Genomic DNA, 55,597 nt, shown 5'->3' with positions numbered 1-55,597 from the left:
AAATATTTCACCTCCCGCTCGCCCATGAACGCAAACGCCCTTCCAGTAGTGCCCTTCGACGCCGAATTGCAGCAGGCAATCAGCGAACACCAGGCTGGCCGTTATGCCGAGGCGGAAGAGCTTTACCTGGCGATTTTGCAGGCACAGCCGTATCACGCGGTTGCCAACCACAATATGGGTTTATTGGCAGGACAGGTCGGGCAATACCAGGCGGGCTTGCCGTATCTGCACAAGGCGCTGTCGGTCAACCCCGACGAAGGCCAATTCTGGCTGTCGTATGCGGATGGCTTGCTCAAGGCGGGCGAACGCGAACAGGCGCTGGACATCGTCACGGCGGCCATCGCGCGCGGGCTCGATAACGAACAGTCGCAAGACTTGCGCGAGCGCATCGAATTGGCGATCGCTGCCATGCCGACAGCGCAGGAAACGCAGCAACTCATTGCGCTGTATCAAGCCGGCCACCATGCCGAACTGGAAGCGGCCAGCCGCGACTTGACGCAGCGCTACCCCGACTCGGACTTTGCCTGGAGCGTGCTGGGCACCGCGCTGCAACAGCAGGGCAAGGATGGACTGCACGCCTGGCAACGCACAGTGGAGCTGGCGCCGCACGACGCCGAAGCGTATGGCAACCTGGGCACCGCCTGCCACGCGCGCGGCATGCACGAGGAAGCCGTCGCCAGTTACACGCACGCGCTGCAGCTGAATCCGGACTTTGTCGAAGCATATGGCAACCTGGCCGTGACCTTGCAATCCTTGGGCCAGCTGGAGCAGGCCGAACAGGCTTACCGGCAGGCACTGGCGCTACGACCCGATTACGCCAAGGCCCACTTCAATCTTGGCAATACGTTAAAAGCCATGCAGCGCAATGACGACGCCATCGCCAGCTACAAGGCGGCGCTGGCTCTGCTGCCCGGCGACGCGGAAGTCTACCTCAATCTCGGCAACGCCCAGCAAGACCTGAAACAGTGGCAAGCCGCCATCTTCAGTTACCGCGCCGTGCTGCAGCTGGCGCCACATACCACCGCCGTGCATGCCAACCTGGCCAGCGCGCTGCATGAAGCGGGCGACTTCAAGGATGCAGCGGCCAGCTACCGGAGCGCCATCGAGGCGATGCCGAGCGAAGCCATGCTGCACAACAACCTGGCCCGCGCGTTGCAGTCGCAGGGCCACGTCGGCGAAGCCATCGCCGCCTATGAACAGGCACTGGCCATCGATGGCAACTTCGTGCAGGCGCTGAGCAGCCTGGGATTGCTGCAATGCCAGGAAAAAAATTATGCGCCCGCCATCGCCTTGTGCCAACGCGCGCAACTTCTGCAACCCGGCGATGCCCAGGCCTGCGCCCAGTTGGCCATCGTCTACGGCGCCGCCGGCGAGCAGGACAATGCGCTGCTGTACTTCCAGCGGGCGATCGACCTGGCGCCCGGTAGCGCCCTGGCCTATAACCAGCTGGGCGACTATTACAGCACCATCCGCCGCTATACCTCGGCCGTTGAAGCCTACACCGGCGCCACCGAGCGCGAACCGGACGACGACGATGTGCACAACAATCTTGGCGTGGTGCTGCAGGAACTGAAGCGCTACGACGAAGCCAATGCTGCCTATCTGCGCGCGCTGGAACTCAACCCGAAGAACGTCTCGGCCCTGTGCAACCTGGGTTCCGTATTTCAGGCGCAAAAAAAGTATGAGCAGGCGCGGACACACTACCAGGCAGCGCTAGCGCTCGATCCCATGTACGAGCGTGCCCACTTTGCGCTCGGCAACTGCCACGTGCTGACCAATGCACCGACTGAGGCGCTGGAATGCTATCGCGCGGCGCTGGCACTGAATCCCGACTACCGCGACGCCTATGTCAACATCAGCGCCACCCTGAGCAATGTCGGCCGCATCGACGAAGCCATCGAAACCTGCCGCGCCGGCCTGAAAGTGTGCCCGCTGTGGGAGACCCTGTTCAGCAACTACCTGTTCCTGCTGTCGCACAGCGCCAACCTCGATGCGGCCACCCTGTTTGCCGAGCATCTGCGCTTCAGCGACACGTTCGAGACGCATGTGGCGAAAAGTGCCAGGGAGCACGGCAATGCGCGCGACCCGCTGCGCACCCTGAAAGTGGGACTGGTATCGGGCGACCTGCACAACCATCCCGTGCCACATTTCATCATCCCGGTGCTGGAGAATATCCGCAGCGAAGCGGGACTGTCGCTGCATGCCTACCATAACAATGCGCAGGACGACCACGTCACGCAGCGCTTGCGCGAAGTCATCCCCCACTGGCGCCAAGTCGAGCAGATGACCGACTTCGAACTGGCGCAGCAGATCCGCGACGACGGCATTGACATCCTGATCGACCTGTCTGGCCACACGGGCAAGAACCGCCTGCTGCTCTTCGCCAGCAAGCCGGCCCCCATCCAGGCCAGCTGGATCGGCTATCCGCTGACGACGGGCCTGCGCGCCATGGATTATTACCTGACGGATGCATATTTCGCGCCGGACGGCATACTCGACAGTCAATTCACTGAAAAGCTGGTCCTGCTGCCGGCCTGCTCGCCGTTCCTGCCATCGGAATATGCACCCGGCATCCACCCTGCTCCCGCGCTGGCGAATGGCTACCTCACCTTCGGCAGCTTCAACCGCCTCAACAAGATCAACCGCCAGGTCATCGCGCGCTGGTCCATGCTGCTGCGCGCCATTCCGGACGCCCGCATGCTGATCGCGGCCATGCCCACTTCCGCGCCGCATCCGCTGCTCATGGGCTGGTTCGAGGAAGAAGGCATCGCGCCGGAACGCCTGACCTTCGAGGGCCGCACGGGCATGACGCAGTTCATGGCAATGCACCATCGCGTCGATATCTGCCTCGACACCTTCCCGTACGGTGGCGGCACGACGACCTTCCACGCGCTGTGGATGGGCGTACCCACCCTGACGACGGCTGGCGCCACCATGCCCAGCCGCGCCGGCACGTCGATCCTGCTGCAGGTAGGACTGGAAGAATTCATCGCCGAGGATGACGATGACTATGTGGGCAAGGCACAGGCCATGGCGGCCAACCCGATGCTGCTGGGCGCCTACCGCTACAGCATGCGCCACCGCCTGGAACAATCGGCCATGGGCAACCCCAAGCTGATCACGGAAGGCCTGGAAAACAGTCTGCGCATCATGTGGCAGCGCTGGTGCGAAGGCTTGCCACCCGTCTCGTTCGAGGCCCCCGTGGCCATCCCCAACCCGCTGATTGGACTCGCATGAGCACGCAAAACAAGAAACCCGTGTATGTCACACAGCCGCTGCTGCCTGACTTGCAGGACTTCATGCCCTATCTGGAAACCATCTGGAAAAACAAGATCCTGACGAATGGCGGCCCGTTCCACCAGCAACTCGAACAGGCATTGTGCGATTACCTGGGCGTGAAATACATCAGCCTGTTCGCCAATGGCACCCTGGCGCTGATGACGGCACTGCAGGCGCTGCGCATCAACGGCGAAGTCATCACCACGCCGTATTCGTTTGTCGCCACCGCACACTCCCTGCTGTGGAACAGCATCAAGCCCGTGTTCGTCGATATCGATCCGGACAGTCTGAACCTCGACCCGGCCAAGATCGAGGCCGCCATCACGCCGCAAACCACCGCCATCATGCCGGTGCACTGCTACGGCCGGCCGTGCGACGTCGCCGCCATCGAAAAGATCGCCGACAACTACAACCTCAAGGTGATCTATGACGCGGCACACGCGTTTGGCGTGCGCCACCAGGGTGGTAGCGTGCTCAACCATGGCGACCTGTCCGTCCTCAGCTTTCACGCCACGAAGGTCTTCAACACCTTCGAAGGCGGTGCCATCATCTCGCCGGACGCCAAAACCAAGCAGCGCATCGACCACCTGAAAAACTTCGGTTTTGTCGACGAAGTCACGGTGGTGGCGCCTGGCATCAACGGAAAGATGAGCGAAATCAACGCCGCCTTCGGCCTGCTGCAGCTGAAAAATATCGATGCGGCACTGGCGCAGCGCAAGGAAATCGATGCGCGCTACCGGCGCAATCTGGCGCCTGTGCGTGGCATCGACTGCCTGCAGCCGGCAATGGACGCCACCACCAATCACGCCTACTTCCCCATCCTCGTGCGGCCGGAATTTCCGCTGAGTCGCGACGCGCTGTTTGCCATACTGCGCGAAAACAATATCTATGCGCGGCGCTATTTCTACCCGCTCATCAGTGATTTCCCTATGTACCGCGGCATGCCATCGGCGGCGCCCGCCAACCTGCCCGTGGCCCGCAGAGCGGCGGAACAGGTGATTTGCCTGCCCCTCTACCCGACCCTGGAAACGGCGCAGATCGACGCCATCAGCAACCTGATCGCCATGCATGGGGCGCCAGCGGCGCTGCTGAAAACAGCATGAGAGTGGCCATCATGCAGCCGTATTTTCTGCCGTACATTGGCTATTACCAGCTGATCGCGGCGGCCGACCTGTTCATCGTGTACGACAACATCAAGTACACGAAGAAAGGCTGGATCAACCGCAACCGCATGCTGCTCAACGGGCAAGACGCGACCTTCAGCGTGCCGCTGAAAAACGGCTCGGATCAGCTGCACATCGGCGAGCGCGAGGTCTCGCCCCAGTTTGACGGGGAAAAGCTGCTGAACCAGTTGAAGGCGGCGTATGCGCGCGCGCCGCACTTCCAGGACATTTTCCCGCTGCTCGAAGCGGTGGTGCGCCACCCTGCCGCCAACCTGTTCGACTTCCTGCTGCACAGCCTGGAGGCGAGCTGCTGCCAACTGGGCATCAACACGCCGCTGGTGCGCTCATCCGGCATTGCCATCGATCATGCGCTCAAGAGCCAGGACAAGGTGCTGGCCCTGTGCCAGGCGGTGGGCGCGCAGCGCTACATCAATGCATCCGGCGGCCAGGAGCTGTACCAGGCGGAGGCCTTCCAGGCGCGCGGCATCGTCCTGGAATTCATCCAGCCGCGACCGGCAAGCTATGCGCAGTTCGGCGGCGAATTCGTGCCGTGGCTGTCGATCGTCGATGCCATGATGTTCAATGCCCCGCAAACATTGCAACTTGCCATCCGGAATCAGTATGATGTCATTCGTCCGCCTGCCTGACAGCGGCAGCGCGCAAGCATCAGCCCATGACGACCTCTAACCATGCCCGTGCAGGCATCCACGCCAGGCCAGCCGTGGACGCGCCCGGCGCAAGCAAGGAATAACAATGATTCAATCTCCCCCACGCGAAGCGCCCTTCCGCTGGAAAAAACTCGGCAAGGTATTCACTCCCCAGGCCGTCGAAGGACGGCCCTGGCTGAAGGAATTTGCGCAGGCGCCTGCCACGCTGGTGTTCGACGACTACGTGCGCGTGTACTTCTCTTGCCGCCCAAGCCCCGACGCACGGGGCCAGTACGTCAGCTATTCGGCCTTTGTCGACCTCGAACGCAGCGACCTGTTCAAGATACGCCAGGTCAGCGACCAGCCGATTCTCGCCCTGGGCGGCCTGGGCGAGTTTGATGAATTCGGCACCTATCCTGTCTCCGTGATCCGCGACGGCAGCCAGGTTCGTGCCTATTACGCGGGCTGGACGCGCTGCGAATCCGTGCCCTTCAACGTGGCCATCGGCGGCGCCGTGAGCGACGACGGCGGCATCACCTTCAACAAGCTGGGCAAAGGCCCCGTGCTGCCCTACACGCCCGACGAGCCATTCGTCCTCAGCGGGCCAAAGATTCGCCGTTTCGGCGATCTCTGGTACCTCTGGTATATCGCGGGCAGCAACTGGAAGATGGTCGATGGACGCGCCGAGCCTGTCTACAAGATCCGTATGGCCACCTCCAGCGATGGACTGCACTGGAACAAGGTCAACCGCAACCTGATCGACAGCCGCGTCGAGGTCGACGAGGCGCAAGCCAGCCCCGACGTGTTTTATGCGAATGATAAATACCATATGTTCTTTTGCTATCGCTACAGCGGCAATTACCGCGGCAAGGAATTTGGCTACCGCATCGGCTACGCTTCCAGCAGCAATCTGCTCGACTGGGTGCGCGACGACAGCAAGGCGGGCATCGACGTGGCCGAGGAAGGCTGGGATGCTGAAATGATCAGCTATCCGCATGTCTTCGAACTCGATGGCAGCATCTACATGGCTTACCTGGGCGATCAGGTGGGCCGCCACGGTTTCGGCCTGGCCGTATTGGAAGGAAAGCTAGCATGAGCAAGACCCTGCACTGGAAAAAGCTAGGCCATATCTTCGATCCCGCCGAACACCTCCTGCCAAATGGCTGCCAGCACTTCGCCCAGTCGCCGCAGGCGCTGGTCTTCGACGACTTCGTGCGCATCTATTTCTCGACCCGCGCGGTGGATCCCGTGAATGGCAAATACCTGAGCCATATCTCCTTTGTCGACATGCACAAGGACTTGCGCACCGTCATTGGGGTGGCGCAGCAGCCTGTTATCGCCCTGGGCGCCCTTGGCTGCTTCGATGAGCACGGCATTTTCCCCATGAGCGTCATGCGCCATGGCGACGCCGTCTATGGCTACACCTGCGGCTGGAACCGGCGCGTTTCCGTGTCCGTGGATACAGCCATCGGCCTGGCCATCAGCCATGACGATGGCCTCACGTTCGAACGCATTGGCCCCGGCCCCGTGCTGGGCCCGTCCCTGCACGAACCCTGCCTTGTGGGCGATGGCTTCGTCAAGCGCATCGGCGATGTGTTCCACATGTGGTACATCTTCGGTACGGGCTGGCGCCGCTATAGCGCCGACAGCGCGCCCGACCGCACCTACAAGATCGGCCATGCCGTCTCCAGCGATGGCATCGACTGGACCAAGGAAGAGGCACGCCAGATCATCAGCGACCGACTCGGCGCCGACGAAAGCCAGGCTTTGCCCACAGTGGTGACGATCGACGGGCGCCACCACATGTTCTTCTGCTACCGCCAATCGTCGGATTTCCGCGTTAACAGCGGGCGCGGCTACCGTATCGGCCATGCCTGGTCCGACGACCTGCTCAACTGGACGCGCGACGACGGGCAAGCTGCGCTGCACGGCACTGATGGCGCATGGGATAGCGATATGCAATGCTATCCGCACGTGTTCGAATGCGACGGCGCAGTCTACCTGCTCTACAACGGCAACGAGTTCGGCCGCCACGGCTTCGGCCTGGCCGTGCTGGAACACTGATGCCCGTGCTCGACTACCGACATGGGCAGGCGAGTGAAGACGCGCTGCTGGCGCACCTTCTGGCCTGCGATGCTGGTTTTTTGGACGCCTTACGTGCACGCACGGAGTTGAGCGCCTACGTAAGCAAGCTGCATGCGCGGGCACTTCGCTACGAGGCGTGGTCGGGTCCGCGCCTGGCGGGCTTGCTGGCCGCCTACCAACACGACGCGTCGGCAACCGTCCACATCAGCAATGTCAGCGTACTCAGCGACTTTTGGCGCCTGGGCATCGCGGGCCGGTTGCTGGGACTGTGCCTGGAACAGGCGCGCCGGGATGGCATGCGACACGCCGCCCTGGAAGTGGCCGGCGACAACCATGCCGCGCTCGCCCTGTATGGCGCAGCAGGGTTCCTGCCTGCCGGCCCGGCGGAAGGCAAGATGCTGCGCATGCAGCTACAACTATTTCACCGTTAGCGAGACCGCCATGACCAATACACGTGATTACAATCAAGAAATGATCGACAACCAGGCCAGGAAATATGCGTACGGCTTCGATTTCGATGTCATACATCCCTATATGCTGACGTCGTTCCAGCCTTTTTTCCGCCCTGGCAGCCTGCTCGAACTAGGCAGCTTCAAGGGCGACCTGACGCGGCGCCTGGCCAGCCACTTCGACGACATCACCTGCGTCGAGGCGTCCGAAGTGGCCGCCGCCGAGGCAGCCGCGAAACTGGGCAAGGCGGCGCAAATCATCGTCTCGAGCTTCGAACAGGCCGTCCTGCCGCGCAAATATGACAATATCGTGCTCACGCACGTGCTGGAACACATCGACGATCCCGTTGCGGTGCTCAAACGCATCAATGACGAATGGCTGGCCGACGGCGGCAGTTTTTTCCTCGTCTGCCCCAACGCGAACGCGCCGTCACGCCAGATCGCCGTCAAAATGGGCTTGATCAGCCACAATACGGCCGTCACGCCGGCCGAGGCCGAACATGGCCACCGCTGCACGTACACGCTCGATACCCTGGAACGCGATGCGCGTGCCGCTGGCCTGAACGTGGTGCACCGCTCCGGCATCTTCTTCAAGGCCCTGGCCAACTTCCAATGGGATCGCTTGCTGCAGACGGACATCATTTCTCCTGCGTACCTGGACGGCTGTTATCAATTAGGCCAGCAATATCCGGATTTATGCTCGAGTATTTTCCTGCTTTGCACGCGCGGAGCCATGGCGCCAGCACCAGCGGTTTGAGCCGTAGGAGATATCCGGAAAAAAAATAAATATATTTCCTCATTGCATTTAATAAGTGCCGTGACCCGGTCGTCTTGTACTGATAGGAGCAGCTAAAAGTCGCTCCCCAACGCAACCACCCAATTAGGAATGACACCATGCTGAGCCTTCACACCAACGCTGCCTCCCTGTCGGCACAAAATTCGATCACGAACACCCAATCCAAACTGTCGACTTCGATGACGCGCCTGAGCACCGGCTTCCGCATCAATTCGGCCATGGACGATGCTGCCGGCTTGCAAATCGCAACCCGCCTGAAAGCACAAACCAGCGGCATGACCGTTGCCATGAACAATACGCAAAACAGCACCTCGCTGCTGCAAACGGCTGAAGGCGCGTTCGCCGAAGTGACCAACATGCTGGTACGCATGAAAGACTTGGCAACCCAGGCAGCCGATGCTTCGTCGACCGCCAACGACAAGACCGCCATGCAAGCCGAGTACAATGCACTGGGCCAAGAGCTGTACAACGTCATGACCAACACCACATTCGGCGGCACCAAGCTGCTGGGCGATGGTTCGGCTGCTACGGCTGGCACTCTGTCGGCATCGATGACGTTCCAGATCGGCGCCAGCTCGACCGAGAAAATGAGCTTCGACGTTTCCAGCAACCTGACCTCGCTGAACGCCGCTCTGACGGGCCTAAGCACAAACTTCGCCGCGGCCGCATCGACCGGCGCCACGGAATTGACCGCCACCGCCAACGCCACCATCGGCCTGCTCGCTACCGCCATCGACAGCGTCAGCACCGTGCGTTCGGCACTGGGCGCGACGGCTAACCGTCTGGACCACGTCAACACCAACTTGTCGAACATCGCCACCAACACCAAAGCCGCTACCGGCCGCATCATGGACACCGACTTCGCCACCGAAAGCTCGAACATGACGTCGTCGCAAATGCTGCTGCAAGCTGGCACCGCGATGCTGAAACAAAGCAACAGCATGTCCTCGATGGTCATGTCCCTGCTGCAATAATATGGACTTGGCCGCTTGCGGCCAATCACTTGAAGCCAGACTCCGGTCTGGCTTTTTTTTCGTACCCACGCCATACCAACATGCCGCAAGACGGATCCGACGGACCGGCGGAGCAACAAATACCATTTATTTTTAAAAATTTCCTTATAGCATTTAATTAAGGTGGCGGCATGGTCGTCTTGTACTGGTAGGAGCAGCTAAAAGTCGCTCCTCAACGCAACCACCCAATTAGGAATGACACCATGCTGAGCCTTCACACCAACGCTGCCTCCCTGTCGGCACAAAATTCGATCACGAACACCCAATCCAAACTGTCGACTTCGATGACGCGCCTGAGCACCGGCTTCCGCATCAATTCGGCCATGGACGATGCTGCCGGCCTGCAAATCGCAACCCGCCTGAAAGCACAAACCAGCGGCATGACCGTTGCGATGAACAATACGCAAAACAGCACCTCGCTGCTGCAAACGGCTGAAGGCGCGTTCGCCGAAGTGACCAACATGCTGGTACGCATGAAAGACTTGGCAACCCAGGCAGCCGATGCCTCGTCGACTGCCAACGACAAGACCGCCATGCAAGCTGAATACAATGCACTGGGCCAGGAACTGTACAACGTCATGACCAACACCACGTTCGGCGGCACCAAGCTGCTGGGCAACGGCGCAGCCGGAAATGGCACGCTGTCGAGTTCGATGACGTTCCAGATCGGCGCCAGCTCGACCGAAAAGATGAGCTTTGACGTATCGGGCAATCTCTCCACCCTGAATACAGCACTGAGCGGCTTGAGCACGAACTTTTCGTCGGCAGGCACGACGACTTCGACGGAACTGACCGCCACCGCCAACGCCACCATCGGCCTGCTGGCGACCGCCATCGACAGCGTCAGCACCGTGCGTTCGGCACTGGGCGCGACGGCCAACCGTCTGGACCACGTCAACACCAACTTGTCGAACATCGCCACCAACACCAAAGCCGCTACCGGCCGCATCATGGACACCGACTTCGCTACCGAAAGCTCGAACATGACGTCGTCGCAAATGCTGCTGCAAGCTGGCACCGCGATGCTGAAACAAAGCAACAGCATGTCCTCGATGGTCATGTCCCTGCTGCAATAATATGGACTTGGCCGCTTGCGGCCAGCCCATCCAAGCCAGACTCCGGTCTGGCTTTTTTTTCGTCTGCGCCAGCATGCATTCCCGGCAAATTTAACTAAATTGCCATCACGTTTAACGATGTTGCCGGCATAGTCGCCTATACAAGGTAGAACACCAAATAATCGCCTACTGGAGCCGCCGCGTGCTGAGCATTCATACCAATACTGCCGCACTGTCAGCCCAGCGGGCCATGGGCTGGGCCCAGCAGCTGCTGTCGACCTCCATGACGCGCCTCTCCACGGGTTTTCGCATCAACTCGGCCATGGACGACGCGGCCGGGCTGCAGATCGCCACCAGGCTGAGCGCCCAGGCCAGCGGCATGGCAGTAGCCATGCGCAACACGCAAAACAGCACTTCGCTGCTGCAAACGGCAGAAGGCGCGTTTGGCGAAGTCACCGCCATGCTGGTGCGCATGAAGGACCTGGCCACGCAGGCAGCGGACGCCTCGTCGAACCAGAAAGACCGCGACGCCATGCAAGGCGAATACGATGCGCTGGGCGCCGAGCTGTATAACGTGATGACGAATACCCGCTATGGCGGCACTTTATTGCTGGGCAACGGCAGCGCCGGCAAGGGCACCTTGTCGCAAGCCATGACGTTCCAGATCGGCGCCAGCGGCAGCGAGACCATGCAATTCAACGTGGCGGGCGACATGGGCAACCTGGATGCGGCGCTGCAGGCGATCTCGGCCAATTTCGCGCCAGGCGCCACGCCGGGCAGCGAATTTACCAGCAACAGCAGCGCCAACGGCATGATCGACCTGCTGGCAGCGGCCATCGACAAGGTCGGCAGCGTGCGCTCGGCGCTGGGCTCCACGGCGAACCGGCTCGGACATGTCTACAATAACCTGTCCAACATGATCACCCACACCAAAACCGCCATCGGCCGCATCATGGATGTCGACTACGCGGCGGAAAGCGCCAACATGACGTCGGCGCAAATGTTGCTGCAGGCCAGTACTGCCATGCTCAAGCAAAGCCAGAGCATGAGCAAGCTGATTCTTTCTTTACTACAATAGTTTCTGGCGGGGCGAGATGGCGGATCTGATTAACACGTATCACCTGGAAGCAATGGCATGGCGATAGACCGCATTTCATCGGGTAATCCGGTACCCCTGATTACCCAGCGCTTCGACGTCAGCCCCGCGACGCCGATGGTGCCGGGCGTAGTGCAGCCGCTGGTGCCGATCGGTCCCTACATGGCGCCCGCGCCCGATGCCGGCACCCTGCCCGCGCAACTGCAGCAGCAGGGCCAGGACAGCCTGACAGCCCTCATCAAGCCCAACGCCGATGGCGCCGGCGGCGCCATGCCGCGCGACAGCAGCGCCATGCAGGTCAATCAACTGTTCTTCACGCGCCAGCTGGTCTGGCAGCCGCCCGACGCGGCGCAGCTGGCCGCCTCGTGGCGCGTGATGGTCAAGACGTATGGCGAGCACTATGCCGCCCTGCAGGAACAGGCGCGCGGCCAGCACGTGCCGGGCAATCTGTTCATGGCCGAGCAGCAACCGGCCCTGTTGCGCGAAGGTGCCCGTCCGCCTTTGAGCGTCGACAGCGAAGCGTGGCGCTTTGCCGTGTATGGCTGGGGCGGCCAACGCCTGCTGCTGCGCGTGCTGGCCAGCGACGAGGACGAAGAAGCAACACCCAGGCGGCGCGGCAAGGTGGCGCTGCGCGTCGAACTGATCATCATCGGTATCGGCCGGGTGGTGATCCAGATGGAACCGGCTGGCGACGGCGTGCTGCTGGAGCTGGCTGCCGACGAGGAAGCCGCCTTGCGCCACTTGCGCCTGGCCCTGCCCGAGATTGCCGGCGCCGTGCGGCGCGCAGGCCTGCGCGTGGTGCGCTGCCGCCTTAACCGCCAGTTGCATGCGCAGCGCGTGCACGGCAATTACCCGATGCAGGCGGGTGCCGCCTCGCTGTCCCTGCCCCTGTTCCGCGCCATGGCCGAAGTGGCACTGCTGCTGACGCAGCCGCCGGCGGAAGCGGCGGCCAATCCCGAGGAGCCCGCGGCTCCCCCGGCCGAAGCGGAAGAGGAAACCATCATCGCCTCGAAGGAAGTGGCGGCGCCGCTCGGTTATGACTATGGCGACGAGGAAGACACGGCGCAAGGCAGCAGCGTGCTGCTACTGGCCGACGGCCAGGAGCACGAGCTGCTGCCGCCCGTCGACGAGCAGGATTGATGCAACAGGATTGATACAGCATAAAAAAACGGCGCCCGATGCGCCGTTTTTTGTTTATTCCACCGTTTACCCCACCGTGCCGATGATGCTCACTTCGCGGTTTTCCGGAATTTCGTTATACGACAGCACATGCAGGCCCGGCGCGAACAGGCGCGCATAGCGGGCCAGCAGCGGACGGATCTGCGGCAGCACCAGCAGCAGCGGCGGCGTGGCTTGCTGCTTCATCTGCTCGCGCGCCACCGGCATGTTCACCTGCAGCTGCGACAGCAGATGCGGGTCGATCGGGTAATTATCCAGCGTCACCTTGCCCGACTGGCGCGCCTGGTTCAGCGAACCGAGCAGCATGTTTTCCAGCTCGCCACCCAGGTTAAACGCCTGCATTTCCATCTTCTGGCCAAACAGGCCGCTGACGATCTGGCGCCGCAGCGCACAGCGCACTTCGGCCGCCAGCAGGATCGGGTCCTTGGTCGTTTCCGAACTGTCGAGCAAGGTGGTGGCGATGGGCACGATATCTTTCAGAGACACGTTTTCTGCCAGCAAGACGCGGAACACGCGCAGCAGCTGCGTGTGCGTGAGCGCCTTGTCGAGCGCGCCGGCCAGCTTGGGCGACAGGGCCGTCAGGCGCTCCATCATGTTCGAGACATCTTCGTGGCGGAACAGTTCCGGCAAGTATTCGCGCACCATCTTCGACAAGTGCGTGGCGATCACGCTGGGCGCCTCGATGACCTGGTAGCCCAGGCCCAGCGCATGCGCCTTTTCACCGGGTTCGATCCAGGTGACGGGCATGCCGTAAGCCGGTTCGATGCCGGGAATGCCGTCGAGTTGGCCATACACGTTCGGCGACGGAATCGCCATCAGGCGGTCGGCCTGCACTTCCGCCTGCGCCACCACGGTGCCCGACAGCACGATGGCGTACTGCGACGGTTTCAGGGCCAGGTCGTCGCGCACGCCGATGTTCGGCAGCAGCAAGCCCATCGATTCGGACAGGCTCTGGCGCACGCCCTTGACGCGCTTGTTCAGCGGTTCACCCTGCGTTTTATCCACCATGCCCACCAATTTATAGCCGAGCATCACCATCAGCGGCTGCACGGCAGGCAATTGCTGCCACTCCAGCTCGGCAGGCTTGTCATCACGCAGTGCCGCCTCGATGGCGGCCATGCCAGCCGCATCTGGCCCCTTCACGCGCTTGGTCAGGCGCCAGGCAACAAAAGCCAGCACGCCGGCGAAGGTCATGAACATGAACCACGGCATGCCCGGAATCAAGGCCAGCGCCACCATCATGCCTGACGCGCTGAAGATCACCGTTGGCGACGTCAGTACCTGGCCCGCCACTTGCTGTTCGAAGTCGCCCGAATCGCTGATACGGGTCACCAGGATGGCGGCTGCCGCCGACAGCAGCAGCGCCGGGATCTGCGCCACCAGGCCATCACCGATGGTCAGCAGTGCGTATTGACGGAAAGCATCGCCGAACGACAGGTCGTGCATCAGCGAGCCGATGGCCACGCCGCCGACCATGTTGATGATCAGGATCAAGATACTGGCGACGGCATCGCCGCGCACGAACTTCGACGCGCCGTCCATGGCGCCATAGAAATCGGCTTCAGCGGCCACGTCCTTGCGGCGGATCTGGGCTTTTTCCTGGTTGATCAGGCCGGCGTTCAGGTCGGCATCGATGGCCATCTGCTTGCCTGGCAAGGCATCGAGGGTAAAGCGCGCGGAGACTTCCGAGATGCGCTCCGCGCCCTTGGTGACGACGGCAAAGTTGATGATCATCAAGATCACGAAGACCACGATACCGACGACGAAGTTACCACCGATCACCACGTTACCGAAAGCCTCGATCACTTTACCGGCCGCGTCCGCGCCCGTATGGCCGTGCAGCAACACCACGCGCGTGGATGCCACGTTCAACGTCAGCCTGAGCATGGTGGTGGCCAGGATCACCGTCGGGAAGACGGAGAAGTCGAGCGGCCGCTTGGCCGACACGCTGACCAGGATGACGATCAGAGCCAGCACGATATTGAAAGTGAACAAGATATCGAGCAGCACGGGCGGCAGCGGCAGGATGATCATCGCCAGGATCACCAGCAGGAACAGCGGCGTGGCGAACTTGTGGCGGCGCATTTCGGCAACCAACCGGTTCAGGAAATTCATGAAGGGACTACCTCGCTCAAATGAGATGGCACGGCCATCTCGGTGGGTAATACGGGCTGGGCAGCACGCTGCCCGGACCGGAATGCTTTCAGCTGCAGTATGTAGTTGAGCACCTGCGACACGGCCTGGTACAGCTGCACGGGAATCTGCTGCTGCACCTGGCTGGTGTTGTAGATGGCGCGCGCCAGCGGCGGCAACTCCAGCGTTTCAATATGGTGTTCCTTCGCCACTTGGCGGATATACAGCGCCATCTCGTCGACGCCCTTGGCAACGACAAACGGCGCCTCAGCGCGGTCTTGGTCATACTTCAATGCAACGGCGTAATGCTCGGGGTTGACGATCACCACGTCGGCGTCGGGCACGGTCTTGCGCACGCTGCGCCGACCGATCTGCTGCTGCAATTGGCGGATGCGCTGGCGCACTTCGGGCCGGCCTTCGCTGCTTTTATGTTCTTCCTTGACATCCTGCTTGCTCATGCGCTGGCTGCGGGCAAAGAAAAAGGCCTGCGCCGGCACGTCGATGATGGCAAACAGGACGAAGACGGAAATGAGGGCCATCAAGCCATCGAGCATCAGCGCGGAACCATCGAGCATGGCTTGCTGCAGTGGCCGGTGTTGCAAGTCCACGTACTGCGTCAGGCTGGAGCGGCTCACATGCACCAGCACCATTCCCAGCACGGCGGCCTTGGCGATGGACAAGCCGAATTCAAAACCATGCTTGGGCGCAAACAAACGACCGAGGTTCTTGGCCGGGCTCAGGCGCTCCATCTTCGGCATCCAGTTCTTCGTGCTGATGACCCAGCCGCCGGGGATCAAGGAGCCCAGCACCACGAACAGGGGCACGCAAAACAGCGGCACGATCATCTTGATCAGCAAGCCCACCGATGTGGTAAACGCCATCGACATGGCATTTTCCAGCGCGCCTTTGCTGTCGAGCGGCATGAAGGCCATGGCGAACAGTTCGCGAAAGCTCAGCAGATAGCCCGGCAGCAGGTAAATGAAGACCTTCATGCTGATCAGGATGCCCAGCGCCGTCGACAGGTCGCGCGAACGCACCACCTGCCCTTCCTGGCGCGACTTCTTCAGCTTTTGCTGTGACGCCTTTTCTGTCTTGTCGCCGGTGCTGCTATCCGCCATGGGCCACCCGCATCTGTTCGGTGATCATGTCGAGCACGCGGTTGGTCATGGCGATATAGTGCTCGGGGATAAAACGCACGATCTGCGCCAGCATCACCAGGCCGAACATGGTAATCATGGAAAAGCCCAGCGAAAACAGGTTCAGCGACGGCGCCACGCGGTTCAGGAAGCCAAAACCTAGTTGCACCACCATGGTGGAAAAGACGATGGGCAAGGCCAGCAGCATGGCGGCGGCGAAGATCCAGGCCACGTTATAGGCCACCGTCTGCAGCAGCAACGGTCCATAGCCCTGCCCCACGGGCCAGGCCGTGAAACTGGCGCCGATCACGCCCGCCAGCACCAGATGGCCGTCGATGGCAAAAAATACGATCATGCACATGATGGTGAGCAAACCCGTGATCACGTCCGACGAGGTGCCGTTGAGCGGATCGTTCATAACGGCCATGGAAAAACCCACCTGGCTCGACACCAGGTAACCGAGCACCGACATGACGGACATGGCAAAGTGGAAGGCCAGGCCGAGGACGAAGCCGATGATGGCCTGCTCCAGGGTGGCGACGACGGCGTGCAGGGAAAACGGATCGATCTTCAACAAGTCTTGCGACACGCCCGACGCCTGCATCACGGGCAGCATCAGGATCGCCAGCACCAGCGACAGCAGCACCCGCACGGGGACGGGCACCATGGCGTCGCCGATCACGGGCGAGGCGCTGAGCATGGCCAGGATGCGGCAGAACGGCCACCACACGGCCAGCATGAACGGCAGCACCTGATTGAAAATCTGATCCATGGGCGCGCGGCGCTATCCGACCAGGGTGGCCGCGCGCTGAAAAATGGACACGCAATAATCCATCAGGTAACCGGCCATCCAGCGTCCGGCCAGGATCAGCGCCAGCAGGGTGACCAGCAGGCGCGGCAGGAAACTCATGGTCTGTTCATTGATCGAGGTGGCCGCCTGCACCAGCGCGACCAACAGGCCCATGAGCAAACCTGGCACGACCAGGATCACCACCAGCAGCATGACGACATGCAGCGCTTCGATGATCAGGTCGACGGCGACTTCAGGGGTAAACATCGATCAATAGCCCTGTATGCTGGTAACTAAAGTGTTGACGGTCAGGGTCCAGCCGTCGACCAGGACGAACAGCAGCAGCTTGAACGGCAAGGAAATCACCAGCGGCGAGAGCATCATCATGCCCATGGCCATCAGCACGGACGCCACCACCAGATCGATGATGAGGAACGGTATGAACAGCATGCAGCCGATCTGGAACGCCGTCTTGAGTTCGGACAACACAAACGCCGCCAGCTTGACCGTGAAACTATGGTCTTGCGGGCGCATGGTCGACGGCTCGCCAGCCAGATGCGCGATCTGCGCCAGCGCGGCCTTGCTCGTCTGCGCCAGCATGAAGCGCGAAATCGGCACTTCGGCGATCTTCAGCGCTTCCTGCATGCCGATCTGGTCGCGGTCGTAGGGCACGAACGCGTCTTTCCACACCTGATCGCCGATGGGGCGCATGACCAGCAAGGTGAGAATCAGGGCGATGCCCGTGACGATGCGGTTGGGCAAGCCCTGCTGCAGGCCCAGGGCCTGGCGCAGCAGGGACAGCACGATGACGAAACGGGTAAAGCTGGTCATCATCATGACCATCACGGGCAGCAGCCCGAGCAGGGTCATGACGACGAGGATCTGCATCTTCACCGACAGCTCGGTCTTCGCGCCCGGCAGCACGCCGGACAGCAAATCCTGCGCCCCGGCGGCGCTGCAGCACAGCATCAGAACGGGGACAGCCAGCGCGGCAGCCAGCGCGCCGCGGCGCCGGCTCAAACCGGGTACCGCCAGCTTCATGCTGTCATCAGGTCGAGATTGAGGCCGTCGAGGTCGATGACTTTCAGGCCATAGTTCTCGCCGGCCACCACCACTTCGGCACGGCCGATCGGCGTGCCGTTGACCTTGATCACCAGCGGCTCGCCAGCCAGCATGTCGAGTTCGATCACGCTTTCCGGGCCGATGGCCATCAATTCTTCCAGCGAAATGCGGGCCGAACCCACTTCCAGTGTCAGGGTGACGGGAATCTTGCGCATCATCTGCGGAATGTCGCGGCGCGCGCGGGTGCTGGCCACATCGGACACGTCGCCCTGGTCGATGATCATGTCATCGCCCAGGTCTTCCAGCAGGGTTTCGCTCTGGTTGGTATCGGTCATATTCATATTATTCGACATCTTCAAATGAGGTTAAACAGAGCTTGCCCTTGTGTTCGGAAACAGCCGCTGTAAATAAACGGGAATCGTCGAGCATCACGTCGGTGCGGCTCAGGCTGACGGGAATCACGTCACCCACGCGCAGGTCGAACAAGGCGCCCAGCTGCACCTGCTTGCTGACCAGCCGGCCTTCCAGGGTCACTTGCAGGCGCGAAGCGAGCGGGCGCACGCTGCGCAGCGCCTTCTTCGCCTGCGCGCGCTCGGGCAGCAGGCCGCGCAGCACGTCGGCCATCAGGCGCTTGTCCAGCGAGAACCAGAAGTGACCGCTCTGCCCCGCTTCGACGTCGCTGAGCGCCACGCTGACGATCCAGCTGCCGCGCGGCGGGTGCACGCCGGACTGCACGGCGACCTCGGCACTGGTGTCGATGTCGCTGCTTTTGCCCAGCGTTTGCAGGTTCTTGTGGATGCGGGCGAACAAACTGTTCACCAACTGTTGTCCCAGCACCACAGCGAGGCGCTCTTCCGTGGCCGTCACGCGCACCTGCGCCGGATCGGGCAGCGCACCCTTGGCGCCGGCACTACCGTAGCGGTAGTTCAGTACGCTCAAAAGTATTTGCCGTTCGAGCGTAAAGCCCGTCTGGCCGGCCGGCGTGGAAAAACTCAGCCAGCGATTCACGCTGTCCTCGTTTTCCACGCGCGACAACGTCACGCCATCGATCTGGAAATTACCCCAGTAGCGACGGCTCATCGGTTGGCGCAGGGCCACGGCCAGGTCGTCGCGCAGCTGGGCGCCGAATACATGCAGCAAATGGACAGGACGTCCAAGCAGACAGGAATCGAGGACTTGATGGCGCACAGTTTGATCTGTCTTGGTAATGATTGTCATGTAGTGGTCATGTCGGTATTGCGGTGGCAGAACAAATTATACGGATCGCCCGAAATTAAATACAGCATCATCTTGGCCTTGCCGGCAGGCCTGCAAGCAAACGATTGCGCATCGTATCGCATGCTAGATGACTACGGTGCTGAACAATACATGAAAAAGCTAAATATTGCCATGTATCAATATTCCTTGAGGCAATCCTCTCTTTACTTTATAGTTGCCCCGAGGTAAGCTTATAGCGACAAAATAGTGATTTGCAGTGCGCCATTCCGCTTACCTGATTCCGGTTTTTATGGCAGTTTTCAGTCCTTCTTATTGCCAACAGCAGAAACTTTTATCAGATAAATATTAGTTGTCATGGCCATGTAAATCATTCGGCGTGGGTTTGCTGAGTTTGTTTGAGTCTGCTTGAGCGGATGGTGTGGCAACTGATAAAACTGATGGGCCCTGCGGATCGGGCCGGGCAGGATGGCATTCACATGCATTACTGCCGGATTGGCAACACCAGTAATTCTGATTGATACGTCACCGCATATTGAAAGTAGAGGGCAAGATGAGCAACGAACTCGCAGGTCTGATCAAGGCCGATCTGGCAGCACTGAGCAATGACGCGCACGCCCTGGGCGCCAGCATCGCACCCGCCGCCCAATTCGGCGCGCCGGAACAATCCGGCTTCTCCTTCGCGCAAAGCATGCAAGACGCCATCGGCAAGGTGAATGGCGACGACCGCATGGCCGCGCAGAAAATGAGCGACGTCGACAGTGGCAAGAGTGACGACATGGTCGGCGCCATGCTGGCCAGCCAGGAAGCAAGCCTGTCCTTCTCCATGTTGATGCAAGTGCGCAACAAGGTCATGGGCGCCGTCGATGAGCTCATCAAACTGCCTCTGTAATCTTCACGTCCTGATCCACGCCCAGCCTCCCAGCGAAAGTTACCCCAAGTGATTACCCCCATGAAGTCCGCATTTGCGCGCTGGCGCCTTGGTGCCCAGCCCGCCATCCCGCCCGCCCTGCTGAAAAACCTGGTTCCCATCGTCGTGCTGGCCATCGGCATCACCGCCATGGTGACCATGTATGCCTGGCGCGATCAGGCCAACTACAAGCCGGTGTTTGGCGCGCGCGAAAAAGTGGCCGTGACGGACATGATGGCCACCCTGGACGCCGAGCACATCCCCTACCGTTTGCACCCGGACAGCGGCCAGGTGCTGGTGCCCGATGCCATGCTGGGCAAGGTGCGCATGCTGCTCGCCTCGAAAGGCGTGACGGCGCAGCTGCCGGCCGGCCTGGAACTGATGGACAAGAATGACCCGCTGGGCGTATCGCAATTCGTGCAGGACGTGCGCTTCCGCCGCGGCCTGGAAGGCGAGTTGGCGCAAAGCATCATGACGATGGACTCGATCGCTTCGGCGCGCGTCCATTTGTCGATTGCCAAGTCGACCTCGTTTGTCGCCAGCGACGGCGACAAATCGTCCGCCTCCGTGGTGGTGGCGCTGAAACCGGGCCGCACGCTGGCGCCGGAACAGATCGCCGCCGTCATCAACATGGTGGCCGGCAGCGTCGCCAGCCTGGCGCCGACGCGCGTGAGCCTGGTCGACCAGGGCGGCAACCTGCTGTCCTCGCACGTCGACCTGACGGACGGCTTCGACGCCTCGGCCGCCGGCAATGAAGGTGCGAAACGCTTCCAGGATGAGATCCGCCGCAACGTCACGGGCTTGCTGGGACCCGTCATCGGCGAAGACAACTTCAAACTCAGCGTGACGGCCGCCGTGAACAACGACCGCGTGGACGAAACGCTGGAAAAATACGGCGAAGCCCCGAAAGTGACGAGCGAAGCGATGCGCGAAGAGCAGGAACGCAACCGCACCGTGGCCGGCATTCCCGGCAGCCTGTCGAACCGCCCGCCAGCGGCCGCCGTGCCCGCACCGGCCGACGCCACAGGCGCCGCGCCGGCCGATGGCGCGCCGAAGCCGTCCGACGATGGCACGGCCCGCAAGAACGCCACCACGCGCCAGTACGCGTATGACCGCAGCATCACGCAGATCAAGCGCAGCCGTGGCCGCCTGGAAAAACTCAGCGTGGCCGTCGTGCTCAACAGCGCCGCAGCACCGAATCCGAAAACAGGCTGGACCCCTGCCGAACTGGGCAATATTGAAAAAATGCTGAGCAGCGGCCTGGGCATCAACGCCCAGCGCGGCGACAGCCTGAGCCTGACGGCGCTGACCTTCCCTGCCAAGCCGCCCGTGGCGCAGTGGTGGGAAGAGCGCGACACCGTCGTCGATTTCAGCAGCTGGCTGCTGTACGCCCTGGGCGCCGTGCTCGGCTACTTCCTGATCCTGCGTCCACTGATGCGCCTGCTGACCACGCGTCTGGCGCCACCGGCACTGAAACAGCTCGATCCTGCCCTGGCACTGGGCGGCAGCAGCGCCGCCGGCGCGAATGGCGCAGCGGCCGCCGGCGCGCCTGCTCTGGGCGTGAATGGCAGCCCGCTGGCGCTCGAAGGCGAGACCGGCGCTGGCAGCATGCCGGTCGTGCCTCTGCTGGAAAACTATGACTTGCCGCCACCAGGCTCGGCGGTTGACGTGATGGTCGACCACCTGAAAGTGCTGGCTGAAAAAGAACCCGAGCGTGTCGCCGAAGTCGTCAAACAATGGATGCAGAAAAATGGCCGAACTCAACAACAATAATCCCTCCGACGGCGCTGAGTACGAAAGCGTCAGCCTGAATCCCGTGGAGCAAGCTGCCATCGTGCTGCTGAGCATAGGCGAAGAGCAGGCAGCCAACGTGCTGCGCTGCCTGTCGCGCGAAGAATTGCTGGAAGTCACGCAAGTGATGTCGCGCATGAGCGGCATCAAGGTCGAATCCGTGAAAACGGCCATGCAGACCTTCTTCGACGACTACCGCCAGCAAAGCGGCGTGCATGGCGCCTCGCGCAGCTACCTGAAGCGCTCGCTGGACATGGCGCTGGGCAGCGATATCGCAAATAGCGTGCTGAACAACATTTACGGCGACGCCATCCGCCCGAAAATGGCGCGCCTGCAGTGGGCCTCGCCAAAATGGCTGGCCGAATACATCGTCAACGAGCACGTGCAGATGCAAGCCGTGTTCCTGGCCTTTTTGCCGCCCGCGCTGGCCGGGCAGATCCTTGACGCCCTGCCCGTCGAAGGCCGCGACCTGGTCTTGCTGAACCTGGCGCGCCTGGACGAGATCGACCGCGACCTGCTGGTCGAGCTCGACGAACTGGTGGGCCGCTGCCTGGGTACGCTCGACACGCAAAGCACCAGCGTGGAAGGCATCCGCCAGGCCGCCGAGATTCTCAACCGCATGCCGGGCAACCGCGCCGCGCTGGTTGAACTGCTGCGCGCGCACGACCCGGACGTGGTCTCGGAAATCGAACTGAGCATGTACGACTTCCTGATCCTGTCCACGCAGAGCGATGTCACGCTCACGCGCATCCTGGAAGACGTGCCGATGGAACAGTGGGCCATCGCCCTGAAGGGCGCGGAACCGTCGATCCGCGACGCCGTGCTGAAAACCATGCCGCGCCGCCAGGCACAAAGCTTCGAAGACATGATGCGCCGTTCCGGCCCCGTGCCTTTGAGCCGTATCGAACAGACGCGCCAGGAAATCATGGCCACCGTCAAGGGCCTCGCCGATGCGGGCGAGATCGAAGTGCAACTGTTTGCTGAAGCGGTGATCGAATGAAACACTTCCGCTCGTATCGTTTCCCGCCCCTGTCGCAATTCATCGCCGCCGGCCAGCGCGCCTCCAACGAGGATACGGATGGCCAGTGGCAGGCATCCGTCTCGGAAGGTTTCGAGCAAGGCCAGCGCGACGGCTACGAAGTGGGCCTGGTGCAAGGCCAGCAGGATGGCTACGACACCGGACGCGACGATGGCATGGCGCAGGGCCGCGAAGAAGGCCGCAATGAAACCCTGGTGGCGCTGGACCGCCTGGCGCGCCCCGTCGACGCCATCCTGCGCGACCTGAAAAAAGTACGCGCCGATTACCGCGAAGCGCAGCGCAAGGAAGTGGTCGACCTGGTGGCCAAGGTGGCGCGCCAGGTGATCCGCGCCGAACTGGCGCTGCAACCGGTGCAATTGCTGGCCCTGGTCGACGAGACCCTGGCCTCGATGCCGCCCACGCGCGAAGAAATCGACGTCTTCCTCAATCCGGAAGAACTCAAACGCATCAGCGAACTCGATCCGAAGCGCGCCAAGCGCTGGAATCTGATCGCCGACGCCAGGCTCGACGCGGGCGAATGCCGCATCAAGGCGGGCGACAATGAAGTCGACGCGGGCTGCCACCAGCGCCTGTCGGCCTGCATGGAACAGGTCAGCAGCCATCTGGCGCTGGCCGCCGAACACGCTGACCAGGGCGCGCCTGCATGATCGCCGACACGCTGCGCAGTTTCGAGATCGGCGACATCCCGGTCGCGACGCCCACCGGCCGCCTGGTCGGCGCGTCCGGCCTGCTGCTGGAAAGCGCCGGCTGCCGCCTGCACACGGGCCAGCGTTGTCAAATTGAAACTGTGAGCGGCGAGTGGCTCGATGCGCAAGTCGTCGGTTTCCGCGAAAAGCTGTCTTACCTGATGCCGTTCAAGAAGGCCACGGGCCTGACCACCGGCGCGCGCGTACTGCCCCTGCCCGACAAGGCCAGCCTGCAGATCGGCCCGTCGTGGCTGGGCCGCATGGTGAATGGCCTGGGCGAGCCGATCGATGACCTGGGCCGCCTCGGTGGCGAGCACATCCTGGAAGTCACGCCGCCGAAAATCAATCCCCTGAAGAAACAACCCGTCATCGAACCGCTGGACGTGGGCGTGCGGGCGATCAACAGCATGCTGACCCTGGGCAAGGGCCAGCGCGTGGGCCTGATGGCCGGTTCCGGCGTGGGGAAAAGCGTGCTGCTGGGCCTGATCACGCGCCAGACGGTGGCCGATGTCGTCGTCGTCGGCCTGATCGGCGAACGGGGCCGCGAAGTGCGCGAATTCGTCGAAAAGTCGCTGGGCGCCGAAGGCTTGAAAAAGGCCGTGCTGGTGATCGCGCCCGCCGACGAGTCGCCCTTGATGCGCATCATGGCCACCGAACTGTGCCACTCGATTGCCGCGCATTACCGCGACCAGGGCAAGCACGTGCTGCTGCTGGTCGACTCGCTGACGCGCTATGCGATGGCCTTGCGTGAAGTGGCGCTGGCCCTGGGCGAACCGCCGGCCACGCGCGGCTATCCGCCGTCCGTGTTTTCGAACCTGCCGCAACTGGTGGAGAGCGCCGGCAATGGCGCCCACCCGGAAGGCAGCATGAGCGCCATCTACACGGTGCTGGCCGAAGGCGACGACCAGCAAGACCCGGTGGTCGACACGGCGCGCGCGATTCTCGACGGCCACATCGTGCTCACGCGCGAACTGGCCGAGCGGGGCCACTACCCCGCCATCGACATCGCCGCCTCGATCAGCCGCTGCATGGCGCAAGTGATCACGCCAGAGCACATGCAGGCGGCGCGCGCGCTGAAAGCGTCGATGGCGCGCCATGCCCGCGTGCGCGACCTGATCCCGCTGGGCGCCTACGTGCCGGGCGCCGACCCGATCACCGACCGCGCCGTACAGCTGCACGCGCCCATCGAAGCCTTCCTGTGCCAGGGCACCAAGGAAGAGGCGCCGATGGGGCCGTGCATCGAACAACTTGAACAGATCATGGCCTAGGAGCATTTGTGAGCGACGCGCATACCATCCGCAACCTGACCACCCTGGTCGGCCTGCGCAGCACCGAAGTGGAACGCCTGCAAGGTGAAATGGCGGCGCAGACGGCCGTGCGCGAGCGCTACCAGAAAAACCTGGAGCGCCTGACGGGCCTGTACACGGACAGCGGCCCCAGCGGCGCCCTGCCCCTGGCCCTGTCCGTCAACTGCGGCAACTTCAAGCAGGCGGTCATGCAGATGGCCGACCAGCACCGTACCGACCTGCACCTGCACGAGGCCAACATGGCCGTCTCGCAGCGCGCCCTGAATACGGCCTGGGCCAAACGCGAGGTGCTGGACCAGGTGCTGACGCAAAAACAAAAACATGTTGCAAATGAGCAACAACGTGTCGATGCCAAGCGGCAAGACGAGCTGGCGACGCAGTTCTGGTTCCGCGGGCAGGTAAAATGAAGTTTGTGTAAGTTTCTTTCAGGAAAACTTCACGAAACGGGAATGGGGGTCGCCTTGTACCGGTATATCCCTTTATTCAGGAGTCTGGCATGGCAAACGCAATTACCGCACCACGATACGATCCACTCGTCACAGCACAACAACTGGCTACCAAATCGGTGGCAGCGCAAAAGGCGGCTCTGGCGGATCAGACCACGCTTGCCAGCAACACTTCCAGCGCGTTGGGCAACCTGAAATCGGCCATCTCGGCATTCCAGCTGGCGATGTCGGCCATGACGTCCAGCAAATCCGTGCTGAACCAGTCCGCCACCTTCAGCAATACCGCGTATGGCACGGCCACGGCCGGCATCAAGGCGGCGCCGGGCAGCTACGCGTTCTTTGTCGAACAACTGGCCACGGCCAGCCAGACTTCGTATGGCGGCTTGAGCAGTACCACGCCGGCCAATGGCGGCAACATGACCATCCGCATCGGCGACCCGTCAGCCGCTGTCACCGCCGATAACGCCTTCGACATCGACCTGGCCGCCGCCAACAAGGATGGCGACGCCTACCTGACGCCGCAGGAAATCGCTGCCGCCATCAATGGCAACAGCAAGAATAATGCGCGCGTCACTGCGTCCGTCATCAATATCGGCAACCAGGCGCAACTGGTGCTGACGTCGAATCTCACCGGCCTCGCCAATGCCGTCTCGATCGACACCTCCAGTGTGACGGATCCGGCGCTGCAGACAGCGCTGCAGAGCGACAAGAAATCCCTCGTGGCGCCCAAGGATGCCGTCGTCTGGCTGGGCGCCCAGGGCTCCGGCACCAAAATTACCCAGGCCTCGAATACCTTCACCAACGTGCCCGACGTGAAAATGACGTTCACCAAGGCCATGACGTCAGGCGAAAGCCCGATTACCGTGACCGTCGGCACCGACAGTGCCGGTACCATTGCCAATGTGCAAGCCTTCGTCGATGCCTACAACAAGCTGAAAAGCGTGATGGATGGCCTGGCGAATCCCGGCAACCCGGAGAAAAATATCGCTGCCGGCATCTTTGCCCACGACTCCGGCCTGAACGCCCTGCGCTCGAGCATGGGCGATGCCTTGCGCCTGACCGTCGATGGCGTATCGCTGGTGGCGTATGGCATTACCGCCCAGCGCGACGGCTCGATCAGCCTGAATACGGCCAAGCTGACGGCCAAGCTGGCTGACAATCCTGGCGGCCTGGACAAACTGTTCGGCAATAACAGCCTGTCCGCGCCGGCCGGCGTGCTCGGCGGCCTGGACAAGGTGCTGGGCCAGTGGAGCAATGTCACCAAGGGCCAGATCACCCAGCGTCAGGCAGCGACGGACAAGCTGCAGAAAAGCCTGGCCAAGAGCAGCGAGCGTCTGACCAATCAGTACAACACGGCTTACAACCGTTTCCTGGACCAGTATTCCCGCCTGCAGGTACTGCAGGACCAAATGACCAGGAATTCTGACATGTTCGATGCCATGTTTAATAACAGCAAATCCTAAGGCGAGTGTGCCAGCCGCGCCGCCCCACGTTAACATAGCGAGAAGATAATAATGTTGAACAATGAAGCTTACGGCAGCTACCACGCCGTCAACCTGGATTCCCAGACCGCCCGCGCCACACCGGTCGAGCTGGTACTGGTGCTGACGGACGGCCTGCTGGAAGAACTGGCGCGCGCGCGCGGGCATATCGTGGGCAAGCGCTACGAACAGAAGGCGATCAGCCTGGACAAGTGCACGCAGATCATCAACGGTTTGTCGAGCTCGCTCGATTTCGACAATGGCGGCGAAGTGGTGGTCAGCTTGGCGCGCCTGTACGATTACTGCGTGGCGCGTCTGTACACGGCCGGCATCAAACTGGACCCGACGCTGATCGATGAAGTGACGACCTTGATGACCACCATCAAGCGCGGCTGGGTGGGCGTCCAGGCGAACAATGCCTAGGCGCGCTGCGCTGCAGCAGCTGAGCCGGCAATTGAGCGCGGCGATCGCGCAGCCGGACTGGGATGCGATGCAAAAACTCTCGGCCAGCCTGGCGAAAAACATCCCGCTACTGGCCGAACGGGGCGCATGGACTGCGCTGGAACAAACAGAATTGTTGCAATTGCGCAAAATTCACGCGCAAGCGGTTAAAATTTGCTCTGAGGAAAAAGAACGCCTGGGCTTACACCTGGGTGCATTACAGGCAAATAAGGAAGGTTGGGTCGCCTACGCCGCGCTCGGCGAATACGACTTGGACGGGAATCAAGCATGATCATGAACTTCAACACGGCGCCGGCCGCGCCGGCACCGGCGGCCAATGCGGCACCAGCGTCGGCGCCAGCGCCGGCACAGACGACCACCTTGCCCGGCACGCCGGGCTATGGCAGCAGTGCGCCGGCCGCCGCCAATGGCGCCGCGCCCTCCGCCCTGCCCCTGTTTGCGCAGGTGCTCGATGGCGCAGGCGTGCCAACGGCCGATGCCGCTAAAGCTGAGCCTGCCAAAGAGAGCGACAGCCCGGCCGACAGCAGCCTGCCAGCCATGGCCGCCCCCGTCCTCGGTTTGCCCGTGACGCTGCTGCCACCGGCGGACGCGGCGGCAGCGGAGGCCCGCGCCAGCGCGCAGGCGCAAGTACAGACACAAGTGCAGGCGAATGTAGCGCAGAGCAACCCGGCACTCAACATCAGCCTGCATCCGGCAGCCATCACCCTCACGGCGCAGGCAACGGTGCAAGCGGCTGGGCGCGACATGCGCGAACCGCTGGCCGCCGCCAACCCGGCGACGGCTGCCAAAAGCAGCGCGCCGGCACAGCCTTTCGAATCGCTGCTGCAGCAAAGCGCGCCGGCAACAGCCGTTGCCGCCCCTGCCGTTGCCGCGCGCGAAGGCGAACGTGGTGCCGCGACGCCGGCACCCGCGCCCAACCTGGGCCTGACGGGCGCGGTCGGCAATGCCGCCACGGCGGCCCCGGCCGGCGATACCATCAAACTCAACGGTCCGGCCCAGCAATGGCAGGAACCGCTGCGCGAAGCGCTGGGCGAACGCCTGCAGACACAGATCGGCCGCAACAGCGAGCACGCGACGATCCGCCTCGATCCGCCCATGCTGGGCCGCATTGAAATTTCCATCCGTCACACGGCCGGCGCGCTGCAAGTGAACGTCACGGCGTCGAACTCGGAAGTCTTGCGCCAGTTGCAAGGCATCGGCGAAAACATGCGCAGCGACCTGGCGCAGCGTCAGTACACCGACGTGGCAGTGAATATCAGCGCCACCCCGCGCAGCCCTGCCGCCCAGGCGTTTGCCGAAGGCGATGCGCGCGGCCAGCGTCAACCGGGCCGCCAGCAGGACGATGCCGAGCCGAGCCGAGCCCTGTCCGACGGCACGCCGTCCGGTACTTCTTCCAGCACCACTTACGCCATGCATGAGCGAGAAACCGCCTGATGAATATGAAAATGAAACTGATCGGCGGCTTTGTCGCCGTGGCCGTGCTGGCCGCCGGTGCGGCTGGCGGCGCCATGTGGTACCTGGCCAAGCCGGTCGCCAGCCATGCCGAGGTTGCCGACGCAAAAGCCCCGCCACCGCCCGCCACGGGCAAGAAGGCCCGCAAGTTCCTCACCTTGGACAAAGTTATCGTGATGCTGCGCCGCGGCCCGGGCGACAGCGAAACGCATTATCTGTCGGCCGACCTGGTGATCGCCACCACCGAGGAAAAGGAAAAGCTGACCAAGGACCACTTGCCGCTGATGCGCTCGATCGCCGTCAGTACCTTGTCGAGCTTTCCCATGGACAAGGCGCAGACCATGACGGTGGAGCAATACGCCGAGCAGATCAACAAGGCCTTCAATGTCAGCTATGAACGTGAGCAGATGGAAAAACCCTTCACCGAAGTCATGGTCGGCAAGCTGATCATTGAATAAGCCAACACGCCAGCCGACCTAGTGGGAGATCCCGTGGCCTATGCAGAGCAATACCAGGAAGCGTATGGCGCCGGCGAATACGCCGCCGCCAGCGCTTGCGCGGCCATGCTCAGCGTTGCTGAAGAGCAACAACATCTGGTGGCGTATGCCCCGTTGGTGAAACGCATCGTGCGCCAGCTCAATTCGCAGGTGTCGGGCGCCATCGACCGCGACGACATGGAACAGATCGGCCTGATGGGCTTGCTCGAAGCGCTGCGCCGCTACGGCGTGCCGGACCAGTCTTTCGGCAGCTATGCCAGCCTGCGCATCCGTGGCGCCATCCTCGATGAACTGCGGCGCCAGGACTGGCGCCCGCGCGCCGTGCGCCAGGAGAGCCACCGCCTGCGCGACAGCGTGCGCGCCCTGACCCGGCGCCTGGGGCGCGAGCCGCTGGAAGCGGAAATCATGGCCGCCCTGAAGCTGACGCCGGAAGCCTTCCAGGAATACCAGTTGGCGGAAAACGCCGAGCTGATCGTCAGTTTCGACGAAGTGCTGCAGGAAAGCCTGGGGCAAGCCGACAGCGCACCGAGCCCGGAAGAGCAATTGATGGTGCGGCGCAGCCTGGAGCAAGCCCTGCGCGCGCTCGACGAACGCGAGCAGCGCGTGATCCAGATGTATTACGAATTCGAACTGAGCTATAAAGAAATTGCCGCCGTGCTGGACCTGAGCGACGCCCGCGTCTGCCAGCTGAACAAGACGGCACTGGGCAAGATGAAAGCCATGCTGCAAGACGCATAAAAGTTAAGCGGTAATTCAGCAACAGTTTCAGCAAGACCCATCAAATTGACGTAGCACAATGACGCAGAAAGGCAGTTGACATGGTAATTATCGGTATCTTAATCGTGATGGGGTGTGTATTCGGAGGCTTCGCCCTGATGGGCGGCACCGTCCACGCGATCTGGCAACCGGTCGAGTTGATCATCATCATCGGCGCCGCCGTCGGCGCGCTGGTGCTGGGCAACCCCAAGCATGTACTCGGGGAAATGCTGCACCAGATGCGCAAGATCGTCACGCACAAGAAGCAAGGTTCGGAATTCCAGCGCCAGTTGCTGCTGCTGATGTATGAACTGCTGCAAACGGCCGCCGGCGGCCTGAAGGCGCTCGACGCGCACGTCGAGGCGCCGCGCGAAAGCGCCCTGTTCCAGCGCTATCCGCTGGTGCTGGAAGAGCCGAAGCTGCTGGCCTTCATCGTCGACAACTTCCGTTTGATGGCGATGGGCAAGATCAACGCGCATGAGCTCGAAGGCGTGCTGGAACAGGAACTCGAAGCCATCCACGACGAACTGCTGCAACCGTCGAAGTCCCTGCACAAGATCGCCGAAGCCATGCCCGGCTTCGGTATTCTGGCCGCCGTTCTGGGTATCGTGATGGCCATGAATTCCGTGGCCGACGGCGCTGATGCGGCGGAAATTTCGGAAAAAGTGGGCGCCGCCATGGTCGGTACCTTCATCGGCATCTTCTTCTGCTACGGCGTGCTCGATCCGATGTGCAACATGATGAAACAGCTGGTGGGTGAGGAAGGCTCGACCATGGAATGCGTGAAGGTCGTGCTGGTCACGCACGTGGCGGGCAAGCCGCCCCTACTGGCCATCGATGCGGGCCGCCGCCTGGTGCAGCTGAACATCAAACCTAGCTTCGCCCAGCTGGAAAGCTGGATCAATGCGCTGGAAGATGGCGGCGCCGAACAAGAGCAGGGCCAAGGCCGGGGAGGCCGCCGTGCTAAAGCCGCATGAGAAACATGAACAGGCCATCATCAAGCGTGCTGGTCGCAAGCATGACGACGATGGCCATGGCGGCGCCTGGAAAGTAGCGTTCGCCGACTTTTGTCTGGCCCTGCTGTCGCTCTTCCTCGTGCTGTGGCTGATGGCCGCGCGCGAACAGCAGGCGATGAAGGAAATCATGATGGACGCGTCGGCAGGCAGCCGCCAGGGCGAAGGCCAGGGCGTCATGCCGGAACAGAAAGGCGGCCCGCGCGGCAGCCTGATCGAGCGTTTCCCGATGCCCCGCAAGGGCACGGGCGACACGCGCACGGAAGGCAAGCAGACGCAGGACGGCAAGGCCGGTGCCGCGCCGCAGAACCAGACGAAAGTCAGCTACCAGTCGCCAGAAGACCTGCTGTCCCTGTCGCGCGCGCTGGACAAGCTCAGCGACGAAGCGGGACTGAAAAGCAATCTGCAATCGGTGATTACGCCGTACGGCTTGCGCGTCATGCTGCACGATACGGACAAGCAAGGCATGTTCGTGCGCGGCAGCGCCGTGCCGACCGACCGCTTCCGCAAGCTGCTGCGCCAGATGGGGCCCGTCTTCGCCCAGATGGATAACCAGATGCTGATCGTCGGCCACACGGATTCGCTGCAATACGCCAATAACGGCTATGAAGGCTATTCGAACTGGACCCTGTCGGCCAACCGCGCCATGTCGGCGCGCGCGCAATTGTTGATTGGCAGCATGAGTCCGGACAGCGTGCTGCAAGTGGTGGGCATGGCCGACCGCGCGCCGCTGGACGTGAAAAATGCCAGCGCCGGCATCAACCGCCGCATCGAACTGTTAATATTGACGCGTGGCCAGGCCGACAGCATCGCCGCCATGTTCGGCATGGCCGGGCAAAAGGCACAGGGCGAAGAGCTGCAGGTGGGCGAACCGGACTCGGGAACGCTGCAACGCCTGCGCGAAAAACTGGGCCTGCCCGCAAAGAAGGAGCGCGATGAGCATGCAAATTAAGGGCAAGGGACAACGTATGAAAATCTCCTCCGGCAATACCGGCGCTGCCGTACGCAGCAGCGCCATCGCGCCGGCCGAGGCGATCGCCGAGAACGCGGGCGCCGCCGGCGTCATGACTGGCTCGTCGGCCGGGGCGGAATTGCAATCGGCCGTGCTGCAACCGGCCATCGCTGCCCTGCGCGCCATGCCCGAGATCGACCACAAACGCGTGGCCATGCTGCGCGATGCGCTGGCCAAGGGCGAATTGCCATTCGATCCATCGAAACTGGCAGGCCTGATCCAGCGTTTCCACGGCGGTGAATCGTGACCGCGCCACGCAAGGGCATCACGCGCCAGGAAGCCATGCGCCGCGTGCTGCAAGGCATGACTGACGACAGTGTCGGCTACGCCGCCCTGCAGACATTATTGGAAGAGCAATTCCAGGCCACCTTGCACCACCAGAGCGCCCAGCTGAGGGCGCTGGCCGACCAGATCACCGCCGCCGTCGAGCCCCTCGATGCGCGCCGCCGCCAGCGCGTCAGCCTGGTCACTGCCCTGCTGGGCCCGCAAGGCGTTATGCCGCAATTGTTTGCGTTGTTGCAAGAAGAAGCGCACAGCAAGGCCGAGGCCGACTGGGCCGCGCTGGAGCAGATGGTGCTGGAATGCAAGCGCCTGAATACCCGCAACAGTGATTTATTAACAGAGCAGTACAGCATCATGCAGCGCGTGCTGCATGGCGAGGAAGATACGTATGCGCCAGGCTGATTTCCCCACGACCCGCGCCACGGCAGCGACACCATCGACGGCAGCCACATCCGCCGTGCGGAGCAATATGCAGGCGACCCCTGCCACAGTGGCCGCCGGTGGTTTCAGCGGCGTGTTCCGGCAGGTGCAGGGCGAAGTGGCCCGCTTCATCGAACAGGGCGGCGGCAACGCCACCAGCCTGAGCCCGCAAGGACGCGCCTACCTGGAGCAGAGCCAGCCCGTGAATGTGCTGGGAAGCATCAATCAGGGCGGCGAGATCGGCGAAGTGCAGCAACAATTCCTCGCCTCGATCAAGCCGTGGACGGAAGAAACGGGCGCGCGCCTGGGCGTGGCGCCGGAAATTGTCGCCGCCCACGCCGCGCTGGAATCGGGCTGGGGCCAGCGTCCGCTGCGCCAGGGCACGGGCGCGGACACGAATAATCTGTTCGGCATCAAGGCCGGCGGCAAATGGCAGGGTGACGTGGCCAGTAATGTCACCACAGAATACGAGGCGGGCAGCGGCACGGCGCTGAAGAAAACCGAGCGCTTCCGCAGCTACCCGGACCAGGCCAGCGCCTTCCGCGACTATGCCCAGGTATTGCTGGACAACCCACGCTACCGTGCTGCCCTGAACACGGGTGCTGACGCGGGCGCCTTCGCGCAAGGCCTGGCGCGCGGCGGCTATGCCACCGATCCCCACTACGCCGCCAAGCTGACGCAGCTGGCGACGCGCTTGCAGCGCACTGCCGCCGCAGACTGACCCTCCTTAACGACCGGCAATATCGGCCGGTTCCACCACGCCCGCATCGACCACCCTGGCACGTATCACCGTGCCGCTGGTGGTGTTGCGCACGCGGATCACCTCTCCCAGCGCGCCCGGGTCCATCGCTTCGCCGGCCATGCTCACTTCCACCTGCTCCTTGCGCGCCACGATATTGACCGCACTGCCCCGCTTGATCAGCATGGGCGCAGCCAGCTGCCCCTGGCGCAGCACTTCGCCGGCGCGCAAGCTGCGCCGGCTCGACAGGCCGACAGCGCCGGACAAGGAAGAAATACTGTCCGGCACCATCGTTACGTCGCGCCGCGCCAGGGTCACGTCGCCCGCCTGCAACGGCGTATTCGCCGTGACGGGTGCGCTGGTGACGGCGACCTGGGCCGTGATGCTGCCGCGCGCCAACATTTCGTAATGCCAACTGTTGCTTCCAGGACACACTGCGACAAAGCGCATGCGCTGCGCCGAACGGCTGTCCGCCGTTTCCAGCGCGACAGGCGCCGCGCAAGCGGGCATGGGACGCGTGCTTTTCACTACGGCCACCTGAAACTGCGGTTCCAGCAATCCTGCCGTGGCTGCCTGCTGCACCAATTGCTCTCGCGCCAACTGTTCCACACGCGAAAATATATTGTCGGCTGGCAATTCTGCGCGACCTGCACTACTATATAGGCTGGTCAGTAAAAATAGGCCAGGAAGCAGTATGTGACGACATGGCGCCTTGTTCCACATCATGGAATAGTTCTCAAAGTAAATCATTGCTAACCTTAATCAAAGACACTGAAGCGGCATGACCTTACCATGCGTCAACATAACCAGGCTGGGATTTTACCTCTGTACCACCTATTTTCTGGCCCGAACCGCAAAAAGCACGATCGAATTCAATACAAAGGAAGACCATGGGGATTAATTTCAAGGATGCGCTGGGTGTGCACGCTGATGCACTCGCGCTGCGTGCCGACCGTACCCGCGTGCTGGCGGCCAATATAGCCAATGAAAATACGCCCGGCTTCCAGGCCATGGACATGGATTTCGGCAGCGCTCTGCAGCAGTTGCAGGACAGCGAGGCCGGCCTGCTGTCGACCGACGACGATGCCAGCGCCCTGTACCGCGTACCCTACCACCCCAGCCGCGACGGCAATACCGTCGAAATCGGCGTCGAGCAGGCGGCATTCTCGCAGAATGCCACCGACTTCCAGACCAGCCTCACTTTCGTCAACATGAAACTGAAGGGCCTGTCCAAGGCCATTTCCGGCCAATAAGGATCAGCATGAGCTTCCAGGATATTTCCAAGATCGCCGGTTCGGCGATGGCGGCGCAAACCGTGCGCCTCAACACCATCGCCAGCAACCTGGCCAATGCCGATTCCGTTGCCGGTTCCGAAGGCGAAACCTATCGCGCGCGCAAACCCGTGTTCGCGGCCGTGATGGATGGTCCCGGTGCCAGCGGCGCCGGTGGACGCGTACAGGTGCTCGACGTGGTGCAAAGCAATGAACCGCTGCGCAAGGTGTATGAACCTGGCCACCCGATGGCCAATGCCGATGGCATGGTGTTCTACCCCAACGTCAATCAGGTCGCCGAGATGACCGACATGATGTCGGCGTCGCGCGCCTTTGAAACAAATGTCGAAGTTCTGGGCCGCATCAAGTCGATGCAGCAATCGCTCCTCAAATTAGGTGAAGCATAATCCATGGAAACCAACCTCTTTACAAATAACACCAGCGGCAGCAACAGCAGCAGCAATGCCGTCAAGTCGCAGAGCAATGCCACCCAGGACATGTTCACCAAATTGCTGGTCGCGCAGATCAAGAACCAGGATCCCCTCGCGCCGACCGATCCGAGCCAGTTCGTCAATCAATTGACGCAGCAGGCGCAGACGGAAGCGATGCAAAACCTGTCAGCGCTGACCAGCGCCAATGCCAGCGTGCTGCAATCGATGCAAGTGCTGGCCCTGGGCGCACAAGTGGGTTCCGAAGTGATGGTCAACAGCGAAACGGTTCAGCTCGACACGAGCAAGGTCAGCGGCAGCATCGCGCTGGCCGCCGGTACCACCAAGACCACCGTGACCCTGAAAGGGCTGGACGACAAGGAATACAAGATCGAACTGGGCGCCAAAGCAGCCGGCACCGTCCCCTTCACCATCGATCCCGTCGCGCTTGGCTTGCCTGCTGGCACCTATAGCATGGCGGTAACCACCAGTGGCACCGAAAAGCCATCGGTCGACATCGCAGGCAAGCTCAACAGCGTGCGCCTGTCGTCCGGCGGCAGCATGATCCTGAACGTGTCGAACCTGGGCGAAGTCAACCCTGGCGCGATCACCGGCTTTAACGGCAAGACGGCCTGATCCGCTCGCCCCTTCGTTTCCTGAACACTAATATCCTCCTTCACTAAAGGAAGTCAACATGAGTTTCGACATCGCCCTGTCCGGTATCCAGTCCATCAACCAACAGTTGAACAGCACCAGTAACAATATCGCCAATGCCGGCACCTATGGTTTCAAGAGCAGCCGCGCCAACTTTTCGGCCATGTACGCAGGTTCGCGCGCCACGGGGACGGAAATCGGCTCGATCACGCAAAGCATGTCGCTCAATGGCGGGGTGCTGAACACGGGCCGCGCACTCGATGCCGCCATCGACGGCCGCGGCTATTTCGTCGCGCGCGATGCGCAAAACACCATGAGCTACAGCCGCGTCGGCATCTTCTCGGCCAGCAATGACGGCAAGCTGATCGATTCGAACGGCCGCCTGGTACAAGGCTACGCCGCAGTCAAAGGCAGCACCACCCTGGGCACCATGGGCGACATGCTCATTCCGACGGGTCAGATTCCCGCCGTGGCGTCGACCAAGCTGGCGTATGCCGCCAATATGTCGTCGGAATGGACCATCAAGACCGTGCCCTTCAGCAAGACTAGCGAACTGAGCTACAACAGCGGCAAGTCCTCGATCATCTACGATTCGCTGGGCGCCAGGCACTCGCTGGGCCAGTACTTCGTCAAGACGGCGGCGGGCGTGGACGTGCATTACACCTTCGATAACGCCGATGTGTTGCCTGTGACGAACATGACCTTCGACACCTCCGGCAAGCTGGTGACGGGCACGTCTGCCACGCCGGTCCTGCCGACGCCGCCTGGTGCGGCAGCGATGTCGATCGCCATCGATTACACGGGCACCACCCAGTTTGCGGGCGAATCGACCACCTCGACCGACCGCGCCGACGGCTATGCCTCGGGCACCTACACGGGCGTGGAACTGGCCGATGACGGCTCCGTCGTGGCGAAATACACGAACGGCCAAAAGCAAAGCATCGGCGTGATCGCCCTGGCCACCTTCCCTGACGAAGGCGCATTGACTGCCATCAACGATACCAGCTGGGTCGCCTCGACCACGTCCGGCACCGCCATGTATGACCGTCCGGGCGTCGGCATGGCTGGCAAGCTGGTGACGAGCTCGCTGGAACAGTCGAACGTCGACATCACCTCCGAACTGGTGGGTCTGATGACGTCGCAGCGCAATTACCAGGCGAACTCGAAGGTCATCTCGACCGAGAACGCCATGTTGCAATCGCTGATGCAAGCGCTGTAATCCACGATACGCAAAGGTAAAGAGCAATGGATGCGCTGATTTATACCGCCATGAGCGGGGCCGACCGTGCCCTGCGGGCACAGCAGGTACACGCCAACAACCTGGCCAATATCGAGACGGGCGGCTTTCGCGCCAACCTGGAAGTGTCCACTGCCCAGCCGCTGCAAAACGGCTATGGCTACGACGACCGCCACATGACGCAGACGCAGTCGAGCGCCGTCGGCACGCGCACGGGCGCCATCAAGGAAACGGGACGCGATCTCGACGTGGCCATCACGGGCAACGGTTTTCTCGCGGTGCAATGGCAAAACGGCGAGGCCTACACGCGCGCCGGCGCCATGGACCTCGATGAAACGGGCGCGCTGACCCTCAACGGCCGGCCGGTGCTGGGTGAAGGCGGTCCCATCACGATTCCCGAGCATACCAGCCTGTCGATCGGCGCCGATGGCACGATTTCCATCCAGGTGCCGGGCACCGCGCAAATGCAGACCGTCGACAAGCTCAAGCTGGTCAACGCCGAAGCGGGAGAACTGACCAAGAACGAGGCTGGGCTGATCGTGGCGCGCAGCGGCGAAGACTTGCAGGCTGACCCGACGGTACGCCTGCGCGACCGCCACCTGGAAGGCAGCAACGTCTCGGCCGTCGAGGAAATGGTCGCCACCATGAGCCTGAACCGCAGTTTCGAGATGCAGATGAAAGTATTCAAGGCCAGCGATTCCATGACGGAATCAGGCAACCGCCTGCTGGGCGCCTAAGCCCAACGCCAATCAATTACTAGGAGCAACACATGAATCCAGCAATGTGGATCAGCAAGACTGGCGTGCAGGCACAAGATGCCAAATTGCAAGCCATCGCGAATAACCTGGCCAACGTCAATACGGTGGGTTTCAAACGCGACCGCGTCGTCTTCGAAGACCTGTTTTACCAGGTCGAGCAGCAGCCGGGCACGCAGCGCGCCGACAACACCCTCTCGCCATCGGGCGTACAGCTGGGTAACGGCACGCATATGGTGGGCACGCAAAAGGTATTTACCACCGGCAGCCTGCAAACGACGAGCCGCGAATTTGACGTCGCCATCACCGGCAACGGCTTTTTGCAAGTGCTGCGCCCGAACGGCGAAGCGGCCTACACGCGCGCCGGCCAGTTGAGCCTGAATGAAAATGGCGTGATGGTCAACGCCCAGGGCTTGCCCCTGGTGCCGCAGATCACCGTGCCGAACAATGCCACGGCGATCACCATCGGCGAAAACGGCATGGTCACGGCCACCGTGCCGGGCAATGTCAACGGCACCCAACTGGGCCAGCTGAACCTCTCCAGCTTTATCAACCCGACCGGCTTGCTGGCACTGGGTGAAAACCTGTTCCAGGAAACGGCATCGAGCGGCACGCCGACGGAAGGCCGTCCCGGCGAAGGTGCACTGGGTAAATTGAAGCAGTTCGCGCTGGAAGGCTCGAACGTGCAGGTGGTCGAAGAGATGGTCGACATGATCGCTGCCCAGCGCACCTATGAAATGAACACCAAGGTGCTGTCGGCCGCCGACAATATGCTGCAATACCTGGCGCAAGCGGCACGCTGATGACAGTCGCCATGAAAGCCACGGCGGCCCTGCTGCTGGTGTTGCTGGCCGGTTGCGCCAGCCAGCCGGCCGCGCCGGTGGCGCCCAGCTTTTCCGACACGCCGCTACCAGTGGCGCCGCGCAGTGCGGCGCGCGGCGGCGTGGGCGGCGGCGTATTCAATCCCGATGCGGGCCTCGACCTGATCTCGGACAGCCGCGCCTTCCGCGTGGGCGACGTCGTCACGGTGGCCCTGCAGGAAACCACGCAGGCCAGCAAGAAGGCCGGCACTTCGTTCAACAAGGGTTCGTCCGTCGGTGTGAAGGCGGCCAACGTCCTCGGCAAGACCTTGCCCAAGACAGGCATCGACCTGTCGGCCGACCGCAACTTCGCCGGCGACTCGACCAGCACGCAGCAAAATGCGCTGTCCGGCGCCATCACCGTGATCGTGCAGGAAGTGCTGCCGAACGGCTTGCTGCGCGTGCAGGGCGAGAAAACGCTGACCCTGAACCAGGGCGAGGAATTCGTGCGCCTGCGCGGCTATCTGCGCGCGGCCGACATCGATTCCAACAACCAGGTCTCATCCCTGCGCATCGCCAATGCACAGATCGCTTATTCTGGTCAGGGCACCCTGGCCGAAGCCAATACACCAGGCTGGCTGACGCGCTTCTTCGTCGGCCCATGGATGCCGTTTTAAGGTGAGCTCATGAAATTTCGTTCCGCCCTGCCCCTGGCAGCCATGCTGGCCGTGCTCTCCGGCTTTGCCCTGCCCGCCAGCGCCGCGCAAGTGCTGCGCAACCTGGTCAGCATCGAGGGCGTGCGCGACAACCCGCTTGTCGGCTACGGCCTCGTCGTGGGCCTGAACGGCAGCGGCGACACCACCCAGGTAAAATTCTCCAGCCAGTCCGTGGTCAACATGCTCAAGCAGTTCGGCGTGAAGATGCCGGACGGCGCCGAAGCGAAAAGCAAGAACGTCGCCACCGTCATGGTCAGCGCCGTATTTCCACCAGGATACCGCCGTGGCCAGGCCATCGACGTCACCGTCTCGTCCCTGGGCGATGCGAAAAGCTTGCGCGGCGGCACCTTGCTGCTGACGCAATTGCGCGCAGCCGACAATGAAACGTATGCGCTGGCGCAAGGCAACGTGGTCGTCGGCGGCTTGAACGCCACCGGCAAGAGCGGCTCGTCCGTCACCGTCAACACGCCCACCTCGGGCCGCATTCCCAACGGCGCCAACATCGAGCGCGAGATTCTCAGCGACTTTTCCACCAAGCCTTCCGTCACCCTGAACCTGCGCCACCCGCATTTCGAGACGGCCATCAATATCGTCGAAGCCGTGAACCGCCGCTTTGGCGCCGTCGCCACCACGCGCGACGCCACCAGCGTAGACGTGCTGGCGCCGGAAAACCCGACCCAGCGCGTGGCTTTCATGGCCAAGCTGGAAGCGCTGACCGTCGATGTGGGTGTCGACACGCCGAAAGTGGTGTTCAATTCGCGCACCGGCACCGTGGTCATCGCCGAAGGCTTGCGCGTGAAAGCGGCCGCCGTCACGCACGGCTCGCTGAAGGTCGTCATTTCCGAGAGTTCCAACGTCAGCCAGCCGGCGCCGTTCGGCCGCGGCCAGACCACCGTCACGCCGCAATCGAAAGTGTCCGTCGACCAGGGAAATGGCAATATGTTCAAATGGCCGGCCGGCGCCAAGCTGCAATCCATCATCGACGTGGTCAACAGCCTGGGCGCCTCGCCCGATGACATCATGGCAATCTTACAAGCCCTGGACCAGGCCGGGGCCATCGAAGGCGAACTGGTGGTAATCTGATGATCAATATCAACGACAGCAGCAGCGCCCTGCCTTCGGCGCTGGACGACAAGACTCCCGCGGCGGCCGCGCCGGCCGATCCCCGCTACGCGGCCAAGGCCACCGAAGCGGCCGTCAAGTTCGAAGCCTTCTTCATCTCGCACATGCTGCGCCAGATGCGTTCGGGCACGCGCGAGATGGCGGGCGAAGACAGCGTCTTCAAGGACCCCATCAACAGCGACATGCTGGAAATGGCCGACAACCTGGTGGCCGACAAGATGGCCGGCCAGCGCGCGTTCGGCATCGCCGACGCCATCCTGCGCCAGTTGCTGCCGGCGGCCGGCGCCCCCGTGGCAGCCGGTAGCGCTGCCAAAACCGACAATATTGCAGCGCCGCTTAATAAATCCCTCTGAAGCGTCGCCTGTACAAGGTAACAACGATTCAATGCCTGCTCACCCGCACGCGCCACTCTCTTCACGAAAGAAAATTGCCCAATGAGCATCATCAGCAATGCATTGTCAGGCAGCATCGCCGCCCAGGCCGCACTCAATGCGGCCAGCCAGAACATCGCCAACCTGCAAACGGCGGGCTACACGCGTCAGGGCGTGCTGTTGTCCTCGCTTGGCGCGAGCGTGGGTGTGCGCTCGGCCGGCAATGGCGTGGAAGTGTCGGCCCTGCTGCGCTTTGCCGATGCTTATAAAAGCCAGCAAATGTGGCGTGCCGCGTCCGATCAGGGCGCCCGTGCACAGACCCAGCCTTACCTGACGCAGCTCGAGCGCGTGATGGGTGACGATGCCTCCAGCATCAGCAACGGCATCGACGGCTTTTTCGCCGCCCTCAACGCGGCCGCCGTCGACCCGACGTCGACGCCGCTGCGCCAGCAGATCGTCACCTCCGCCGACGCCATGGCGCAACGTTTCAACAGCATCAGCACCGTCATGAGCAACCAGCTGCTGTCGGTGCAGCAGCAACGCACAGCGATCGTGCCGCAAGCCAATACGACCCTGGCCAATATCGCCGCGCTGAACCAGCGCATCAGCACCTCCACCGCCTCGGGCACGAATGTGTCGTCGCTGATGGATGCGCGCGACCAGCTGATCGATGGCCTGGCCTCGCAAATGGGCATCGAAGTGCTCGATCAGCCGGACGGCTCGCGCAATGTCTCGCTGAAATCGGGCCAGCCGCTGGTCATCGGCAGCATTGCCGGCACCCTCAGCAGCAACATGACGAACACGGGTGAACAAACCTTGAGCCTCGACTTCGCCAAGTCGACATATACCCTCGATCCGGTGGCCATCGGCGGCCAGATGGGCGGCCTGGGCGAATTCGAGCAAAATACACTGAAACCGCTGCAGCAGTCGCTGCAAGACATGGCCACGCAGTTAACCGCCAAGGTCAACGCGCAGCTGGCCCTGGGCAAGACCATGGCCGGAGCCGCTGGCGGCCCCCTGCTGGTCTACGCGAACGGCAAGCTGGGTATTACTCCCGGCTTTAACGCCAAGGACCTGGCCCTGTCGCTGACGGGCGCCGCTGGCGACAGCGGCAACTTGCAGAAATTGATCGATATCAAGAATGAGCCCATCACCGTCAGCTGGGTGGGCTCGGTCCTGATGAGCGACGCCGACACGCAACTCGTCGGCAAGCTGGGCATCTACAGCCAGCAGAACCAGTCCCTGCTGAAAACGTCCAACACCGTGCGCGCGCAAGCCATTGACGACTGGAAATCCACCAGCGGCGTGAACAAGGACGAGGAAGCGATGAATCTGGTCGAATTCCAGAATATGTATCAGGCAAACATGAAAGTCATTTCCGTGGCGAAAACCTTGTTTGATGCCACTTTGCAAATGATGGGTTAAGGAGAAGATCATGCGTGTCGCCACCAGCCAGTACCAATCGCTGATTAATATTTCCCTTCAGCAAAATCAGGAACGCATCAATTACCTGACCCAACAGATGTCCTCGGGCCTGCGCATCCAGCTGCCATCGGACGATCCGATCGGCAATGTGCGCATTTCGCGCCTGACGCGCGAGCAAGCCATGGTCACCCAGTACAAGGACAATATTGCCACGGTGAAAGTGCGCCTGCTGAAAAACGAAAACTACCTGTCGAGCATGGTCACCGACATGGGCCAGGCGCGCGACCTGCTGGTATGGGCCGCCGACGGCAGCAATACGCCCGGCGACCTGAATGCGATGACGCAATCGCTGACCGCCATGCGCGACAGCGTGCTGTACACGGCCAACCTGAAGGACCAGGAAGGCCGCTACATGTTTTCCGGCACCGCCACCGACCTGCCGCCCATCAAGTACGACCCGACCGCGGCTCCCGGCTCGCGTTACAGCTACGTAGGCAATACCGACACGCAGAACGTAGTGGTGGGCAATGGCGTGACGCAGGCCGCCAACGTCGACGTGAAAAACCTCGAAGTGTGGCTGAACAAGATCGACCAGGTCATCAGCAGCCTCAGCACGCCAGGCGTCAGCCCGAATGACCCGGCCGTGCGCGCCATCGTCAACGACGGCCTGGGCGGCACCGATGACGGCATGGATTTACTCTCCGGCAAGATCGCCATCTTTGGCGGCGCGCAAAACATCCTCACTACGCTCTCCGGCAACCTGGCCAACGTCTCGCTGTCGAACGACATGGCCTTGTCCGATTTGAAGAAGACCGACATGGGCGCGGCCGCCATCGACCTGAACGGCTACCAGACGGCCTTGCAGGCCACATACAAGGCGTACGCCAAGGTGGGCAACCTTTCCCTGTTTGATCTTCTCTGACCATCATGCAAATCGTTCAGACCTCTTCCTCTTCCTGCGTTGCCGCCAAAGGCGCCGGCACAGCCCGCGTCGTCGATGACGCGTCCGCTGCCCTCAATGGCAGCGCCAGCGCGCGCAGCGAGGCGCCGGCAGCGAGGAGTTCGACGGCGAGTCTGAAGCGCGGCCTGAGCAACTGGGATCACCAGTTGCAGGGAGAAATTTCCAACGCGCAGCAAACGCTCGATTACCTGGAACGCAGCAGCAGTCAGCTGCAAGCGCTGAAAAGCGAGCTGGCGGCCAAGCTGGCCGCGCGCCAGGGCCGCGAAGGGCAAGTGGAAGCGCGCGTACGCCAGTTCAGCAATACCTGGCGCCAGCGCGCCAGCGCCTCGGGCGGCACGCTCGATGCACAGCTCAGCTATACCAGCCCGCAGGCGGCACAGCAGAACTTCAGCATCCGCGGCCTGACCATGGCCAGCCTGCAGGAAGGACCGCAGGAAGTGCTGGCGTTTTCCGTCGGCGGCGCGAACCAGGCCTTGCGCTCGGTAAATATCGAACCGGGCCTGAGCGAGAGCGAAATCGTGTCCCGCTTCGACCGCGCACTCATGCCGTCAGGCATCGGCGTCAAGCTGGGCGAGAATGGCGAGCTGGTGTTCAGCACGTCGGAAGCCGGCTGGGCCAACGTGCGCGACAGCCTGTCCGTGCGCGGCAGCGGCATCCGCTATCCAACCGGCCAGATGAGCCGCGTGCGCACGGATGCGGAACCGGCCGCCATCGCCCCGGAAGAATGGCATACCGGCGACGTGGAAGCCTTGCGCGCCACCTTGCAGCAAGTGGTGCAGGCGCTGGCGCAGTTGCAGGCGGCGCGCAGTTCCGTCAGCCTGGCCCTGGCGCAAGCGACGGGACGGGTCGCCCGCGCACAACCGGTGCAAGTGAGCGTCAGCATGGATACCTTGGCGGAAAACTTCACGGAAAAGGCCAGCCAGCCCGGCTATGAATCGCTGCTGGCGATCAGCTCGGCGCTCGTCGGCATCAGCCGCGAGCGCGTCGTCGCCCTGCTTGGCCTGGAATAAGCCTTTTCCCGCCTGCGCTGCCTTGGCAGGCGCAGCAATAGTGGGGCACGGCCCCTAGCTCAAGACGGTGGAAATCCGTAAGATGCTGCTGTCGCTTGCTGATTCACCAATATGCCAGCGCATCCCGTCATCCACCTTCGGAGTTCCCTTGATAAAAACCGCCGCCCGGCTGATCAGTTACGCCCTGCTGGGCAAATCCGACAAGCAGCCCCTCGATATTGCCAAGGTGCGCAAGGTATTGATTTTGCGCAACGATAAAATCGGCGACATGATCGTCACCTCGGCACTGCTGCGCGAGCTGAAAAAAAACTATCCGCACTGGCAGATCGACGTGGCAGCCAGCAGCGCCAACCGCGACATCATCGCCGATAATCCGCATGTGAGCGACATCCTCATCTGGGACAAGCAGCCGCTGCTGCGCGACTTGCGCAGCACCATCGCCGAGCTGCGCCGGCGCCGCTACGACGTCATTTTCAACCCCTACAACCGTTTTTCGATTCCCTTGCTGCTGCGCATCAAATGGCTTGGTGCGCGCTATTTGACGGGCTTTGCCATTCCCAAATACGGCACCTCGACAGCCAATCTGGGCATGTTCGACCATACCGTACCCTGCGACCGCAGCCGCCACATCCTGCACAGCTTTTTCGCCACCTTCGAGCAATTTCCCCTGCGCGACGTCGACCTGCGCTATGAACTGTTCGGCGTCGATGCGCACGCGGCACAGGTCGACGTCGCCTGCGACACCCTGCTGCGCACCTATGAGGGCTTGTTCTGCCTTAATTTCCACGGCAGCAATGCGCAACGCACGGTCAGCGTGGCCGACGCCCAGCGCTGCTGCGCAGCCCTGGCGGCACGTTATCCGCGCCATGCACTGCTGGTGATCGCCGCACCGGGCACCGAGGCGCGCGCCGCCGAGATCGTGGACGGTGCCGGCCATGCCAACGTGATGGCCGCGCCACCCACCGGCCACATCCTGGCGCTGGCGGCCCTGATCTGCCGCTGCGAACTGGTGCTGTCGCCCGACACCTCGGTGATCCACATCGCCTCGGCGTATGACAAGAAAATCGTCGGCTACTACATCCGCACCGATAACTATCGCTGGTTTTATCCGGCCAGCCGCCATTACCGCGTCATCCTGGCACCGGGCCTGACGCTGGACAAGGTCAGCGCCGCCGAGACCCTGGCTGCCGTGGAACAGCTGATGGAAGGCGATGGACCGGCGCAGGCGACCGTTCAGGCAGCCGGCTGAGCCGCCAGCAGGCGGTCCATCTGCCCTGCCGGCAACGCGCGGGAAAAGAAATACCCCTGCGCATAATCGCAACCGGCAGCGCGCAGCAGATCGCGCTGCGATGCCGTCTCCACGCCTTCGGCCACGACTTTCAGGCCCAGCCGCTGCGCCAGCCCGATGAGCGCCACGCACAGGCCCTGCCCGGCATCATCGCGCCCCAGTTCGCCCACCAGAGAACGGTCAATCTTGAGAAAGTCGATATCGGCCGTTTTCAGGCACGCGAGCGACACCTGGCCGCGGCCGAAATCATCGAGCGCCAGCGCCAGGCCCATGGCGCGGAACTGGCGCAGGCGCTCGACCACCTGGCGCGCCTCGTCGAGCAACACCGCTTCCGTTGTTTCGATGACGATGGCGCCCGGCGCCAGGCCCTGACGCGCCAGGTGCCCGCCCCAATCCTGGTACAGCGCGGCGTCGCAGCGAAATTCCACGGCCGACTTGTTGATGTTGATCTGGAACGCGGCGCCATGCTCGTCTTGCCACTGCCGCGCCTGGCGCACGACCTGGCGAAACACCCATTCGCCTATATCGATGATCAAGCCGTTCGCCTCGGCAAAGGCGATGAAATCGGCGGGCAGCAGCAAGCCGCGCAGCGGATGACGCCAGCGCAGCAGCGCCTCGGCCCGCTCGATGACGCCATCGCGCAGGCGGATGATGGGCTGGTAATGCACTTCGAACTGGTCCTGCACCAGTGCCAGACGCATCTCGCGCACCGTGTTGCGGCGCAATTCGGCCGCCTGCTGCAAGGCCGGCGTGAAATAGCTGTAGCCGTTGCGCCCCGCACTCTTGGCCGCATACATGGCCTGGTCGGCATGCCGCAGCAAGGTATCCGGCGCCTCGGCATCGGCCGGATAGAGCGCCACGCCCACGCTGGCCGACACTTGCGCCGTGTCGCCGTCGAGCATGAAAGGCAGGGCCAGCGCCGCCGTCAGTTCCTGCAGCACGCGCTCGATGCCGCCCAGCTGCCCCACGCCGGCCAGGATGACGGTGAACTCGTCGCCCCCCAGGCGCGCGACGGTATCGGTGGCGCGCACGCGTTCGCTGATGCGCCGCGCCGCCTGGCGCAGCAGCATGTCGCCCTTCTCGTGGCCCAGGCGGTCATTCACCTGCTTGAAATGGTCGAGGTCGATGAACAGCAGGGCCAGGCAAGCGCCTTCGCGCCTGGCGTGGTGCGCCTCGTGTTGCAACCGGTCGAGAAACATGTGGCGGTTCGGCAAGCCCGTCAGCTGGTCGAAATTGGCTTGCCGCCAGATGCGCTCGGACGCTGCGCGCTGCGCCGTGATGTCGCTGACCAGCGCCAGCGCACCCAGATAGGTGCCGCCGGATTCGAAGATGGGATTGGTGGCCAGCGTGGCCCACAGGGTGCTGCCGTCACGCCGCAGGAACTTGAATTCATGGCTTTCGGCAATGCCATCCTGGCGCCGCGCAATGTTGCGCTCCAGGATGGCGCGTCCCTCGTCATCCATGAAGGCCGCCAGCGGCTGGCCCAGCATATCCTCGATCTGGCAGCCCAGCATCTGCGCCATCTTCGGATTGACAAAGCTGGTCAACGCCTGCGCATCGATTTCCCAGATTCCCTCCTCGGCACTGTGCACGATGCGCCGGAAGCGTTCTTCGCTGCGTTCAAGCGCCGCCAGCTTGCCCTCGGCCTGCTCCAGCACCAGGCGCAGCGCCTGGCCATTCGGGTCGGCGCTGCCCAGCAGGCTGACGGGCAAGCCGGCCTCGGGCGCGCCGGGACGGGACCGCAACTGCACCTGCAGCTGAATGCGCTCGGGCTCGCTGCTATTGAGCACGCGCTGCACGAACTGCTCGTAATCGTGGCGGAACGCCTCGTGGATAAAGGAACGGAACAGCACGTGGCCGGGCCGTTCCCGCGGCAGGCCGAACAGCTCGGCCGCCACCAGATTGACTTGCAGGATCACACCATCGAGACCCAGCACGAAATAGGCGACGGGCGCCAGCAGGTATAAATCGTTGAAATAGGCTTGCTCGCGTTCGGCCTTCACCCGTTCCGGGCTGAAGACGCCATCGTCAAGCAGGGGCGCGGCATGCTGCGACATGCCGTCGTGGCAGCGCGGAGAGGAATCCGGAGCAGGTACCGCTTGCGGTGGTGTATCCATGGCTGTCCTTGGCACTGCCGCCCTGGCAAGCAGGTGGGTGCAGTAGCGAGACTAGCATGCGCAATGCGCGGTGTCGAGCGATGCATGCCGGTATACCACTTTCACCACAGGCGCGGGCCGTCAGGACAGCTGCGCCGGCAGCGCAGCGGCGCGCGAGCGGCCACGCGTGAGCGCATGCCAGCCGGCGCGCAAGGCAAGCAGGCAGGCATCGGCGAACATGGGGGCGCCACCGTTGAGGCGCCGGCGCAAGACGTGTACCGCCATCCGGTAGCGGCCGGAACCATACAGCTGCTTGACCAGCCTGCGCACGGCCGATGCATGCATCATGGCATCGTCGCACAGCAGCAAGTAGTCGCGCAACGCCACGTCGTCCAGCACCCGGCCAAAGTTGAAAAAACCATGGAAGCCGAACGTGGGACCGGTGGGCGCAACGCATTCGAAAGCGAAGCTGGAGGCCAGGCTGGCACCGGCAAAGCGCACGCCAAAATCCTCGCGCAACTGCTCGCCATGCAACTCACAGATCGCGTAGTCCTCGGGATGGGCTCGCATGATGGCCAGTTGTGGCAAGACCTCGTACAGGCGCCGCGATCGCAGCGAAAAGCCGCCATTGCCGACGGCCACCGGGCGATGCGACCACGGTGCGCCTATGTAATCACAGTCCAGGAAAGCACTTTGCCATTGACGTGCATCCACGATGAAACTGTCCCACTGCATGATGAGCACGTGCGTGCCGCTGAAATGGGCGCCCAGCTCATGCACCATGAATGCCGAATACGCCTCCACGCTGTCGATGGGCGCGACCAGCACCTGGCGTATATGCGGGGGCAAGTCATGCAGGCGGGAAGTGAACAGCAGGCATTCCTTGAAATCGGCGCCGGCCAGGCAGCGCTCGATGGCAAAACTGGCCAGCTCGGGATAACGCGTTTCCACGCACACCAGGCTGATGTTGCGGAGGTCCAGCTTGTCATTATGCATCGCAGGCTTTTCATCGGAGTGTACGGCGGAAGGCATGCCAGGCGCGGGCATGGCATATTTTGCAACGCCCGCATCATACAGCGCAAACCGGGGCCGGACAAGGGGCATGCCCGCCCGCCCCCACCGCCGCGCGAACGGTTCAGCGGCCCATGCGGTGTCGGCGCAAGCCGAAATCATGGCCCACCACCAGCAAGGTGCTGGCCACCAGGCTGGACAGACCCACGATCAGCTGGATCAGCTTGTCGTCAGGCAAGATCCACAACGACGAGTCCGGCGCCTCGCAGCCCGTCGCCGCACTGATGAGGGGCGAGACCCAGGCCGCGTCCGGCGTCACGTCCAGCACGACGGCGCCGTCGGCGCTGGTCTGCATATAGATGTCGCCCCCTTCGGCCAGGGTAAAACAGATGCCCACGCCCGTTTCCGTGGCGCGGATATTGTCCTGCATGCTGCGGTTATGCTCCTCGATCCACACTTCCACGTCGTACGGCGTTTCCAGGTGCTCCCACGGACGGGAACGGAAACGGGGACGTTCGTCCGAGCTGGCTGGGGTGTCGGGGATGTTGCTGTCTGCTGCGCCTTGCATGCTCGTTGGCCTCTTCTGCGGTGATACGGCGGGACCGGTTGTCCGCCAGCCGCCATTATCCACCGTTCGCCGCCAGCCTGGTATTGCTGGCACACACCCATCAGAAAAACTGATGGCTATTAACTTTTAACATCAGAACACCTGACTTAAAATAGCCGCCATCTCTTCTTTACAGGCTTTACATGCAAGGCATCAAACGCAAAATCGTCTACGTCACCGCCTTTGAAATCATCGGCATGGCCATTTCCACGGCCTGGCTGACCCTGCTTTCGGGCGAATCGCCCACCAGCACGGGCCCGCTCGCGATCATGATCACCACCATCGCCGTGATCTGGAATCTGCTCTACAACACGGCCTTCGAGTACTGGGAAATCCGCCAGGTGTCGCGCACGCGCACCGTCTGGCGCCGCATCCTGCATGCGATCGGCTTCCAGATCACCCTGGTCATCTACCTGATCCCGCTGATCGCCTGGTGGCTGAACATCAGCCTGTGGCAAGCCTTCGTACTGGACTTCGCCCTGATGCTGATCATCCCGTGCTACAGCTTCATCTTCAACTATTTCTTCGATGGCCTGTTCGGCGTGCCCCTGTCGGCGCAGCAGCCGAAGGAAGAACCGGCCGGACTTCAGGGTGCCGCTGCCGGTACCTCGCTCAGCAACTGAAGAAAGGACCGTGCCGCCATGCCCAGCGGCCGGTCCTTCATCCACACCAGGTGGATGGGCACGACCAGGCCATTGCCCGTATTCTTGAACGCCACGCGGCGCACCCGCCCCGCAGCCAGCGAGTGGGCGATGGCCGAGGCGGCAAAGTTGCCCCAGCCCAATCCCGCCTCCACCATCGCCAGCGCCATCGGCAAACTGTCCGTGCGCCAGTAGGACAGCCCCACCACAGGGCGCGCATCGGCCAGGTCCAGTTCGCGGCTGGCCACGATGATCTGGCGCAAATTCACCAATTCCTCGATATACAGGGGCCGCCCCGCCGCGCTGGGCGGATGCTGGGTGGAAATAATCGCCAGCAAGGCATCACTGCCTACCAGCTGGAACTGTTCCTCGTGATTGATGCGTCCGCCAGCGAAGGCCATGCAGGCGCTGATGCGGCCCCGGTGCAGCATGTCGAGCACATCGTCCTGCGGCGCCGTCAGCACCTCGATGTCGAGCAGCGGATGGCGCTGCGACAGCGCGCGCACGGCCGCCAGGAACGGTGCATGGTCGAGCTCGGCCGCGATGCCCAGCGAAATGCGGCTTTCCAGTCCCTGCGACAATTCCTGCACGTGCAGGTGCAACTGCTTCAACTGCTCAGCGATCAGGCGCGCGTGGGGAAGCAGCGCCATCGCGGCGGGCGTGGGCACGGCTTCGCGCGCGCCACGGTCGAACAGGGCGATGCCCAGTTCCGCCTCGATGTTGGCCATCGCCATACTGACGGCCGACGGCGCCCGCCGCAAGGCGCGCGCGGCGGCCGAGAACGAGCCGCCATCGACGACGGCCAGGAACAGTTCGATGTTATGGCTGGACAGTTTCATGGAGTGGGAAAGGGTGGCACTTGTTGACGCGCCGACGGTCAAATCGGCAATGACCGGAGCCAATATGCCTCATCCACTGCCCTACCGCTGCGGCGGCTATATGGCGCTTGCCCGGCGTGGGCGTTTACCCTTTCCAGGTGCGCTGAAGGCCGGTATCGGCATGGATCCAGCCGCCACGGGGGCCGGAGCGGTAATAGAAGCCCACGCCGCCCTGCTTGAAGCTGCGCACCAGGGAACCGAGCACTTCCGCGTTCAGATTCGCCACGCGGATATCGGCGGCGCGGCCCGAGATGTGCAGCGACTGGCGCGCGGCCGGCACGCCCGCTTCGCGCAACTTGCTGTTCGATTCGGCCGTGCGGTAGCCCGACAGAATCTCCAGCGGCTGCTCGATGCCGTAGCGGGCCACGAATGCTTGCGTGCCCCACAGGGTTTCCAGCAGTTTCGGGTCGATGGGCGCCGTCTTCTTGCCGTTCACATCGCGCAGCAAGTGGCACAGTTCCTGGTAGGCAGAATCGATGACTTCGCCATCTTTCCAGTACAGCAGCCTGGCCTTTTCATTGCTGGCCGGGCGCACCACTTCCAGGGTGCGGGGCTTGAGCCAGAATTCCAGGTCCAACGCCTGCGCGTCGAAGATGTCGGGAGGCGGTTCCATCTCGGTGATGGCCTGGCGCGACTGCGAGGTGATCGAACGGTCGACGCTGGCCAGTTGCGTCGGCTGGGGCGGCACGCCCGTGCGCGGCGCGCGCGGCTTGGCGCTGGCCGAAGCCGAGGCGGGAGCGGCCGTGCGCGAGGCGCAGCCGATGAGCGGGGTGGCTACCAGGCCCAGCGCGGCCAGGCCCATACCGTGGTGTAGAAAATTTCTGCGCGATGCCATAGTCAGTCCAATTTAACGATGGGAATACTATAGCGTATTGTGCTGCGAAGAAAAACCCTCAATGCCTATCGTGTCGCCCTCATTTCCATGCATTTTGCTTCAGGCGGCAGCCGCGACGGAGACGGCGACCCCTTTCGCCTGCGCCAGCGCCGTCAGCGGCTTGTCCTGCAAATAGCCCTGGGCCACGATGGGCAAGCCCGTGAGGGCGGCGACGCGCTGCAGCGCGGCCAGCGCGGCCGGCGTGTCGAGGCGCTTGAAGATGACGCGAATTTTCGCCGCATGGCACAGGGTGACGAAGCTGGCGACGGCCTGCTCGTCGCTGAGGTTGCCCGCATCGAGCTTGAACGCATGCGGGTGCAAGCGCTCCAGCATACCTGTTGCCTCATGCACGCTGGCCACGTTGATGGCCAGGCGGAAACCGTTGCGCCGGTAATTGTCGGCCACATAATTGAGCAGCCAGCCCTGGTTCGGCGTCACCGTCGGCAATTGCAGCACGATGCGCTCGATGGGCAAGCCCAGCGCGTCGAGGATGCGCTGGAAGGCGTGGCCGTGATTGCTGCTGACGGCGCTCAACAGGCGGTCATGTACGTTCAGGTACAGGTCGGACTGCTCCGCTTCGCTCTGGCGGAAGAAATTGATCGCATGCAACATGCGGCACAAACGGTCCAGCTCCACCGATTCGTCGTCGCTGGCCGCATGGTCGAGCAAACGCCACAGCGACAAGCCCTCGTCCGCCTTCGACACGCTGCGCGCCAGCCCCTCGAACGCCACCAGCTTGCCGCTGCCCAGTTCGCGCAGCGGCTGGAAGGCGCTGGTCATGGTGCAATTGAAAAAGCGCCCCAGCGCCCTGCCCTCCCCGTCGAGCCAGACACTGGTGCCGGCCTGGGTTTGATGCGAAAGGCGGGCCAGGTAGTTTTTCAGGACGGGAAATGGCATGGATGCTCCTTCATAGGGCTGCGCCGGCATCCCTCATGGGGAGGACGGCGCCAAAGTGTGCAGAATAAGGCAGCGCAAACCAAAGGAGAACGAATGGTTTCGCCGTTTGATATGCGGCCAGCGAATAACAACACCGCAATGGACAGCGCATAACGATAGTCGGAAACATTCGTTCCAGCGACCTGCCCCGGCCTTTACTGTGGGCATGTACCGATATCATCAGGAAGGGCCGCCATGTGCCAGTTACTCGCAATGAACAGCAGCAAGCCGGCCGCGCTGGGATTTTCCTTTGCCGGTTTTGCCGAACGGGGTGGACGCACGGACGAGCACCGCGACGGCTGGGGCATCGCCTATCATTCCAGTAACGGCTGCACCTTGCTGACGGACCACCTGGCGGCCGTCGATTCGCCGCTGGCCGCCACCGTGCAGCAGCATCCCGTGAAGGCGAAAAACATCGTCGCGCACATCCGCAAGGCCACGCAGGGCCGCATCGCTCCGGAAAACACCCACCCGTTCGCCCGCGAACTGTGGGGCAAGACCTGGTCCTTCGCCCACAATGGCGACCTCAAAACGTGGCGCGCGCCCGCCAATGCCTATTACCGTGCCAGCGGCGACACGGACAGCGAACAGGCTTTCTGCCACCTGCTGGCCCGCTTGCGCACGCAGTTTCCCCTGGGTGTACCCGCGCGCGCCGCGTTGCGCGCCGCCATCGCCGAGGTCGCCACGGAGATCGCCGCGCACGGCAGCTTCAATTTCATCCTGTCGGACGGCGAACTGCTGTTTGCCCACTGTTCCACGCATCTGCACTATGTGATACGCGAATACCCGTTTTCCGTAGCGCAACTGATTGACTGCGAGCGCAGCATCGACTTTCGCCAGCACAACCATCTGGACGACCGCATCGCCGTCATCGCCACGCATCCGCTGACGCAAAACGAGGACTGGCTGGCGTTCGCGCCCGGCGAACTGAAACTGTTTGCCGGCGGCACCTTGCTGCAAGTGGATGATCGCGCGCAACAAGGCACGCAACAAGGCGTGTATATCCAGATCAGTTACTGAAGGGAAATAGTCAAAGGGAAGAAAAAGCCCGCCGCCGGATGGGCGGGCTGAAGTGCTGGAGGGCCGTCAGGCCGAATTGCAATTGCAAAAGCGCTTGCGCTTGGGGTCGCCGCTAGCGATGCCTGCGGGGTCAATCTGTTTCCAGCAAAAAATCGTTTCCACGCCATACGGCGAACGCACATTGCCCGCCTCGACATACCCCAGCTTGACGAAAAAGGCCTGACTGCTGGCCGTGCTGTGCAGTTGCAGGGCCTTGATGCCCCACTCGCGCGCCTGCGCTTCCAGCTGTTCCACCAGCGCCTTGCCGGCGCCCCGGCCTTGCGCCTCGGGCAGCAGGTAGCACAGGGCCAGCTTGCCGGCGCGCGTCAGCAAGCCGACGCCGACGACGGCGCCATGCTCGACTGCGACCAGCGAAAAATTGGTGGGCGACGCAAACCAGCACGCCACCATCTGCGGTGTTTTATTGCCCAGCCAGGCTTCAAGGATGGCCGGATCGTCCCGATGATCGAGGCTGCAGCATTCGACGATGGAGCGTCGTAATACATTGCACGCCTCGAAAGCGTCGGTCGATGTTGCAATACGAATTTCAAGACTCATGTACGCTCACAAAATATTCCAGTTGCCGATGCAGACGGTTTTACCCCTGTATCGAGCGATTCGACTATACACCAAGCGGCGCAATCAGGTTTTTTGCCGCACGCCACGAGCCGCTTTTGCCTATGACGCAATGCTTGCAGACTAAGTGCTGATGCGCACCTTGCCCACGAATGTTTCCAAAAATCGATATCTGTTTTTTAGCGTAAACGGGAATCAAGTCTAAGCATATTACGAAAAATTCGTTTCTTTTCCGGCCGGAATTTTAGACTATGACTGTCTATTCTCACAACAAGAGTTCAACATGCCCCATTCCAACGCCGTATCGACTGCCGCAACGACACTCACCCAACGCTCGCGCCGCTGGTTCCTGGCCAGCGCCCTGGCCGCTTCTGCTGCCGCCATGAGCCTGCCGATGACCGTCAGCGCCGCCGAACCCGTGGTCTTGCTGAATGCCTCGTACGACGTGATGCGCGAATTGTTCAAGGATGTGAATCCCGCTTTTATTGCTGATTGGAAAGCCAAAACGGGCGAAACCATCACCATCAAGCAGTCGCACGGCGGTTCCAGCAAGCAGGCGCGCTCCGTTGCCGATGGCCTGGAAGCGTCCGTCGTGACCATGAACCAGGCAAATGACATCGATATCCTCGTCGACCGCGGCCTGGTAGTGGCCGACTGGGCCAAGAAATTCCCGAACAATGCGGCGCCGTTTTACTCGACCATGGTGTATCTGGTGCGCAAAGGCAACCCGAAACAGATCAAGGATTGGGACGACCTGGCCAAGCCCGGCATCAAGGTCATCGTGCCGAACCCGAAAACCTCGGGCAATGGCCGCTACACCTACCTGGCGGCGTGGGGCTATGCCGTGAAAAAAGGCGGCAGCGAAGCGCAGGCGCGCGAACTGGTGACCAAGCTGTTCAAGAACGTACCCGTGCTCGACGGCGGCGGGCGCGGCGCCACCACCACCTTCACGCAACGTGAAATCGGCGACGTGCTGGTGACGTTTGAAAATGAAGTGCAACTGGTGCGCGCCGAATTCGGCGACAACTTCGAAGTGGTGTATCCAAGCATCTCCATCCTGGCCGAGTCGCCGGTGGCCGTCGTCGACAAAGTCGTCGACCGCCGCGGCATCCGCAAGGAAGCCACGGCCTACCTGCAATACCTGTACTCGGAACCGGGCCAGGAACTGGTCGCCAAGCACTACCTGCGCCCCCGTTCGGCCACGGTAGCGAAGAAATACGCGGCCAGCTTCAAGCCGATCACCCTGTTCACCATCGACGATGTGTTTGGCGGCTGGAAACAGGCGCAAAAGAAACACTTTGACGATGGTGGTGAATTCGATAAGATTTATCAGAAGTAATCTGCGCCGTATCAGCAAAAAACCGGGACATGTCCCTAATGCCGTTCAGTTAAGACTGAACGGCATTTTTATTTTCCGGCTTGTAAACGTCAGAAGAGCCTGTTAACCTGCGATACATGCTTGATGACGCGATGCATTTTTTGACAGAACA

59 protein-coding genes are annotated in these 55,597 nt (G+C 62.3%); 44 read left to right on the top strand and 15 right to left on the bottom strand.

Annotated features, from left to right (window positions below; genetic code table 11):
- The first annotated feature begins 24 nt into the window (after positions 1 to 24).
- The 11 genes from ACQ4W0_RS16765 (at position 25) to ACQ4W0_RS16715 (ending at position 12,723) form a co-directional block, all read left to right on the top strand.
- Complete coding sequence (locus ACQ4W0_RS16765) at positions 25 to 3,237, top strand: tetratricopeptide repeat protein (protein WP_436577765.1); 3,213 nt, start codon at positions 25 to 27, stop codon at positions 3,235 to 3,237.
- Positions 3,234 to 4,382 (top strand): dTDP-4-amino-4,6-dideoxy-D-glucose aminotransferase VioA, encoded by a 1,149-nt coding sequence (gene vioA, locus ACQ4W0_RS16760; RefSeq protein ID WP_436577764.1) that lies wholly within the window; start codon positions 3,234 to 3,236, stop codon positions 4,380 to 4,382. The genes ACQ4W0_RS16765 and vioA overlap by 4 nt, the downstream gene beginning before the upstream one ends.
- Positions 4,379 to 5,089 carry a WbqC family protein gene (locus tag ACQ4W0_RS16755; RefSeq protein WP_436577763.1) on the top strand — a complete coding sequence of 237 codons (711 nt, stop codon included), beginning with the start codon at positions 4,379 to 4,381 and terminating at the stop codon, positions 5,087 to 5,089. Before vioA ends, ACQ4W0_RS16755 begins: the two co-directional genes overlap by 4 nt.
- Positions 5,090 to 5,195: 106 nt before the next feature.
- On the top strand, positions 5,196 to 6,185 hold the full coding sequence (locus ACQ4W0_RS16750) for a glycoside hydrolase family protein (protein ID WP_436577762.1): 990 nt from the start codon (positions 5,196 to 5,198) through the stop codon (positions 6,183 to 6,185).
- The gene (locus ACQ4W0_RS16745; protein ID WP_436577761.1) at positions 6,182 to 7,153 is read left to right on the top strand and encodes a glycoside hydrolase family protein; all 972 of its coding nucleotides are present in this window, start codon (positions 6,182 to 6,184) and stop codon (positions 7,151 to 7,153) included. Before ACQ4W0_RS16750 ends, ACQ4W0_RS16745 begins: the two co-directional genes overlap by 4 nt.
- Positions 7,153 to 7,605 (top strand): GNAT family N-acetyltransferase, encoded by a 453-nt coding sequence (locus tag ACQ4W0_RS16740; RefSeq protein WP_436577760.1) that lies wholly within the window; start codon positions 7,153 to 7,155, stop codon positions 7,603 to 7,605. The genes ACQ4W0_RS16745 and ACQ4W0_RS16740 overlap by 1 nt, the downstream gene beginning before the upstream one ends.
- A 10-nt stretch (positions 7,606 to 7,615) precedes the next feature.
- Complete coding sequence (locus tag ACQ4W0_RS16735; RefSeq protein ID WP_436577759.1) at positions 7,616 to 8,380, top strand: class I SAM-dependent methyltransferase; 765 nt, start codon at positions 7,616 to 7,618, stop codon at positions 8,378 to 8,380.
- 137 nt (positions 8,381 to 8,517) lie between these two features.
- Positions 8,518 to 9,393: a flagellin N-terminal helical domain-containing protein gene (locus tag ACQ4W0_RS16730; RefSeq protein WP_436577758.1), complete on the top strand. Its 876-nt coding sequence runs from the start codon at positions 8,518 to 8,520 to the stop codon at positions 9,391 to 9,393.
- A gap of 242 nt (positions 9,394 to 9,635) precedes the next feature.
- Positions 9,636 to 10,508 carry a flagellin N-terminal helical domain-containing protein gene (locus ACQ4W0_RS16725; RefSeq protein ID WP_436577757.1) on the top strand — a complete coding sequence of 291 codons (873 nt, stop codon included), beginning with the start codon at positions 9,636 to 9,638 and terminating at the stop codon, positions 10,506 to 10,508.
- A 181-nt stretch (positions 10,509 to 10,689) separates the two neighbouring features.
- Positions 10,690 to 11,565 carry a flagellin N-terminal helical domain-containing protein gene (locus ACQ4W0_RS16720; RefSeq protein WP_436577756.1) on the top strand — a complete coding sequence of 292 codons (876 nt, stop codon included), beginning with the start codon at positions 10,690 to 10,692 and terminating at the stop codon, positions 11,563 to 11,565.
- 57 nt (positions 11,566 to 11,622) lie between these two features.
- On the top strand, positions 11,623 to 12,723 hold the full coding sequence (locus tag ACQ4W0_RS16715; RefSeq protein ID WP_436577755.1) for a hypothetical protein: 1,101 nt from the start codon (positions 11,623 to 11,625) through the stop codon (positions 12,721 to 12,723).
- Positions 12,724 to 12,789: 66 nt separating this feature from the next.
- Here the strand turns inward: ACQ4W0_RS16715 and ACQ4W0_RS16710 are convergent, their stop codons facing one another.
- The 7 genes from ACQ4W0_RS16710 to ACQ4W0_RS16680 are packed head-to-tail and all read right to left on the bottom strand — an operon-like array spanning position 12,790 to position 19,101.
- Positions 12,790 to 14,877 (bottom strand): flagellar biosynthesis protein FlhA, encoded by a 2,088-nt coding sequence (locus ACQ4W0_RS16710; protein ID WP_436577754.1) that lies wholly within the window; start codon positions 14,875 to 14,877, stop codon positions 12,790 to 12,792.
- Positions 14,874 to 16,013 (bottom strand): EscU/YscU/HrcU family type III secretion system export apparatus switch protein, encoded by a 1,140-nt coding sequence (locus ACQ4W0_RS16705; RefSeq protein WP_436577753.1) that lies wholly within the window; start codon positions 16,011 to 16,013, stop codon positions 14,874 to 14,876. The genes ACQ4W0_RS16710 and ACQ4W0_RS16705 overlap by 4 nt, the downstream gene beginning before the upstream one ends.
- Positions 16,003 to 16,803 (bottom strand): flagellar biosynthetic protein FliR, encoded by an 801-nt coding sequence (locus ACQ4W0_RS16700; protein WP_436577752.1) that lies wholly within the window; start codon positions 16,801 to 16,803, stop codon positions 16,003 to 16,005. The genes ACQ4W0_RS16705 and ACQ4W0_RS16700 overlap by 11 nt, the downstream gene beginning before the upstream one ends.
- A 12-nt stretch (positions 16,804 to 16,815) precedes the next feature.
- Positions 16,816 to 17,088, bottom strand: a complete 273-nt coding sequence (locus ACQ4W0_RS16695; protein ID WP_034757874.1) for a flagellar biosynthetic protein FliQ — start codon at positions 17,086 to 17,088, stop codon at positions 16,816 to 16,818.
- Positions 17,089 to 17,091: 3 nt separating this feature from the next.
- The gene (fliP, locus tag ACQ4W0_RS16690; protein WP_436577751.1) at positions 17,092 to 17,862 is read right to left on the bottom strand and encodes a flagellar type III secretion system pore protein FliP; all 771 of its coding nucleotides are present in this window, start codon (positions 17,860 to 17,862) and stop codon (positions 17,092 to 17,094) included.
- On the bottom strand, positions 17,859 to 18,224 hold the full coding sequence (locus tag ACQ4W0_RS16685) for a FliM/FliN family flagellar motor switch protein (RefSeq protein ID WP_046684914.1): 366 nt from the start codon (positions 18,222 to 18,224) through the stop codon (positions 17,859 to 17,861). The genes fliP and ACQ4W0_RS16685 overlap by 4 nt, the downstream gene beginning before the upstream one ends.
- Before the next feature lies 1 nt (position 18,225).
- The gene (locus ACQ4W0_RS16680) at positions 18,226 to 19,101 is read right to left on the bottom strand and encodes a FliM/FliN family flagellar motor switch protein (protein ID WP_436577750.1); all 876 of its coding nucleotides are present in this window, start codon (positions 19,099 to 19,101) and stop codon (positions 18,226 to 18,228) included.
- A gap of 550 nt (positions 19,102 to 19,651) precedes the next feature.
- Between ACQ4W0_RS16680 and fliE the strand changes: the two genes are divergently transcribed.
- The 17 genes from fliE (at position 19,652) to ACQ4W0_RS16595 (ending at position 33,373) form a co-directional block, all read left to right on the top strand.
- The gene (gene fliE, locus ACQ4W0_RS16675) at positions 19,652 to 19,990 is read left to right on the top strand and encodes a flagellar hook-basal body complex protein FliE (protein ID WP_102122262.1); all 339 of its coding nucleotides are present in this window, start codon (positions 19,652 to 19,654) and stop codon (positions 19,988 to 19,990) included.
- 60 nt (positions 19,991 to 20,050) lie between these two features.
- Positions 20,051 to 21,781: a flagellar basal-body MS-ring/collar protein FliF gene (gene fliF, locus ACQ4W0_RS16670; protein ID WP_436577749.1), complete on the top strand. Its 1,731-nt coding sequence runs from the start codon at positions 20,051 to 20,053 to the stop codon at positions 21,779 to 21,781.
- Entirely contained in the window at positions 21,759 to 22,799 is a 1,041-nt protein-coding gene (locus ACQ4W0_RS16665; RefSeq protein WP_436525675.1) for a flagellar motor switch protein FliG, read from the top strand. Before fliF ends, ACQ4W0_RS16665 begins: the two co-directional genes overlap by 23 nt.
- Positions 22,796 to 23,485, top strand: coding sequence for a flagellar assembly protein FliH (gene fliH, locus ACQ4W0_RS16660; RefSeq protein WP_436577748.1), 690 nt, complete (start codon positions 22,796 to 22,798; stop codon positions 23,483 to 23,485). Before ACQ4W0_RS16665 ends, fliH begins: the two co-directional genes overlap by 4 nt.
- A complete protein-coding gene (fliI, locus tag ACQ4W0_RS16655; RefSeq protein WP_436577747.1) occupies positions 23,482 to 24,792 on the top strand; it encodes a flagellar protein export ATPase FliI in 1,311 nt (436 codons plus the stop codon). The genes fliH and fliI overlap by 4 nt, the downstream gene beginning before the upstream one ends.
- Before the next feature lie 8 nt (positions 24,793 to 24,800).
- The gene (locus tag ACQ4W0_RS16650) at positions 24,801 to 25,238 is read left to right on the top strand and encodes a flagellar export protein FliJ (RefSeq protein ID WP_070289072.1); all 438 of its coding nucleotides are present in this window, start codon (positions 24,801 to 24,803) and stop codon (positions 25,236 to 25,238) included.
- 89 nt (positions 25,239 to 25,327) lie between these two features.
- Positions 25,328 to 26,740, top strand: a complete 1,413-nt coding sequence (gene fliD / locus ACQ4W0_RS16645; protein ID WP_436577746.1) for a flagellar filament capping protein FliD — start codon at positions 25,328 to 25,330, stop codon at positions 26,738 to 26,740.
- Between the two features lie 51 nt (positions 26,741 to 26,791).
- A complete protein-coding gene (gene fliS, locus ACQ4W0_RS16640; protein WP_436577745.1) occupies positions 26,792 to 27,181 on the top strand; it encodes a flagellar export chaperone FliS in 390 nt (129 codons plus the stop codon).
- 31 nt (positions 27,182 to 27,212) lie between these two features.
- Complete coding sequence (locus ACQ4W0_RS16635) at positions 27,213 to 27,491, top strand: hypothetical protein (protein WP_436577744.1); 279 nt, start codon at positions 27,213 to 27,215, stop codon at positions 27,489 to 27,491.
- Positions 27,488 to 28,654, top strand: a complete 1,167-nt coding sequence (locus ACQ4W0_RS16630; protein WP_436577743.1) for a flagellar hook-length control protein FliK — start codon at positions 27,488 to 27,490, stop codon at positions 28,652 to 28,654. The genes ACQ4W0_RS16635 and ACQ4W0_RS16630 overlap by 4 nt, the downstream gene beginning before the upstream one ends.
- Entirely contained in the window at positions 28,654 to 29,130 is a 477-nt protein-coding gene (locus tag ACQ4W0_RS16625) for a flagellar basal body-associated FliL family protein (protein WP_436577742.1), read from the top strand. Before ACQ4W0_RS16630 ends, ACQ4W0_RS16625 begins: the two co-directional genes overlap by 1 nt.
- A 33-nt stretch (positions 29,131 to 29,163) precedes the next feature.
- Positions 29,164 to 29,907 carry a FliA/WhiG family RNA polymerase sigma factor gene (locus ACQ4W0_RS16620; protein ID WP_436577741.1) on the top strand — a complete coding sequence of 248 codons (744 nt, stop codon included), beginning with the start codon at positions 29,164 to 29,166 and terminating at the stop codon, positions 29,905 to 29,907.
- An 80-nt stretch (positions 29,908 to 29,987) separates the two neighbouring features.
- Complete coding sequence (gene motA, locus ACQ4W0_RS16615) at positions 29,988 to 30,902, top strand: flagellar motor stator protein MotA (RefSeq protein WP_034757817.1); 915 nt, start codon at positions 29,988 to 29,990, stop codon at positions 30,900 to 30,902.
- Positions 30,886 to 31,890 (top strand): flagellar motor protein MotB, encoded by a 1,005-nt coding sequence (locus tag ACQ4W0_RS16610; RefSeq protein WP_436577740.1) that lies wholly within the window; start codon positions 30,886 to 30,888, stop codon positions 31,888 to 31,890. Before motA ends, ACQ4W0_RS16610 begins: the two co-directional genes overlap by 17 nt.
- Before the next feature lie 16 nt (positions 31,891 to 31,906).
- On the top strand, positions 31,907 to 32,197 hold the full coding sequence (gene flgM, locus ACQ4W0_RS16605; protein WP_436577739.1) for a flagellar biosynthesis anti-sigma factor FlgM: 291 nt from the start codon (positions 31,907 to 31,909) through the stop codon (positions 32,195 to 32,197).
- Entirely contained in the window at positions 32,194 to 32,634 is a 441-nt protein-coding gene (gene flgN, locus ACQ4W0_RS16600; RefSeq protein ID WP_436577738.1) for a flagellar export chaperone FlgN, read from the top strand. Before flgM ends, flgN begins: the two co-directional genes overlap by 4 nt.
- Positions 32,621 to 33,373, top strand: a complete 753-nt coding sequence (locus ACQ4W0_RS16595; RefSeq protein ID WP_436577737.1) for a glycoside hydrolase family 73 protein — start codon at positions 32,621 to 32,623, stop codon at positions 33,371 to 33,373. The genes flgN and ACQ4W0_RS16595 overlap by 14 nt, the downstream gene beginning before the upstream one ends.
- Positions 33,374 to 33,379: 6 nt before the next feature.
- Here the strand turns inward: ACQ4W0_RS16595 and flgA are convergent, their stop codons facing one another.
- Positions 33,380 to 33,973 (bottom strand): flagellar basal body P-ring formation chaperone FlgA, encoded by a 594-nt coding sequence (gene flgA, locus ACQ4W0_RS16590; protein WP_436577736.1) that lies wholly within the window; start codon positions 33,971 to 33,973, stop codon positions 33,380 to 33,382.
- A 308-nt stretch (positions 33,974 to 34,281) separates the two neighbouring features.
- On the opposite strand from flgA, the gene flgB reads away from it, so the two are divergent.
- The 13 genes from flgB (at position 34,282) to ACQ4W0_RS16525 (ending at position 45,390) form a co-directional block, all read left to right on the top strand.
- The gene (gene flgB, locus ACQ4W0_RS16585) at positions 34,282 to 34,644 is read left to right on the top strand and encodes a flagellar basal body rod protein FlgB (protein WP_436577735.1); all 363 of its coding nucleotides are present in this window, start codon (positions 34,282 to 34,284) and stop codon (positions 34,642 to 34,644) included.
- Between the two features lie 8 nt (positions 34,645 to 34,652).
- Positions 34,653 to 35,069 carry a flagellar basal body rod protein FlgC gene (gene flgC / locus ACQ4W0_RS16580; protein WP_436577734.1) on the top strand — a complete coding sequence of 139 codons (417 nt, stop codon included), beginning with the start codon at positions 34,653 to 34,655 and terminating at the stop codon, positions 35,067 to 35,069.
- Between the two features lie 3 nt (positions 35,070 to 35,072).
- Positions 35,073 to 35,726: a flagellar hook capping FlgD N-terminal domain-containing protein gene (locus tag ACQ4W0_RS16575; RefSeq protein WP_436577733.1), complete on the top strand. Its 654-nt coding sequence runs from the start codon at positions 35,073 to 35,075 to the stop codon at positions 35,724 to 35,726.
- A gap of 58 nt (positions 35,727 to 35,784) precedes the next feature.
- On the top strand, positions 35,785 to 36,963 hold the full coding sequence (locus tag ACQ4W0_RS16570) for a flagellar hook protein FlgE (protein WP_436577732.1): 1,179 nt from the start codon (positions 35,785 to 35,787) through the stop codon (positions 36,961 to 36,963).
- A 26-nt stretch (positions 36,964 to 36,989) separates the two neighbouring features.
- Positions 36,990 to 37,718, top strand: coding sequence for a flagellar basal-body rod protein FlgF (gene flgF, locus ACQ4W0_RS16565; protein WP_436577731.1), 729 nt, complete (start codon positions 36,990 to 36,992; stop codon positions 37,716 to 37,718).
- Positions 37,719 to 37,750: 32 nt separating this feature from the next.
- Positions 37,751 to 38,539, top strand: a complete 789-nt coding sequence (flgG, locus tag ACQ4W0_RS16560; RefSeq protein WP_426088082.1) for a flagellar basal-body rod protein FlgG — start codon at positions 37,751 to 37,753, stop codon at positions 38,537 to 38,539.
- Complete coding sequence (flgH, locus tag ACQ4W0_RS16555) at positions 38,539 to 39,213, top strand: flagellar basal body L-ring protein FlgH (RefSeq protein WP_436577730.1); 675 nt, start codon at positions 38,539 to 38,541, stop codon at positions 39,211 to 39,213. The genes flgG and flgH overlap by 1 nt, the downstream gene beginning before the upstream one ends.
- A 9-nt stretch (positions 39,214 to 39,222) precedes the next feature.
- Positions 39,223 to 40,335, top strand: a complete 1,113-nt coding sequence (locus ACQ4W0_RS16550; RefSeq protein WP_436577729.1) for a flagellar basal body P-ring protein FlgI — start codon at positions 39,223 to 39,225, stop codon at positions 40,333 to 40,335.
- On the top strand, positions 40,335 to 40,727 hold the full coding sequence (locus tag ACQ4W0_RS16545) for a rod-binding protein (protein ID WP_436577728.1): 393 nt from the start codon (positions 40,335 to 40,337) through the stop codon (positions 40,725 to 40,727). The genes ACQ4W0_RS16550 and ACQ4W0_RS16545 overlap by 1 nt, the downstream gene beginning before the upstream one ends.
- 81 nt (positions 40,728 to 40,808) lie before the next feature.
- Positions 40,809 to 42,170 (top strand): flagellar hook-associated protein FlgK, encoded by a 1,362-nt coding sequence (gene flgK / locus ACQ4W0_RS16540; protein ID WP_436577727.1) that lies wholly within the window; start codon positions 40,809 to 40,811, stop codon positions 42,168 to 42,170.
- A 10-nt stretch (positions 42,171 to 42,180) separates the two neighbouring features.
- Positions 42,181 to 43,092, top strand: coding sequence for a flagellar hook-associated protein FlgL (gene flgL / locus ACQ4W0_RS16535; protein WP_436577726.1), 912 nt, complete (start codon positions 42,181 to 42,183; stop codon positions 43,090 to 43,092).
- Positions 43,093 to 43,097: 5 nt separating this feature from the next.
- On the top strand, positions 43,098 to 44,141 hold the full coding sequence (locus ACQ4W0_RS16530; protein WP_436577725.1) for a hypothetical protein: 1,044 nt from the start codon (positions 43,098 to 43,100) through the stop codon (positions 44,139 to 44,141).
- Between the two features lie 148 nt (positions 44,142 to 44,289).
- Entirely contained in the window at positions 44,290 to 45,390 is a 1,101-nt protein-coding gene (locus ACQ4W0_RS16525; protein ID WP_436577724.1) for a glycosyltransferase family 9 protein, read from the top strand.
- On the opposite strand, the gene ACQ4W0_RS16520 is transcribed toward ACQ4W0_RS16525, so the two are convergent.
- The 3 genes from ACQ4W0_RS16520 to ACQ4W0_RS16510 form a co-directional block, all read right to left on the bottom strand.
- Entirely contained in the window at positions 45,375 to 47,546 is a 2,172-nt protein-coding gene (locus tag ACQ4W0_RS16520) for a putative bifunctional diguanylate cyclase/phosphodiesterase (RefSeq protein ID WP_436577723.1), read from the bottom strand. The genes ACQ4W0_RS16525 and ACQ4W0_RS16520 overlap by 16 nt on opposite strands.
- A 120-nt stretch (positions 47,547 to 47,666) precedes the next feature.
- Positions 47,667 to 48,521: a DUF5672 family protein gene (locus tag ACQ4W0_RS16515; protein WP_436577722.1), complete on the bottom strand. Its 855-nt coding sequence runs from the start codon at positions 48,519 to 48,521 to the stop codon at positions 47,667 to 47,669.
- 139 nt (positions 48,522 to 48,660) lie between these two features.
- Positions 48,661 to 49,104, bottom strand: coding sequence for a hypothetical protein (locus ACQ4W0_RS16510; RefSeq protein ID WP_436577721.1), 444 nt, complete (start codon positions 49,102 to 49,104; stop codon positions 48,661 to 48,663).
- Between the two features lie 182 nt (positions 49,105 to 49,286).
- On the opposite strand from ACQ4W0_RS16510, the gene ACQ4W0_RS16505 reads away from it, so the two are divergent.
- Positions 49,287 to 49,766, top strand: coding sequence for a PACE efflux transporter (locus tag ACQ4W0_RS16505; protein WP_436577720.1), 480 nt, complete (start codon positions 49,287 to 49,289; stop codon positions 49,764 to 49,766).
- On the opposite strand, the gene ACQ4W0_RS16500 is transcribed toward ACQ4W0_RS16505, so the two are convergent.
- The 3 genes from ACQ4W0_RS16500 to ACQ4W0_RS16490 all read right to left on the bottom strand — a co-directional run bounded on the left by ACQ4W0_RS16500 (position 49,730) and on the right by ACQ4W0_RS16490 (position 52,433).
- Positions 49,730 to 50,623 (bottom strand): LysR family transcriptional regulator, encoded by an 894-nt coding sequence (locus ACQ4W0_RS16500; RefSeq protein ID WP_436577719.1) that lies wholly within the window; start codon positions 50,621 to 50,623, stop codon positions 49,730 to 49,732. The genes ACQ4W0_RS16505 and ACQ4W0_RS16500 overlap by 37 nt on opposite strands.
- A gap of 124 nt (positions 50,624 to 50,747) precedes the next feature.
- A complete protein-coding gene (locus ACQ4W0_RS16495; protein WP_436577718.1) occupies positions 50,748 to 51,497 on the bottom strand; it encodes a YcbK family protein in 750 nt (249 codons plus the stop codon).
- 99 nt (positions 51,498 to 51,596) lie between these two features.
- Positions 51,597 to 52,433, bottom strand: coding sequence for an EAL domain-containing protein (locus ACQ4W0_RS16490; protein ID WP_436577717.1), 837 nt, complete (start codon positions 52,431 to 52,433; stop codon positions 51,597 to 51,599).
- Positions 52,434 to 52,667: 234 nt separating this feature from the next.
- Here ACQ4W0_RS16490 and ACQ4W0_RS16485 point away from each other — a divergent pair, with 234 nt between their 5' ends.
- Entirely contained in the window at positions 52,668 to 53,492 is an 825-nt protein-coding gene (locus tag ACQ4W0_RS16485) for a class II glutamine amidotransferase (protein ID WP_436577716.1), read from the top strand.
- A 66-nt stretch (positions 53,493 to 53,558) separates the two neighbouring features.
- Here ACQ4W0_RS16485 and ACQ4W0_RS16480 read toward each other — a convergent pair whose 3' ends face one another.
- The gene (locus tag ACQ4W0_RS16480) at positions 53,559 to 54,089 is read right to left on the bottom strand and encodes a GNAT family N-acetyltransferase (RefSeq protein WP_436577715.1); all 531 of its coding nucleotides are present in this window, start codon (positions 54,087 to 54,089) and stop codon (positions 53,559 to 53,561) included.
- A gap of 301 nt (positions 54,090 to 54,390) precedes the next feature.
- Here ACQ4W0_RS16480 and ACQ4W0_RS16475 point away from each other — a divergent pair, with 301 nt between their 5' ends.
- Entirely contained in the window at positions 54,391 to 55,446 is a 1,056-nt protein-coding gene (locus ACQ4W0_RS16475) for a sulfate ABC transporter substrate-binding protein (protein ID WP_436577714.1), read from the top strand.
- Positions 55,447 to 55,597: the final 151 nt, after the last annotated feature.

This window comes from Janthinobacterium breve (assembly GCF_051380895.1).
Lineage (GTDB): Bacteria > Pseudomonadota > Gammaproteobacteria > Burkholderiales > Burkholderiaceae_D > Janthinobacterium.
Note: the sequence above shows the minus strand (reverse complement) of the source record. Positions and strands in the feature narration are given on the sequence as shown.

Excerpts from the sequence above, each read along its gene's own strand:
- ACQ4W0_RS16750 (WP_436577762.1), top strand. The coding sequence starts at position 5,196 with ATGATTCAATCTCCCCCACGCGAAGCGCCCTTCCGCTGGAAAAAACTC.
- motA (WP_034757817.1), top strand. The coding sequence starts at position 29,988 with ATGGTAATTATCGGTATCTTAATCGTGATGGGGTGTGTATTCGGAGGC.
- fliH (WP_436577748.1), top strand. The coding sequence starts at position 22,796 with ATGAAACACTTCCGCTCGTATCGTTTCCCGCCCCTGTCGCAATTCATC.
- ACQ4W0_RS16495 (WP_436577718.1), bottom strand. The coding sequence starts at position 51,497 with ATGGCATCGCGCAGAAATTTTCTACACCACGGTATGGGCCTGGCCGCG.
- flgM (WP_436577739.1), top strand. The coding sequence starts at position 31,907 with ATGAAAATCTCCTCCGGCAATACCGGCGCTGCCGTACGCAGCAGCGCC.
- ACQ4W0_RS16765 (WP_436577765.1), top strand. The coding sequence starts at position 25 with ATGAACGCAAACGCCCTTCCAGTAGTGCCCTTCGACGCCGAATTGCAG.
- ACQ4W0_RS16700 (WP_436577752.1), bottom strand. The coding sequence starts at position 16,803 with ATGGATCAGATTTTCAATCAGGTGCTGCCGTTCATGCTGGCCGTGTGG.
- ACQ4W0_RS16695 (WP_034757874.1), bottom strand. The coding sequence starts at position 17,088 with ATGTTTACCCCTGAAGTCGCCGTCGACCTGATCATCGAAGCGCTGCAT.
- ACQ4W0_RS16570 (WP_436577732.1), top strand. The coding sequence starts at position 35,785 with ATGAGTTTCGACATCGCCCTGTCCGGTATCCAGTCCATCAACCAACAG.
- ACQ4W0_RS16475 (WP_436577714.1), top strand. The coding sequence starts at position 54,391 with ATGCCCCATTCCAACGCCGTATCGACTGCCGCAACGACACTCACCCAA.
- ACQ4W0_RS16710 (WP_436577754.1), bottom strand. The coding sequence starts at position 14,877 with ATGAATTTCCTGAACCGGTTGGTTGCCGAAATGCGCCGCCACAAGTTC.
- ACQ4W0_RS16745 (WP_436577761.1), top strand. The coding sequence starts at position 6,182 with ATGAGCAAGACCCTGCACTGGAAAAAGCTAGGCCATATCTTCGATCCC.
- ACQ4W0_RS16685 (WP_046684914.1), bottom strand. The coding sequence starts at position 18,224 with ATGAATATGACCGATACCAACCAGAGCGAAACCCTGCTGGAAGACCTG.
- ACQ4W0_RS16550 (WP_436577729.1), top strand. The coding sequence starts at position 39,223 with ATGAAATTTCGTTCCGCCCTGCCCCTGGCAGCCATGCTGGCCGTGCTC.
- ACQ4W0_RS16665 (WP_436525675.1), top strand. The coding sequence starts at position 21,759 with ATGGCCGAACTCAACAACAATAATCCCTCCGACGGCGCTGAGTACGAA.
- flgG (WP_426088082.1), top strand. The coding sequence starts at position 37,751 with ATGAATCCAGCAATGTGGATCAGCAAGACTGGCGTGCAGGCACAAGAT.
- ACQ4W0_RS16505 (WP_436577720.1), top strand. The coding sequence starts at position 49,287 with ATGCAAGGCATCAAACGCAAAATCGTCTACGTCACCGCCTTTGAAATC.
- fliD (WP_436577746.1), top strand. The coding sequence starts at position 25,328 with ATGGCAAACGCAATTACCGCACCACGATACGATCCACTCGTCACAGCA.
- flgF (WP_436577731.1), top strand. The coding sequence starts at position 36,990 with ATGGATGCGCTGATTTATACCGCCATGAGCGGGGCCGACCGTGCCCTG.
- ACQ4W0_RS16545 (WP_436577728.1), top strand. The coding sequence starts at position 40,335 with ATGATCAATATCAACGACAGCAGCAGCGCCCTGCCTTCGGCGCTGGAC.
- ACQ4W0_RS16680 (WP_436577750.1), bottom strand. The coding sequence starts at position 19,101 with ATGACAATCATTACCAAGACAGATCAAACTGTGCGCCATCAAGTCCTC.
- ACQ4W0_RS16510 (WP_436577721.1), bottom strand. The coding sequence starts at position 49,104 with ATGCAAGGCGCAGCAGACAGCAACATCCCCGACACCCCAGCCAGCTCG.
- ACQ4W0_RS16500 (WP_436577719.1), bottom strand. The coding sequence starts at position 50,623 with ATGAAACTGTCCAGCCATAACATCGAACTGTTCCTGGCCGTCGTCGAT.
- ACQ4W0_RS16520 (WP_436577723.1), bottom strand. The coding sequence starts at position 47,546 with ATGGATACACCACCGCAAGCGGTACCTGCTCCGGATTCCTCTCCGCGC.
- ACQ4W0_RS16755 (WP_436577763.1), top strand. The coding sequence starts at position 4,379 with ATGAGAGTGGCCATCATGCAGCCGTATTTTCTGCCGTACATTGGCTAT.
- ACQ4W0_RS16490 (WP_436577717.1), bottom strand. The coding sequence starts at position 52,433 with ATGCCATTTCCCGTCCTGAAAAACTACCTGGCCCGCCTTTCGCATCAA.
- ACQ4W0_RS16515 (WP_436577722.1), bottom strand. The coding sequence starts at position 48,521 with ATGCATAATGACAAGCTGGACCTCCGCAACATCAGCCTGGTGTGCGTG.
- ACQ4W0_RS16595 (WP_436577737.1), top strand. The coding sequence starts at position 32,621 with ATGCGCCAGGCTGATTTCCCCACGACCCGCGCCACGGCAGCGACACCA.
- ACQ4W0_RS16705 (WP_436577753.1), bottom strand. The coding sequence starts at position 16,013 with ATGGCGGATAGCAGCACCGGCGACAAGACAGAAAAGGCGTCACAGCAA.
- flgL (WP_436577726.1), top strand. The coding sequence starts at position 42,181 with ATGCGTGTCGCCACCAGCCAGTACCAATCGCTGATTAATATTTCCCTT.
- vioA (WP_436577764.1), top strand. The coding sequence starts at position 3,234 with ATGAGCACGCAAAACAAGAAACCCGTGTATGTCACACAGCCGCTGCTG.
- ACQ4W0_RS16485 (WP_436577716.1), top strand. The coding sequence starts at position 52,668 with ATGTGCCAGTTACTCGCAATGAACAGCAGCAAGCCGGCCGCGCTGGGA.
- fliI (WP_436577747.1), top strand. The coding sequence starts at position 23,482 with ATGATCGCCGACACGCTGCGCAGTTTCGAGATCGGCGACATCCCGGTC.
- flgK (WP_436577727.1), top strand. The coding sequence starts at position 40,809 with ATGAGCATCATCAGCAATGCATTGTCAGGCAGCATCGCCGCCCAGGCC.
- ACQ4W0_RS16530 (WP_436577725.1), top strand. The coding sequence starts at position 43,098 with ATGCAAATCGTTCAGACCTCTTCCTCTTCCTGCGTTGCCGCCAAAGGC.
- ACQ4W0_RS16480 (WP_436577715.1), bottom strand. The coding sequence starts at position 54,089 with ATGAGTCTTGAAATTCGTATTGCAACATCGACCGACGCTTTCGAGGCG.
- ACQ4W0_RS16735 (WP_436577759.1), top strand. The coding sequence starts at position 7,616 with ATGACCAATACACGTGATTACAATCAAGAAATGATCGACAACCAGGCC.
- ACQ4W0_RS16725 (WP_436577757.1), top strand. The coding sequence starts at position 9,636 with ATGCTGAGCCTTCACACCAACGCTGCCTCCCTGTCGGCACAAAATTCG.
- fliF (WP_436577749.1), top strand. The coding sequence starts at position 20,051 with ATGAAGTCCGCATTTGCGCGCTGGCGCCTTGGTGCCCAGCCCGCCATC.
- ACQ4W0_RS16715 (WP_436577755.1), top strand. The coding sequence starts at position 11,623 with ATGGCGATAGACCGCATTTCATCGGGTAATCCGGTACCCCTGATTACC.
- ACQ4W0_RS16730 (WP_436577758.1), top strand. The coding sequence starts at position 8,518 with ATGCTGAGCCTTCACACCAACGCTGCCTCCCTGTCGGCACAAAATTCG.
- flgC (WP_436577734.1), top strand. The coding sequence starts at position 34,653 with ATGAGCTTCCAGGATATTTCCAAGATCGCCGGTTCGGCGATGGCGGCG.
- fliS (WP_436577745.1), top strand. The coding sequence starts at position 26,792 with ATGTTGAACAATGAAGCTTACGGCAGCTACCACGCCGTCAACCTGGAT.
- flgH (WP_436577730.1), top strand. The coding sequence starts at position 38,539 with ATGACAGTCGCCATGAAAGCCACGGCGGCCCTGCTGCTGGTGTTGCTG.
- ACQ4W0_RS16630 (WP_436577743.1), top strand. The coding sequence starts at position 27,488 with ATGATCATGAACTTCAACACGGCGCCGGCCGCGCCGGCACCGGCGGCC.
- ACQ4W0_RS16740 (WP_436577760.1), top strand. The coding sequence starts at position 7,153 with ATGCCCGTGCTCGACTACCGACATGGGCAGGCGAGTGAAGACGCGCTG.
- fliE (WP_102122262.1), top strand. The coding sequence starts at position 19,652 with ATGAGCAACGAACTCGCAGGTCTGATCAAGGCCGATCTGGCAGCACTG.
- ACQ4W0_RS16575 (WP_436577733.1), top strand. The coding sequence starts at position 35,073 with ATGGAAACCAACCTCTTTACAAATAACACCAGCGGCAGCAACAGCAGC.
- flgB (WP_436577735.1), top strand. The coding sequence starts at position 34,282 with ATGGGGATTAATTTCAAGGATGCGCTGGGTGTGCACGCTGATGCACTC.
- ACQ4W0_RS16625 (WP_436577742.1), top strand. The coding sequence starts at position 28,654 with ATGAATATGAAAATGAAACTGATCGGCGGCTTTGTCGCCGTGGCCGTG.
- fliP (WP_436577751.1), bottom strand. The coding sequence starts at position 17,862 with ATGAAGCTGGCGGTACCCGGTTTGAGCCGGCGCCGCGGCGCGCTGGCT.